This window comes from Micromonospora costi (genome assembly GCF_003626655.1).
Lineage (GTDB): Bacteria > Actinomycetota > Actinomycetes > Mycobacteriales > Micromonosporaceae > Micromonospora > Micromonospora costi.
Window position 1 is genome coordinate 115344 of sequence record NZ_RBAN01000001.1, and the last position, 57671, is coordinate 173014.

A 57671-nucleotide genomic window follows, 5' to 3' on the forward strand; every position below is an offset into this window, starting at 1 on the left:
TGGCGAGCTGCCCCTCGGCGGTGCCGAGGTAGAGGTATCCGGTGGTGGCGGTCGGCGGGTTCTTCGGGGTGACGGTGCGCCCGCCGGCGAGGGGGAACATGCCGAGGCGGCCGTGGTACTCGCTGCCCATCCCGTCGGAGTTGTGCCCGAAGTAGAGCCCGTCGCTGCCGCGCCAGAGCACGGGCACCTGGGAACCCCAGGTGCTGGTGCCGGGCGGCATGGTGGCGCTGCCGCGACGGCCGGGATTCCAGTTGAGCGGCAGGCCGGTGGCCGGGGTGACCGCGGCGATGCCCAGGCGGTCGATCGCGCCGGGGCCGGCCGCGTCGGTCGCGTTCGGGTTGTTCAGCCAGCGGAAGTGCCCGCCCAGGTAGATCACGTTGTCGGCCACCTCGACCGAGGTGATGGTGTCGTTGCCGGTGAAGTTCACCCAGGTGGCGACCTGCCCGCCGCCCCGGGCGGCGGTCTCGAACCGCACCAGCGCGTCGCAGTACGCGGCCGGCCAGCCGGCGCCCCCGTTGGTGCCCACCACGAACCAGCTGCCGTCGGGGCCGAACTCGACGTCCTGCACGTAGTGGACGAACGACGCCGGCGAGGCGCACGGATCCACGAACTTCTGGGTGCTCCAGTCGACCACGCTCGGGGTCCCGGTCAGGTCGACCAGCACGATCTGGTTGCGCGGCAGGCCGTCGACGGACGTGAAGTTGCCGCCCGCGACCAGCGTGCGGCCGTCCGGCGACACGTCGATGGTCCAGGCGTACGAGCCGGTGCCGTGGCGGCCGACGGTGGCGTCCACGGCGAAGGTCGGGTCGACGGCGCCGGTGGCGGCGTCGAGCCGGCCGAGGCCCGAGTGCGCCGCGCCGTTGAGCCAGTTGAAGGCGCCGGCCACGTAGAGCCAGCCGCCCTGCAGGGCCATGTCGCGGATCATCCCGCCGTCGGACCGGCCGGCCCAGCCGGCGACCGTCGCCCCGGTGGTCGGGTTCAGTGCCACGAGGTTCTTGCGGGAGACGCCGTTGACGGTCTTGAAGGCGCCGCCGACGATGAGCGTCCCGCCGGGGCCGGCGACCAGCGAGTTGACCGCCCCGTCGAGCGCGGGCAGGAACGTGGTGGAGATCGTGCCGGTGCTCCGGTCGTACGCGAACAGGTAGGGCCGGGTGACCCACGCGGAACCGGCGGTCTGACGGATCTGGGTGAAGCTGCCGCCGACGTACACCATCGTGCCGACCTGCGCGAACGCGCGGGTCTCGCCGTCACGGGCGTGCGGGGTGGTGTCGGCCGGGTTGGTCGCGACCAGGGTCGCCGCCTGCGGGGCGGGTACGATGGCCGCGGCGGACGCGGTCGGCACGGCCAGCACCGCGGCGACAGCGGTCAGGGCCACCGCGCCCGCCAGGATGCGACGTCGTCCGGCGGGACGCCGGAGGGACGGGAGTTCGGGCACGCTGCGCCTCCAAGGTGGATGAGACCTCGCGTAGCGTGCACCGCCGACCACGGTGCGCGACATCCACCGATTGGCCGGTCAGCGATCGGAGTCGGATGTCCGACTCGTCCGGCGATCGCGGACAAGGCGCATCAAGGGGTGCCTTTCGTGGGCTGCCGCAGGTAGTCGTCCTGCCCGGCGCGGGCGAACCCGGCGAGCGCCGAGGCGTCGTGGTTCATCGTCATGTCGCAGGTGGCGGACGTCGTGGTCATGCCGGCCGAGTTGAAGTAGACGGCGGCCTTGATCTTCGGGTGCGCCTTGAGCGCCGCCGGGAACTCCTCGAACCACCGCCGCTTGGCGTCCGGGTCGGCGGTGTGGCGGTTCGTGCCGAACTCGGCGAGCATCCGCGGCTTGCCGGCGCCGATGCCGTGCTCGTCGAGCCAGCGGTAGAAGGTGCCGACGGTGGCGCTCGGGCTCTTCCACACCGTGTTGCCGTTGCAGACGTGGAAGTTGTACGGGTCGTAGGCCACCCAGTCGACGTACCCGTCGCCCGGGTACAGGCCGGGATAGCGGTCGTAGTGGCCGGACCAGCCCATCACCGTCCAGACCCACACGGCGTTGTGCGCGCCGGCCGCCGCGAACCGGTCGTGCACGTGCCGCCAGGCGCGGACGAAGTCCGCGTCGGTGCCCTTGGCCGGGTCGTCCTCCGGCTCGTGGTCGAAGCCCAGGAAGACGGGCACGCCGGCGTCCCGGATCCGGCCCGCCACCGCGTCGATGGTCGCGTCGTACCGGCCACTGTAGACGTCGGCCCAGGTCAGCACCGTGCCGGTGGCGAAGACGCGGGACTCCCAGGCGAAGAACATCAGGCGGCCCTCGCGCATCTGCTGGCGCTCGTAGACGTCGGGGAAGGCGCCGTTGCTGCCCGTGTTGGAGAAGTCGTGGTAGCGGTGCACGATGTCGAACCGCCGCCCGACCTGCGCCTCCACCTCGGCGACGGGCCGCCCGTGGTCCCAGCCGTCGGCCGCGCTGGTCGGCGCGTACATGCCCCACCACGCGCCGCAGGACGGCACGAGGGTCGCCGACACCTCGCCGCACCGGCCGGAGCCGGTGGGCGCGCTCGACGTCGGCGACGCCGTGGACCGGGTGGGGCCGGCGGTCGGCGAGGGCCGGGCCGGGGCGCTGGGCGACACGGTCGCGGGCGGCGGCGCCGGGCGGGTGGTGGTGGCGGCCGGCGACGGCGCGGCGCCAAGGTCGTAGGTGACGAGCAGGCGGGGACGCAGTTGCGGGTCCCGGTGCTCGGTGGACGCCCAGTAGACCCGGCTGGCGAACCCGGTCTGCGACAGCGACACGGTCCAGGTGCCGTTGCCCGTCACCAGGCGGGAGACGTCCCAGGAGTTGAAACCGGGGCGCACCCCGGTGACGGTGGCGAGGGCGGGCCCCGGGGCCGCCGGGACGGGACGCGCCGCCGCGGCGTCGACCGGCGAGGCGTACGCGGTCACCGCGGCGTCGGCCGTCCGCCACGCGTACACCCGGAGGGTCGCCTTCACGTTGACGGCGCGGGCCGGCAGCGTGGCGACCGCGAACCGGACGACGGCGTCGCGGCCGCCGCGCGGGTTGCCGTCGCACCGGGCCGGGCAGGTGGCGAGGGTGGTCTTCGCCGCGTTGTCCCCGTCCTGGGGCACCGTTGTGGCCGTGGTGTCGGCGACCGCCGCGATCGAGACGTCCTCCGCGGCCAGCAGCGGCATCATCGTGGCCACGATGCCGGCCACCACCGACGCCCCGAGCACGCCGAGGGTGACGGCCTTGCGCCGGCGGACGCCGGGACGTCGGTGCAGTCCACGCCTGGCCACGGCCACTCCCTGTGTCGGTGTCGGTGACGGAGAGCAGCGTATCGACGGACGAGGCGTGTCGCGGAGATGTCGGGACGACCTAAGCGCGTCTTAACCGTCGGCTAAGGGGTGCCACAGTGCCGGCGCGGCGGCGTGGTCGGCGCGGCGGCAACAGAGGTCAGGCGCGCGCAGCGACCAGCGCGGCGGCCATCGCCTCGCGGGGCGCCGGCACGCCGGTGAACTGCTCGAACTGCCCGACGGCCTGGGCCAGCAGCAGGTCGAGCCCGGAGACGATCCGGCACCCGGCGGCAGTCGCGGCGGCGGCCAGCGGGGTCGGCCAGGGGTCGTAGAGCGCGTCGAAGACCACCGTCCCCGGCCGGAACGCGCCCTCCGCGGCGAGCGGGTCGGCGACCCCCTTCGGCACGGTCGAGACCACCACGTCGGCGCCCAGGTGCGGGGCCGCGTCGGCCCACGCCGCGCCCGCGACCGGCACGCCGACCGCGCCGGCCACCGGCCGCAGCTCGTCGACGGCCGCGGCGCGGCGGGCCACCACGGTCACCGACCGGGCGTCGAGGCGGGCGGCCGCGGCGAGGGCCGCCCGCGCCGTGCCGCCCGCGCCCAGCACCGTCACGACGGCGCCGGGCCGGACACCGGCCCGCCCCAGCACCTCGACCATGCCGGTCACGTCGGTGTTGTCGGCGTACCAGCTGCCGTCCGGGCGGCGTACCAGCGTGTTGGCCGCGCCGACCGCGCGGGCGACCGCCGAGGCGGCGTCGGCCACCGCGAGCGCCGCCTCCTTGCCCGGCATGGTCACCGACAGCCCGGCCCACTCCGGGCCCAGGCCGGCCACGAGGCCCGGCAGCTCCGACTCCGCGCACTCGATCCGGTCGTACGACCAGCCGGCCAGCCCCGCCGCCGCGTAGCCGGCGTTGTGGATCACCGGGGAGAGGGAGTGCGCGATCGGCTTGCCGAGCACCGCCGCCCGCCGTGGCGTCGCCATCAGATGATCCCGGCCTCCCGGGCCTTGGCCTCGTTCCGCTGGTGCTGCTCGTACGTGTCCGCGAACGCGGAGTGCCCCTGCTTGTCGATGGCCACGAAGAACAGCCACTTGCCGGGCGGCGGGTCCATGGCCCCCGCCATGGCCTCCTTGCCCGGGTTGTTGATCGGCGTGGGGACGAGGCCCTTGAGCTTCCGGTTGTACGGGTTCTTCGGGTTGTCCAGGTCGGCGGGCGTCATGTCCTTGGACGCCTTGGTCTGCTGGCCGGTCGCCTCGAGGTAGTAGTTGACCGTGACGTCCATCTCCAGGCAGCCGCACGGGAACTCGCCGTAGACCCGGTTGTAGGCCACGCGGGCGACCTTGCCGAGGTCGTCCTTGTTGCCGGCCTCGGCCTGCGCCAGCGACGCGACGACCAGCGCCTCGTACGGGGTGATGCCGCCCCGCTCCTTCTGCACCCGGTCGGCGAACTCCATCTGCCCGGTCACCGAGAGGAAGTTGTCGACCATCAGCTTGAGGATGCTCTCCGCGGTGGCCTTCGGCGGGATCTCGTACGTGTCCGGGTAGAGGAAGCCCTCGATCGACGGCTTGACCTTCTTGCCGTCACTGCGCTTGAACCACCAGTCCGGCACGCCGAGCGCGAGGGGGTCCTTCGCGGCGGTCTCGAACTCCTTGACCGGGATGTCGGTCTTCTCCGAGAGCAGCTTGTAGACGTTCTTGGCGGTGCGGCCCTCGGGGATGGTGATCCCGTTGACGATCTTGTTCTTCAGGTCGAGCAGCGCCGTGACCGCGTGCGCGCCGCTCATCTGCTTGCGCAGCTTGTACGTCCCCGGCTGGATGTTCTTGCTGCGCGAGTTCTCCGCGGCCGCCTCGATGAACGCCTTGGAACTCTTCACCACGCCGGCGCTGTAGAGCGCGTCGGCCATGTCGGCGATCAGCGCGCCCTGTTTGATCTCGACGGTGACCTCGCCGGTGCCCGCCCCGTCGTAGTCGGGGGTGACGAAGTAGCTCTGGACCCGGTCGAACCCGTAGAACGCGCCGCCCCCGATGCCGCCGAGCAGGACGAGGGCGAGCAGCAGCGCCAGGACGGTCTTGCCCCGCCCGCCGGACTTGCCGTTGCGCTTGCGGACGAAGCCGCGCCGGTGCCGGCCCTTCTGCCCCCGCTCCGGCTCATCGAAGCCCAGGTCCAGTTCGTCGATCATCAGGTCCGCCTCCGCTGCGCGTCCAGCCAGCTCTGCAGGATCTCGACCGCGGCGGCCTGGTCGACCACCGCGCGTTGACGTTTGCCTCGGACACCACGTTCGGCCAGCCTACGAGAAGCCACGACCGTCGACATCCTCTCGTCGGTGAGCGTTACCGGGACAGGCGCTATTACATCGGCCAACCGGTCAGCGTACGCCGTCACCTGGACGGCGGCCGGCCCGTGCCGGCCCGCGAGGTTGACCGGAAGGCCGACGACGACCTCGACGGCCTCGTGCTCGGCGACCAGGGCGGCCAGCTCGGCGAGGTCGCTGGGAACGGCGTCGGGCGCCGCCGTGCGGTCCCGGGCGAGGGTGACGAGCGGGGTGGCCAGCACGCCGTGCGGGTCCGACCGGGCGACGCCCACCCGGACCTGACCGACGTCCACGCCGAGCCGGACCCCACGCGACAACTCAGTCACCGGTGGTCACTCCCCCGGTGTGACGAGCCAGGGCGGACCGTCCGGTCCGCCCTGGCCGCGTATGGTGGCCCATCACGCCTCGGAGATCGCCTTCTCGACGGTGAGGAGCAGGTTCGGCGCCTCGGCCGCCGGCAGGCCACCGCCCTGCGCCAGGTCGGGGCTGCCACCTCCGCGGCCCGAGAAGGCCGCCTTCACCAGGTCGGACGCGGCCAGACCCCGGGAACGGGCCGCCTGGTTCACCGCGACCACGAGCGACGCCTTGCCGTTGGCGCGGGCCGCCACGGCCACCACGGCCGGCTTCGCCGGATCGATCTTGCCCCGGATCTCCTGGGCGAGGGTCCGCACGTCGTTGCCGGCCGCGCCCTCCGGCGCCTCCGTGCCGACGTACGCGACCCCGCGCACGTCCCGGGCCTGCGCGGCGAGCGCCCCCGCCCCGCCCAGCACCAGCTGCGCGCGGAGCTTCTCCAGCTCCTTCTCGGCGTCGCGCAGCTGGGTGACGGTCTGCTCCACCCGGTCGGCGACCTGCTCCGACGGCACCCGGTACAGCTCGGCGAGGCGGGAGACCAGCAGGTGCTCGCGGGCCAGGAAGTTGAACGCGTCCATCCCGACCAGCGCCTCGACCCGGCGGACGCCGGACCCGATGGACGACTCGGAGAGGATCTTCACGAGGCCGAGCTGCGCGGAGCGGGCCACGTGCGTGCCGCCGCACAGCTCCCGGGCGTAGTCGCCGACCTCGACGACCCGCACGTGCTCGCCGTACTTCTCACCGAACAGCGCCATCGCGCCGATCCGCCGCGCCTCGTCCAGCGACGTGATGAAGGCGTGCACCTCCAGGTCGGCCAGCAGCACCTCGTTGACCTGCTGCTCGACGTCGCGCAGGACGCTCGGCGCCACGCCGGTGGGGGTGTTGAAGTCGAAGCGCAGCCGGCCGGGCGCGTTCAGCGACCCGGCCTGGGTGGCCGACTCGCCGAGGAAGTTGCGCATGGTCTGGTGCACGAGGTGCGTGGCCGTGTGCGAACGGGAGATGGCCCGCCGCCGGCTCGTGTCGATCTCGGCGAAGCCGGTCTCCCCCGGGCGCACCTCACCCCGGACCACCCGGGCCCGGTGCACGATGAGGCCCGGCACCGGCTGCTGGACGTCGAGCACCTCGAGCTGACCCTCGCCGACCGTGATCAGGCCGTGGTCGGGCTGCTGACCGCCGCCCTCGGCGTAGAAGGGGGTGGTGTCGAGCACCAGCTCGACCGTCTCCCCCTCGGTCGCCCCGCCCAGCGGACCCGCGGCCCCGAGCAGCGCCCGGATCCGCGACTCGCGGGACACCTCGCTGTAGCCGGTGAACTCCACCGGGCCGCCCGCGTCCAGCACCGCCCGGTACGCCGACAGGTCGGTGTGCCCGGTCTTGCGGGCCTGCGCGTCCGCCTTGGCCCGGGCCCGCTGGTCGGCCATCAGCCGGCGGAAGCCCTCGGCGTCCACCTGCAGGCCCTGCTCGGCCGCGATCTCCAGGGTCAGGTCGATGGGGAAGCCGTACGTGTCGTGCAGCTGGAACGCCTTCTCGCCGGAGAGGGCGGCGCCACCGGCGCTGCGGGTCTCCGCGATCGCGGTGTCCAGGATCGTGGTGCCGGCGCGCAGCGTGGAGAGGAAGGCGTCCTCCTCCGCGTACGCGTAGTCGGCGATCCGGTCGAAGTCCTCGGCCAGCTCCGGGTACGACGGCGCCATGCAGTCGCGGGCCACCGGAAGCAGCTCGGGCAGCGCCCGCTCCTGCCAGCCCAGCAGCCGCACCGCCCGGATCGCCCGGCGCATGATGCGGCGCAGCACGTAGCCGCGCCCCTCGTTGGACGGGGTCACGCCGTCGCCGATCAGCATCAGCGCGGTCCGCACGTGGTCGGCGACCACGCGCAGCCGCACGTCGTCCGGGTGCGACTCGCTGGCCACGTGGCTGGAGCCGGCGCCGTACCGCTTGCCGGTCAGCTCGGCCGCCCGGGCCAGGATCGGCCGGACCTCGTCGATCTCGTAGAGGTTGTCGACGCCCTGGAGGATCGAGGCCATCCGCTCCAGGCCCATGCCGGTGTCGATGTTCTTGGCGGGCAGGTCGCCGAGGATCGGGTAGTCCTCCTTGGTGGTGCCCGGACCCCGCTCGTACTGCATGAAGACGAGGTTCCAGAACTCCATGTAGCGGTCCTCGTCGACCGCCGGGCCGCCCTCCTGGCCGTACTGGGGGCCGCGGTCGTAGAACAGCTCGGAGGACGGGCCGCACGGGCCGGGGATGCCCATCGACCAGAAGTTGTCCGCCTTGCCGCGGCGGACGATCCGCTCGGCCGGAATCCCCACCGAGCGCCAGATCTCGAACGCCTCGTCGTCGTCGAGGTAGACCGTCGGCCAGATCCGCTCGGGGTCGAGGCCGAACCCGCCGTCGGCGACGGACTTGGTGACGAGGTCCCAGGCGAGCGGGATCGCGCCCGCCTTGAAGTAGTCACCGAAGGAGAAGTTGCCGTTCATCTGGAAGAACGTGCCGTGCCGGCTGGTCTTGCCGACCTCGTCGATGTCCGGGGTGCGGATGCACTTCTGCACGCTGACGGCGCGCGGGTACGGCGGCGTCTGCTGGCCCAGGAAGTAGGGGACGAACTGCACCATGCCGGCGTTGACGAACAGCAGGTTCGGGTCGCTGATGGCGGGCAGCGGAGCGGACGGCACCACGACGTGGCCGTTCGCCTCGAAGTGGGCGAGGTACCGCCGCTTGATCTCCGCCGTCTTCATCGCTGGTGTTCCTCCGGAAAGATTTCTCGGTCGCCGATCCGCGGGTCCTCCCGCAGGTCGGCGAACTGGTCGTCGAACGCCTCACCGTGGGCGAACGCCTCGTGGATCTCCTGCTCGCGCTCGGCCATCCCGACCCGGACGTCCTCCACGAAGCTACGTAGCGACCCGACAAGGCCGCCAGCGGATTGCGACACCGTGCTCGCGATGCCGGCCGGAGTGTACGACTGCGCGGTGCGGGTGGCCTTGCGGACCACCACCACCCCGACGGCCAGCCCGACGCCGAGCCAGAACAAGCGTCTCATGCCCCTCGTACCTCCTGGTCGCCCGGCCGGTCAGCGCTCGGCGCGCCGGGTGGCGCGCCGCTGCTGCTTGATGACGTCGCGCACCTCGCGCTCGGTCTCGGCGTGCCGGCGGGCCGCGGCCGCCTTCCGGACGCCGTAGCCGAAGGCCGCGACCTTGACGAGCGGGTTCGCGGCGGCGGCGGAGACCACGGCGACCAGGTTCGCGACGTTGGCGGTGACGTTCTGGGCGTGACCGGTCATCGTGTCGACCTTCGCGAGCTGGAGGTTGACACCGTCGAGCGAGGTCTGCACCTGCTCCAGCGTGGTGTTGACGTTCCTCACCGTGGTGTTCACGTCACCGAGCAGCGGCGCCGTCCGGTCGTTCAGGTCGTTGATCATCCGGGTGGTGGCGTCCACCGTGTGCCGCAGCCGCAGGATGGGCAGGGTCAGGATCAACACCAGCATCGCGAACGCGATCGCCGCGATCAGCGCCGCGACCTCCAAAATGCCCACGCCTGTCCTCCTAAGCAGAGTTCCGCCGAACCGGACGACCCCGGAACGCGCGACCCGTCGTACCCCGGACCGCCGCATCGTGACCGTCACCGGTCAGCGGGAGCAGGCGGCCCCGCCAGCCCCAGACCCTACCGTCCGTGATGGAAATCGGCTCACGACGGTGAAGGTGTCAGTTCACCCAGCGGATCCGCCGTCAACGTCGGGAACGGATCCTCGCCGGTGAGTGACGGGTCGGTGCTGGGCAGGGGCCGGGTCCGCTCGTCGTCGATCGCGTTGCGGACCTTCACCGACACCAACGACCCGGCGCACTCCCCCGCAGCGGCCGACGGGTCGGGAGACGGCACGATGGCCGGCTCGCCGTCGACGGGCGGGGGCACGCAGGCCGGCGGGCGCACCCACAGGTCGAGGGTCAGCTCGTCCCGCCGCCAGCAGGTGTAGCTGCCCTTCTCCTGCTGCTCCGGGCACCGGGCCACCTTCCACGGGCGCCACCCGTCCTGCCGCAACGCGTCCTCGTAGACCTTGACGGTCTCCTCGGGCGGTCGCTCCGAGGTGACCGTGCGCTCCCGCAGGCGGCACTCCAGCAGGCACCACCGGCTGCCGCTGACGTCGTCGACCGTCTTCGTGGCCGCCCAGCCGGGCACGGCCAGTTCGTCGAGGGTGTCGAACACCGGGTCGCGACTCAGCGTCCGGAAACCGAAGTAGAGCGGCACCGCACCGAGCAGGACCAGGCTGACCAGCGCCAGGACCGCCATCCGCAGCCGGCGGCGTTCCCGCATCTGCCGGCGCAGTTCGGAACGGGCGCCGCGTAGCCCGCCCTCGTCCGGTGTGGTGTCGTCCCCGGCGCCGTCGGAGTCGGCGGCGCGGCGCAGGGGCGGGCCGTCCACCGGTTCCGGGGCCGGCGGCGCGGGCGGCGGTACGACGGCGGCGGCGCGGGCGACCGCGGGCGGGTCGGCCGGGGCGGCGGCCGGGATCGGCGAGACGCCGGACGGCTCGGGCCGGCCCGGTTCCCGCTGCGGCGGCAGCGCCCGACCGGCCACCCGGTCCTCGGGAGCGGGTCGCCCGGCGCCGGGGACGCGGGCGGCCGCGGCGGCTCCGACCGCGGCGGCGCCGGCGGCCGCGCCGGGGCGGGGGCCAGGGCGGCCGTGGTCGTCGGGCGCGGGCGGGCGACCGGGACCGTCGGGTCTCGGCCGTCCGGCCGGTTCGGGGCCGGGCCGCGGCCCGGCGTCGGGGCGGGAGGCGCCCCGGGCGGGACCGTCGGCGGTGGGACGCGCGGCGCCGCGGGCGGGCCCGTCGGCACCGGGGCGAGCCGCGCCGCGGGCCGGGCCGGCCGCCGGTTCGGGACCGGGCGCGGGACGCGCCGCGCCCCGCACCGGACCGTCCGGTCCCGGACGAGCCGGGTCGGCGCCCGGACGGGCGCTGCCGCGTACCGGGCCGTCCGGTCCCGGACGAGCCGGGTCGGCGCCCGGACGGGCGCTGCCGCGTACCGGGCCGTCCGGGCCCGGCCGTGCCGTGCCCCGGCCCGTCGGTTCGTCGCGTCCCGCGTCCGCGGGAACGCCGTGGCGGCCGGCCGGCCCGTCGCCGTGGGCGCCGATCGGCCGTTCGCCGGTCGGCTCCTCGCCGGGCGGCACGGCGGGGCGGGCGGCCCGTCGCGCGGGCGGTGGATCCTGCCCGGGCGGCACGAGGCCTGGCGCCGGCCGTCGGCCGGTGGACCGGTCCCCGGACGGCGCGGGGCCGGACGGCGCCGCGCCACCCCGGTTGATCACCGGAAGCTTCGGGTCGGTGTGCGGCAGTCGGCCGGCCTGCCGCAGCCAGTCGGCCGGGCGCTCGGGTCGGTCGGCGCGGCCCGCCTCCGGGTCGCGCGGCGTGGCGGTCTCGTCGTCCGCGGCACGCCGGCGCCCGGGCCGGCCGGCCTCGGGTGCGGCCGGGTGCCGGGGCGTCGTGGATTCGGGTCCCGCCGGGTGCCGCGGCGAGGTGGTCTCGGGTCCCGTCGGGTGACGGGGCGTTCCGGCCTCGGGTGCGGCCGGATGGCGGGGTGTCGTGGCCTCGGGTTCCTCAGCCGCCCGCCGGCGGCGTCCGGCCGCCCGGGCACCGTCGGGCTCGGTGCCCGCGGGCCCGGGGACCGCCGGGGCGTTGCCCGTGGCGGGCACCTCGTCCGGCTCCGGGGCCCGCCGGCGGCCACCCGCCGCGGGGCGATCGGCACGCGGTCCGGCACCGGCCGGCGCCGCCTCGCCCGGGTCGGCGGCACCGCGCCGGCGCGGGTTCACGCGGGCGTGGCCGCCGGTCGGCTCGGGGCGCGGGCCGACCGGCCCGGTGGGGCCGAGGTCGGGCGCGGTGGCCGGTCCGGTGTCGGCCGGATCGGTGGTCGCGCGCCGGCCCACGGGCAGACCGGCGGTGGAGTCGGCGCCGCCACGTCGGCCGGGGGCCGGCCGGCGTGCCGCCGCGCCGGAGGTCGGGGTCCGAGCCGGACCGGGGGGTGCCCCCGGCGCGGGGTACGCCGGGTCACCGGGGACCGGGGCCGACCCGCCGTACGGGCCGGCGGGCTCGCCGGGGCGGGGCCGCGGGCCGGGCGCGCCCGCTCCGTCGGGGGCCGATCGGGGGCCGTGCGGCGCGGCTGGGTCACCCGGTGCCGGCCGCGGCGAGCGGCCGGCCGGGCCACCGGAGGTTGGCCGGGTCCCCTGCGGGCTGCCCGGCGCGGCCGGGCCCGGATGCGGGCCGGGCTGCTGGCCGCCGGGGATCGGGCGGCCAGCCTGCGGGCCGCCGGGGATCGCGCTGCCCCCCTGCGGGCCGGGCTGTGGGGCCACCGGGCCACCCGACGTCGGACGCGGACCGACCGGGCCGCCGGACGTGGGGCGCGGACCCGCCGGCTCACCCGAGGTCGGATGCGGTCCCGCCGGGCCGCCGGACGTGGGACGCGGACCCGCCGGGCCACCCGAGGTCGGGCGCGGACCGGTGCCGGGAACGGATACGGCCCCACGGCGCGCGGGCGGATGGGGTGGCGCGGCCGGGCCGGGCGGGCCCCCGGCGCCGGGTGGCGCCGGCGGCGACTGGTCCGGGCGCCGGTTCCCGGCGGGAGGGTCACCCGCGCCGGGCCACGGGCCGTCGGCGGGACGCGCGCCCGTGGCACCCGGGCCGCCGCGGCGCGCCGGTGGCGCGACGGGCGGGCCCGCCGGACCGCGGCCGGCCGGCGGGACGTCCGGGCCGGGCCTGGCCGGTGGCACCGGTGCGCCACCGTGCGGCGCGGGCGACGGGCCGGGGTCGGCCCCGTCCGGTCCCAGTTCGACACGCTGTTGCTTCGCCGTGCGCAGGTCGTCGATCCAGCCGAACTCCTCGCCGGCGACCGGCTCCTCCGGCTCGGCCTCGGCCCGGCCCCGCCCCCAGCGGCGGCCCTTGGCGCGGGGATCGCGCCGCTCGTCCGGGCCGTCCTCGGGCCGGTCCCCACCACGCGCTCTCACTGCGAACCCTTCCCGGCGGCGTCCGTGCCGCCCTGCTCCGAAGCGCCGCCACCCGTGCCCGCCGGCCGGCCGCCGTTGCGGGCGGCGGCCGCCGCGGCGGGCGGCGCCGACCCCGCCGCACCCGTCTCCGGCCGCTGCGCCGACGACTCGGCGGGCGACGCGGGCGCGTGGGCCGCCTCGGCACGCGACGGCTCCGGCGTCTCCTGCCGCGTCGCCGGGGCGGGCAGGCCGCGGACGATCCGGCGCAGCAGCGGCAGGCGGGCGGCCACCGATCGCTCCGCGCCGTGCTGGCTGGGCTGGTAGTAGTCGGTGCCGACGAGGTCGTCGGGCACGTACTGCTGGGTGAGCACGCCGCGCTGGTCGTCGTGCGGGTACCGGTAGCCGGCGCCGTGACCGAGCCCGCGCGCGCCCGCGTAGTGCGCGTCGCGCAGGCCACGCGGCACCGGACCGCCCCGCCCCGCCCGGACGTCGGCGATCGCCGCGCCGATCGCCGTGGTGGCCGAGTTGGACTTCGGTGCGGTGGCCAGGTGGATCACCGCCTGGGCGAGGTTCAGCTGGGCCTCGGGCAGCCCCACGAACTCCACGGCGTGCGCGGCCGCGGTGGCCACGCTCAGCGCGCCCGGATCCGCCATGCCGACGTCCTCACTCGCGAAGATCACCAACCGGCGGGCGATGAACCGGGCGTCCTCCCCCGCGACCAGCATCCGGGCCAGCCAGTGCAGCGCGGCGTCCACGTCCGAACCGCGCATGCTCTTGATGAACGCGCTGATGACGTCGTAGTGCGCGTCCCCGTCGCGGTCGTAGCGGACGGCGGCCACGTCGACGGCCTGCTCGGCGGTGCCGAGGTCGATCCGCCCGGTGCCGAGCGCCGTCGCGGACGCGGCGGCCGCCTCCAGCGCGGTCAGCGCCTTGCGTACGTCGCCGGCGGCCAGCCGGACGAGGTGGTCCTCGGCCTCCGGGTCGAGGGTGAGCGCCCCGCTCAGGCCCCGCTCGTCGGCGACGGCGCGGCGCAGCAGGCCCCGGACCGCCTCGTCGTCGAGCGGCTGGAGGGTGAGCAGCACGCACCGCGACAGCAGCGGCGAGATGACCGAGAAGTACGGGTTCTCGGTGGTGGCGGCGAGCAGCGTGACCGTGCGGTCCTCGACGGCGGCGAGCAGCGAATCCTGCTGGGTCTTGCTGAACCGGTGCACCTCGTCGATGAAGAGCACGGTCTGCGGGCCGCCGGAGCGCCGCTGCCTTCGGGCCGTCTCGATGACGGCGCGGACGTCCTTGACGCCGGCCGACAGCGCGGACATCGCGACGAACCGGCGGTCCGTGGCGTGCGCGACGAGGTGCGCGATCGTTGTCTTTCCGCTGCCCGGCGGCCCCCACAGGATGACCGACATGGGCGCGCCGCCGGACACGAGCTGGCGCAGCGGCGCGCCGGGCGCGAGCAGGTGGTCCTGCCCGACCAGCTCGTCCAGGGTCGCGGGGCGCATCCGGACGGGCAGGGGTGAATCGGGCCCCACCACGGTGAATCCGTCGACACCGCCGGAACCCGCGGGGGCGCTGGGCGCTCCGGCGGGTTCGCCGAGGGAGAAGAGGGCGTCGGACTCCATCACGAAGACAGTACCGGGCCGGGTCCGCGGCACCGGAATCGCGCCACGGCCCGGCCTCGATGATCGGATACGGTCAGCCGCGGCCCGGGCGGCGGCCGTAGTACCAGCGGCCACGACCGCTGCCGCCGGGCCCCCGGCCGACGCCCGCGAGGTAGAGCGCGAGCAGGAACAGGCCGATGAGCACGAGGGTGTTCCAGTTGAACAGGTCGGGGGCGCCGAAGTTGGTGTCCATCAGATCGAGCAGCAGGGCGAGTCCGAAGACGATCGCCGCGAGAATGGCGAGCATGTCGTTCCTCCGGTGGGGGTTCCCAGTGGGTCGGCGCGGGATGTACCCAATCGGTCCGATCGTCAATCTCCACGGTGGACGAGCCGCGTCGGCCGGACACCCGCGGACGTCCCCCGCCAGCGGCTTTCTAGGCTGAGCGCATGATCATCGCCGACCAGGTCCTGCACGGTCGGGCCGCCGTCCTGGCTGCCGCCGCCCACCACCCGTACGCCCGCCACTCGCTCTGGCGGGACAGCGAGCCGCGCGGATACCGGCGCGACGGCGCCCTGGTGTGGCTGCTGCCGGAGGGCCAGGGGCCGGCCGGCGGCGCGCTCGGCGCCCCCGGGCCGGCGCTGGACGTGTGTGCCGCGCTGGTCGCCGAGGGGGCGCTCGGGCCCGGCCAGTGGCTGCACCTTCCCCGGCTCGACGCGGCCGACCTGGCCGGCCGGCTGCCCGTGGCCCAGCACGACGAGTGGGACTTCCTGTGGACGGACGCCCCGCCGCCGCCCCAGCCCGGCGAGGACCGGGTGGTCCGGCTCACCGAGGCGGACCACCCGGCGCTCGACGCGCTCATCGAGGAGGCCTTCCCGACCACCACCTCACGACCGGGCGACCCCCGGGTCGTCGACTGGTACGGCATCCGTGACGGGGACCGGCTGGTCGCCTGCGGGGCGGACCGCAGCCGCGGTGACGTCGGTTTCCTCGCGGGGCTGACCGTCGCGCCCGCCGAGCGGGGACGTGGCCTCGGCGCGGCGCTGACCGCCGGGATGACCCGTGCGCTGCTGGCCCGCTTCGACCTCGTCGCGCTCGGCGTCTACACCGTGAACGTCGGCGCCGTCCGGCTCTACCGCCGGCTCGGCTTCACCAACACCCTGCCCCGCAGCTCCGTCCGCCTGGCCTGAGCCGGCCCGCCACGCGGGGAGGTAGAGCGGCGCGGCAAGGGCCAGCACCACCGCGCCGACCAGCATCGCGGTGGTCACACTGGACCGGTCGGCGAGCGCGGTGAGCCCCACGGCGCCGATCGCGAACCCGGGCTGGCCCATCATCGAGTTCAGGGAGATGACGCTGGTGCGGTACGGGCCGTCGACCTGACGGTGCAGCAAACCCATGTGCAGGGGGTTGGACGCGCCGTGCACGGTGTAACAGGCGAGGTACGCGATCAGCACGCCGACCGGCCCGGCGAACAGTCCCATGCCGACCACCGTGACGCCCTGGACGACGCGCAGGAGCGCGGCGCTCGGCGCGGCGCCCAGCCAGCGCAGCAGCAGCGGGGTGAGCGCGGCCCCGGCCGCCTGGGCGAGCCACGCCGCCGAGCTCGCGGGCCCGAGCAGCGTCGCCGCCCGCTCGGCGCCGCCCACGACCTCGGAGAGGCGGACCGGAAGCAGCGACTCGAAGGTGACCATGCCGAAGCCCCAGAACAGCTCGACGGCCACCAGGGCGAGCAGCACCCGGGAGCGGCGCAGCAGGCCGACCGCCTGCCCGACCATCCGGGGCGCCTCGACGATCGACGCCCGCAGCGCGCCGCGACCCGTGCCCCCGCGCACCTCCGGCAGCAGCACGATCAGCGCCACGAGGGCCACCGCCTGGAGAGCCGCGGCGACCAGGACCGGGACGGTGAGCGCGCTGACCGGCCCGACCGGACCGAGCGCCACCAGCCCGCCACTGATCAGCGCGCCGGCGCCGATGGCCACGCCGATGACGGTCCCCGCGTACCCGAGCCCCGCCTCGTACTTCGCGTCCGGATCTGCGGCGAGGGTCGCGTCGACGTACCAGGACTCCAGCGGGCCGCTGTCCAGCGCGCGGAAGACCCCCTGCAGGGCCCAGACGATGAAGAAGAGCGCGAAGGAGTCGGCCACGCTGAAGAGCAGTAGCGAGGCGAGGTTGAGGACCCAGGCCCCCACGAGGACCGGCCGCCGGCCGAGCGCGTCGGCGAACCCGCCGGTCGGCAGCTCCAGCGCGAGCACCACCAGGCCCTGCGCGACCGACACCAGACCGATCTGCGACAGGGACAGGCCGCGCTCCTGCATGAGCAGGATCATCACGGGGACCATCAGGCCGGTGGGCAGCCAGCGCAGGCCGTGCAGGACGAGGTAGCGCTGCCGGACCTGGCGTACGGACAGGGCGCTCATCGCGTCTCCTCCACCCGGGGGAAGGCCGACAGGAAGACGTGCACCTGCCGGGCGTCCGGCCCGTCCGACGGCGGCTCCTCGTGGTAGCGCATGACCACCCGCCACAGCTCCTCGTTCAGCTCGCGGAGGCGGTCCGGGGTGAGCGTCAGGACCATGTCGCTCAGGCTGGCGACGTCCCGCCAGGCGCGCGGCTCCTCCTCCACGGTGGCGATCCACCGTTCCGCCTGCTCGGCCATCAGCCGGACGTGGTTGGCCTCGATCCATCGCACCGCCGCCCGGGCGTCCGGGTCGTCGTCGAACTCGGTCGGCTCGAAGTTGCTGATGTCGTGCTCCGCGCGCCACCACCGCTGGCGGCCGGTGCCCCGGTCCGGGTCCTCGGTGACCAGCCCCACCTCGGCGAGTTGCCGCAGGTGGTAGCTCGTCGCTCCGGTGTTGGTGTCGAGCTTCTCGGCGAGTGAGGTGGCCGTGGCGGGGCCGTCCACCCGCAGGGTGCCGAGCAGCCGCATCCGCAGCGGATGGGCGAGGGTGCGGACCTGCCGCGCGTCCAGGTGGACGGTGCGCGGGGCCGGCGGTGTGGTCGGGTCCTCGTTCGCCATGCTTGCACAATAACTGTGCACAATTCCTATGCACAAGAGTTGTGCATAGGAATTGTGCATGAGCGTGGGGCGAGCGAGGGAAGGTCAGGCGGCGAGGAATTCCCGCACGCCGCGCAGCCGCGTCCGGAGCAGGCCGGCGGCGCGCCTGGAGTCGAGGCGTACGTCGGTGGGGCGCAGCACCCCCGCCTCGGCGCCGGTGCTGGTCTTCATACCGGCCGGGTCGAGCCCCTCCCGGCGGGCCACCAGCAGCCCGAGGTCGGCGCGGCTCACCGCGTCCGGGCCGGCCACGTTCAGCACGCCGGCGTGGTCCGTGTCGGCGAGTTCGAGCACGGCCGCGGCCAGGTCCGCCACGTCGATCGGGCAGCGGAGCTCGTCGGTGAACAGGACCGCCCGACCGGCGAGCGCGTCCCGGCAGAGCTGGATCTGCTTGCTGCCCTCGCCGAGGATGAGCGAGGTCCGCACGAGCACGGCGGTGGGGTCGATCGCCCGGACGGCCGTCTCGGCCGCCGCCTTCGCGGCTCCGTACGGGAAGACGGGGCTCGGCGGCTCGTCGTCCCCGTACGGCTCGGGACGGCCGGCGTGCAGCGCGTCGCTGGAGAGGTGCACGAGCCGCGCCCCCGCCTCGGCGGCCGCGTACGCCACGTGCGCCGCGCCGTCGGCGGTCACCGCCCAGTCGGCGTACCGGTAGGGGGTGCCCACCACGACCGCGGGCCGCACCCGCGCGACCAGCGCGCGCACCGCGGCCCGATCGGTGACGTCGAGCCGGTGGCCCTCGACGCCCGGCACCGCGACGGCGCCCGAGTGGTACGTCCCGACGACCCGTCGCCCCGCGGCGACGGCCTGCCGGCACACCTCCGCGCCCAGGAACCCGCTGGCCCCCACCACGAGTACGGTCACGCCGCCGCCCTTCCGCCGATGATCAAGAGGTTTGCGTCGTCCCGACACGGGATCATGACGCAAACCTCTTGATCATCCAAGCTGCCCGGGCCGCCAAGCTGGCCGGGCCGCCAAGCCGGCCGGGCCGCCGCGGGACAGGCCGGTCGGGTCAGGTCGGGTCGGCGACCGGGGCCACCGGGCCGGCGGTGCCGGTGTGCGGCGCGGCCTGCGGCTTGGGCTTGGCGTCGATGCCCGCCTCCGTACGCTGCTGCGCGGTGATCGGCGTGGGCGCGCCGGTCAGCGGGTCGAAGCCGCCCCGGGTCTTCGGGAACGCGATGACCTCGCGGATCGAGTCCGCGCCGGCGAGCAGCATGCAGACGCGGTCCCAGCCGAACGCGATGCCGCCGTGCGGCGGGGCGCCGTACTTGAACGCCTCCAGCAGGAAGCCGAACTTGTCCTGCGCCTCGTCCGGCGTGATGCCGAGCAGGTCGAACACCCGCTGCTGCACATCGCCCCGGTGGATACGGATCGAGCCACCGCCGATCTCGTTGCCGTTGCAGACGATGTCGTACGCGTACGCCAGGGCCCGGTCCGGCGCCTCCTCGAACCGGTCGACCCACTCGGCGTTCGGCGAGGTGAACGGGTGGTGCACGGCCGTCCAGCCGCCCTCGTCCGTCTTCTCGAACATCGGCGCGTCGACCACCCAGCAGAAGGCCCACGCGCTCTCGTCGACCAGGTTGGCCCGGCGGGCGATCTCCACGCGGGCGGCGCCGAGCAGCTCCTGCGCCTCGCGGGTGTTCGTGCTGGCGGCGAAGAAGATCGCGTCGCCCGGCTTCGCGCCGACGGCGTCGGCCAGCCCGGCCAGGTGCGCCTCGGAGAGGTTCTTCGCCACCGGGCCGCGCGCCTCGCCGGTCTCGGCGTCCAGCACCACGTACGCGAGGCCGCGGGCGCCGCGCGCCTTGGCCCAGTCCTGCCAGCCGTCCAGCTCCTTGCGGGTCTGGCTCGCGCCGCCCGGCATGACGACCGCGCCCACGTACCCGCCGGCGTCGATCGCTCCGGCGAACACCCGGAACTCGGTGCCGCGCAGGTAGTCGGTCAGCTCGGTCAGCTCGACGCCGTAGCGCAGGTCCGGCTTGTCGGAGCCGTAGCGGGCCATGGCGTCGTGCCAGGTGATGCGCGGGATCGGCCGGGGGATCTCGTGGCCGGCCAGGTCCGACCAGAGCGCCGACACGATCGCCTCGCCGAGGTCGATCACGTCGTCCTCGGTGACGAACGACATCTCGATGTCGAGCTGGGTGAACTCCGGCTGCCGGTCGGCCCGGAAGTCCTCGTCGCGGTAGCAGCGCGCGATCTGGTAGTAGCGCTCCATGCCGCCCACCATGAGCAGCTGCTTGAACAGCTGCGGCGACTGCGGCAGCGCGTACCAGCTGCCGGGCTGCAGGCGCACCGGCACCAGGAAGTCGCGGGCGCCCTCCGGGGTCGAACGGGTCAGCGTCGGGGTCTCGATCTCCAGGAAGTCGCGCTCGTGCAGCACCGTGCGGGCCAGCTGGCTGGCCCGGGAGCGCAGCCGCATTGCCCGGGCGGGGCCGCTGCGACGCAGGTCCAGGTAGCGGTACTTGAGCCGGATGTCGTCGCCCGCCTCGATCTGGTCGTCCACCGGCAGCGGCAGCGGCGCGGCCTCGGACAGCACCTCCAGCTCGGCGGCGGTCACCTCGACCTCGCCGGTCGGCAGGTCCGGGTTCTCGTTGCCCTCGGGGCGACGGGTCACCTCGCCGGTGACCTTCACGCAGAACTCGTTGCGCAGCGCGTGCGCGTCCTCCTCGCGGAACACCACCTGGACCACGCCGGAGCCGTCGCGCAGGTCGACGAAGATGACGCCGCCGTGGTCACGGCGGCGGGCCACCCAGCCGGCGAGCGTCACCGTCGAGCCGGCGTCCGCGGCGCGCAGGCTTCCGGCATTGTGGGTACGGATCACGGCTGGCAACTCCTCATCGTGGAACAGTCCTCACCGGCATTCTGTCAGGGGCGGCCGCCGTTCCTCCGGGCACCCGGCACGCCGGCGCCATTCACCGGTGAGCGGCGTACGAACCCGGCCCGACGGGCCGTCGCGCCGGTTACCGTGACCGAATGCGCGCCGTACCGACCTGGGCGGTCGCCACGGCGGCCGCGGCACCCGTGCTGCTGGTGACCGGGTGGACGGTCGCGGGCGCGCGCCAGCCGGCCGACTACGACCCGGTCCGGGACACCATCAGCGAGCTGGCCGGGCGGGAGGCCACCGACTCCTGGATCATGACGGGCGTCTTGCTGCTGTTCGGCGCCTGCTACCTGGTGATCGCCGCCGCGCTGCACGCGGCCGGGCTGCCCAGCCGCTTCCTGCTCGCCGTCGGTGGGGTGGCCACGATCGCGCTGATCGCCTTCCCCCGGCCGACGGTCGGCGGGTCGCTCGCCCACGGCACGGTGGCGACCGTGGCCGTCCTGGCGCTGTCGCTCTGGCCGGCCGGCACCGCGCTGAGGCTGCCACGCGTCGCGGGCGCCGGGCAGCCGGAACCGCCCTGGGCGTTCCGCCGGGCGGTCGGGCTCAGCGTCACGGTGGTGCTGCTCGGCCTCGTCGGCTGGTTCGCGTTCGAGGTGACCGGCGGGTCCCGGGCCGGGCTGGCCGAACGGGTGACGGCGCTGGCCGCCGCGCTGTGGCCGCTGCTCGCGGTCCTGTCCGCCCGGCGGGCGCAGCGCGCGTGGGTCGCCGGCGCCGCGCCGCCCGCCGATCCCCGCCGCCGCGTCACGGCGGTACGACCCGGTGGCCGCCGCTCCTCCCGTGGGCCCGCGCCCCGCCGGCCGGGTCGGCTTCCCTGACCAGCGCCCGCGAGGGCGGGACCGGCGGCGGCCCGGGCCAGCGTGCCTGACCCGTGTGCCGTCGGTGACCCGGGCTGTCTCCCCCGACCCGCGCCCCTGGTCGGCGGGGCCGTGTCCCGGTCCTGTGGGACGGGCCGACCGCCGCGGGCCGGACATGCGAGGCGGGCCGCCGGACGACTCCGGCGGCCCGCTCGCGGGGTGCGATCAGAAGATGCTGACGCCGTAGACGCTCAGCGCCTCGGTGACCGGCTGGAAGTAGGTGGTGCCGCCGGTGCGGCAGTTGCCGCTGCCGCCGGAGGTGAGGCCCAGGGCGGTGCTGCCGCTGAACAGCGAGCCGCCGCTGTCGCCCGGCTCGGCGCAGACGTTGGTGCGGATGAGGCCGGAGACGCTGCCCTCGGCGTAGTTGACCGTGGCGTTGGTGGCGGTCACCGAGCCGCTGCGCAGGCCCGTGGTGCTGCCGGAGCGCTGCACCGACTGGCCGACGGAGGCGTTGCCGGCGCCGGTGATGTCCCGGTAGCTGCCGTTGTAGAGGTAGACGTTGCCGGCGGCGTTGGCCGAGTTGCTGTGCCGGACGATGCCGTAGTCGTTACCCGGGAAGCTCGAACCGGCGCGGGTGCCGAGCAGGTTGGTCTGGGCGGAGTTCGAGTACCAGCTCGACGAGATGTTGGTGCAGTGCCCGGCGGTCAGGAAGTAGTAGGTGCTGCCGCTGCGGACGTTGAAGCCCAGCGAGCAGCGACCGCCGCCACCGGCGTAGATCGCCTGGCCGCCGGAGATCCGGGTGCTGAGCACGCCGGCCTCGGCCTCGATCCGGACCGCGCCGTTGGCCCGCGCGGCGGCGGCCTTGACCTGCTCCAGCTTCGCGCCGGTGACGGTGCTGTCCACGGAGACGACGACCTGGTTGGTGACCGGGTCGGTCCACCACGCGGTGCCCGGGATCTTGGCGGAACGCTCCAGGTCGGCCGTGGCCCGGTTGAGCTCGGCGGCGCCGCGGGTGACGTACTTGACGGTGGCGCCGGCGTTGCTCACCTGGCGGGCGGCCGCGGCGTCGGTCACGGTCACGACGGACCTGCCGCTGGCGTCGATGTACGAGCCGGCGGAGCGGTCGCCGAGCGCCGCGGAGAGGGCGGCGGCGGTGTCGGGGGAAGCGGCGGGGGCGGCCTGCGCGGGCGCGCCGATGAGCGAGCCGACGACCAGCGTTCCGGCCACGGCGACGGTGGCGGCGTGGCGGAGAGTGGACCTCGTGGGTCGCATGTAACAAACCTCCAGGGAGGGGGCGACGGCCCGCGCCGGGGACGACGGGGCCCGGAAGAGGTCCGGCCGAACTGGGGGAACCGGCCGAACTCACTGAAGTATTCACATACTTAAGATCCTAAGCAAGACTCTGCTTTGCCCTTTTCGCCCGGAGGGCGCCCGTCACCGTACGGAACCATCGTGGACACAGACAGGGCCGCCGACCCGGGTCCGAGCCGCCCGCGAGCGCCTGGCCGCCCGCCGGCCGGCCCGTCGCTAGCCGTCCGCCCGGCGGCGCGCGCCGGGGCCGGGTCGCGGCACCACGCCGCGCGGCGAGTCGACGAGGTGCCCCTGCGCGCAGCGCAGTTCGACGTGGACCTCGGCGCCGCAGTCGCGGTGCGCGACGCTGAGCGGCGAGCCGTCCGCGTCGGCGAGGTAGCGGTCGCCCCAGCCGAGCACCGCGACGAGCACCGGCCAGAGGTCCAGGCCCTTTCCGGTCAGCCGGTACTCGTGCCGCAGCCGACTGCCCGGCTCCCGGTACGGCTCCCGGCGCAGCACGCCCTGCTCGACCAGGGTGGCCAGCCGGTTGGTGAGCACCTGGCGCGGGATGCCGGTCCGTACGCGCATGTCGTCGAAGCGGCGGATCCCGTTGAACACCTCGCGCAGCACGACGAGGGTCCACCGCTCGCCGAGGATCTCCATCGCCCGCGCGATCGTGCAGTTGTCCACCGACCAGTCCAGCGCCGCGGGTCTCATGGCGACCAGGCTAGGTCTCGTTGACAGACTCAGCAACAGGCTGCCAGGCTGAGTCCATGACGCAGACGCAGGAACCGGCGCGCAGCCGTACCTTCTCCTGGTCCGACCCGGCGGAGAACGCCGCCCAGCTCGGCCGCCGCAGCGGCCTCGACCTGCTGCGGGCGATGATCGCCGGCGAGCTGGCCGCGCCGCCGGTCATGCACCTGCTCGGCATGTCGCGCATGACGGCCGAGGAGGGTCGCGTCGCCGTCGAGCTGGTGCCGCAGGAGTTCCACTACAACCCTCTCGGCAGTGTCCACGGCGGAGTCATCTCGACACTCCTCGACACCGCCGCGGGCTGCGCCGTGCACACCACCCTGCCGGTCGGCGTCGGCTACACCTCGCTCGACCTGAACGTGAAGTTCCTGCGCCCGGTCACCGTCGACTCCGGGACGCTGCGCTGCGAGGGCACGGTCCTGCAACGCGGCCGCCGGACGGCGCTGGCCGAGGCCCGCCTCACCGACGCGCGCGACCGCCTGGTCGCCCACGCGACAAGCACCTGCCTGCTGTTCCCCGTAACCCCCGAACCCTGACCCCGCCATCCCCGCGATCTTGCACTTTGTGCCCCGGCGAACGGGGCAAATGCCGCGTATTAGGGGCCGAAAGTGCAAGATCGCGGGGGGCCGGGGCACGGGTCACGGCCTCGGCGCGCGCTGGCTCTCGGTCACTTCGCGCAGCACCGCCTTGAACGCCCGGTACGTCTCCGCGCCGACGGCCTGCGCGTGCCGCGCCTCGATGGCCGCGACGATCGCGTCGGATCGCGCCATCTGGTCCAGCCCCAGGGCGGTCGGCGCGACGAGCTTGGCCCTCCGGTCGGTCGGGTCGGGCCGCCGTTCCACGTACCCGAGCGCCTCCAGCTCGTCGATTAGTTTGCCGACCACCTGCTTGTGCTGGCCGGACTGCCGGGCGAGTTCCGTCGCGCGACTGCCCTCGGCGTCGAGGTACGCGAGGATGATCCCGTGCCGTGGCCGCAGGTCGGGGTGGCCCTGTGCGGCGAGGGTGGCGAACAGCTCGTCCTGGAACGCGAACAGCAGTTGCCCGACGAGGACGCCGAGATCCGGATCACGTCGCTTCCGTTCACTGCGCCGCTCTGATTTAGTCACCTCCAGATACTATCAACTCAGGTGACTAACTGGGGGTGTGAGATGACGACCGTGGAACTGACGCGTTTCCGCGTCCGGCCTGAGCAGGTCGACGCGCTGCTGGCGGCAAGGCCCGCGATGCTGGCCGATTTCCGCGCCGACCGGGCCGGCTTCCTCGACGCCGACCTCGTCCGGTTGCCGGACGGCGAGTGGTTGGACGTCGTGCGCTGGCGCAGCGCCGAGGACTTCGCGGCCTCGCGCGTCAAGGGAGCGAACCGCCCGGGCATCGCGGCGTTCTTCGCGGCGATCGACAGCGTGGTCAGCGCGGAGGAGGGCACCCTGGCCGGCGGTGACCGGTGATGCGCGCGGCCTACTACGAACGGCAGGGCGACGCGCACGACGTCCTGCAGGTCGGTGAGGTGCCCACGCCGGATCCGGGGCCCGGCGAGGTCCGCGTCCGGGTGGCCTGGTCCGGCGTGCACGTGGGTGACCTCGGCAAGCGGAGAGGCTGGTGGGGCTCCACGATGGCGTACCCGCGGGTGATCCCGCACGGCGACGGCGCCGGCACGGTCGACGCCGTCGGCCCCGGGGTCGACCCGGCGCGCGTCGGGAGCCGGGTCTGGGTGTACCTCGCCCAGTCGTACCGCCCGTTCGGCACCGCGGCCGAGTACGTGACCGTCCCGGCGGCGCACGCCGTGGACCTGCCCGACGGCGTGCCCCTCGAGCAGGCGGCGCTGCTCGGGATCCCCGGCATCACCGCCCATCGGGCGATCTTCGCCGACGGGCCGGTCACCGGTCGGACGGTCCTGGTGACCGGGGCGCTCGGGGCCGTCGGGCGGGCCGCCCTCGCCCTCGCCCGCCGAGGCGGGGCCACCGTGATCGCCACCGTGCGCCACCCCGAGCAGCGGACACCGGCCCTGACGGCTGGCGCCCACCACGTCGTCGTCACGACCGGCACGGCTGCGGACGTGGAGCAGATCCGCGCCCTGGCGCCCGACGGCGTGGACCGCGTCGCCGAGGTCGCGTTCGACACCGGCATCGCCACCGACCTGGAGGTCCTGCGCATCGGCGGCACCGTCGCCACGTACGCGACCGGCGAGGCCGAGCCGCGGATCCCGTACTGGCCGCTCGGTTTCCGCAACGTCACCGTGCGCTTCCTCAGCAACGACGACTTCCCCGAGGACGCCAACCAGGCCGCGGCCGCCGCCCTGACCGAGGCGCTGGAGGCGGGCGACCTCCGCTACCCGATCGTGGGCCGGTATCCCCTCGACCGCATCGCGGACGCCCACGACGCCGCGGAGAAATCCGGCTCCGCGGGCCGCGTGGTCGTCGAGCTCTAGCCCCCTCCCCCGCGATCTTGCACTTTCGGCCCCTGTTACGCGGCATACGCCCCGTTCGCCGGGGCACAAAGTGCAAGATCGCGGGGAGGGTCGGCGTGGGGTCGGGTCAGCTCACCGTGGGCTTCAGGTCCTCCGTGGGAGGGGTCCACGTGTCCGCGGTTGCCGGGAGCTGGTCGCCGGAGCGGATGTCCTTCACCTCGTCGGCGGCGCCGTCCGCGCCGGGGAACCAGACGTACGGGATGCCCCGCCGCTCGGCGTGACGGATCTGCTTGCCGAACTTCGCGGCGCTCGGCGAGACCTCCGTGGGGATCCCGCGCCGGCGCAGCGCGTCGGCCACCCGGTTGCTGACCGCCCGCTGCTCCTCGTTGGTCACCGCGACCAGGACGCAGGTCGGCACCTCCCGAGAGACCGACAGCCCGCCGGTGCCGAACAGCAGACCGAGCAGCCGGGTGACGCCGATCGAGATGCCCACCCCGGGGAACCGGACGGCGCCCGAGCTGGCCAGGTTGTCGTACCGGCCGCCGGAGCAGATCGAGCCGTACCGCTCGTAGCCGCGCATCTGGGTCTCGTAGACCGTCCCGGTGTAGTAATCCAGGCCACGGGCGATCCGCAGGTCGGCCACGCACAACCCGGGCGCGTGCTCGGCCGCGGTCTCCACCACCCGCACCAGCTCGGCGATCCCCTCCTCCAGCAGCGGGTCGTCGACGCCGAGCGCCCGCACCGCGTCGGCGAACGACGCGTCCGGCGCCGAGATCTCGGCCAACGCCAGGCACGCCTTGGCCTGCGCCTCGCTCGCCCCGGCCGTCTGGGCCAGCAACTCGGCCACGTTCGCCGGCCCGATCTTGTCGAGCTTGTCGACGGCCCGCAGCGCCGCCTCCGGGTCGGTCAGCCCGATGCCCCGGTAGAAGCCCTCGCAGATCTTGCGGTTGTTCACCTGGATCAGCACCGGCGGGATGGGCAGCGACCGCAGCGCGTCCCCGATCACCAGCGGCATCTCCGCCTCGTGGTGCGCGGCGAGCGTGTCACGGTCGACGATGTCGATGTCGGCCTGGACGAACTCGCGGTAGCGCCCCTCCTGCGGCCGCTCCCCCCGCCACACCTTCTGGATCTGGTAGCGGCGGAACGGGAACTGGAGCTTGCCGGCGTTCTCCAGCACGTACCGGGCGAACGGCACCGTCAGGTCGAAGTGCAGGCCGAGCGCGTCCTCACCGGCCGGCTCCTGCTCGTCGCCCTGCAACCGCCGGATCACGTAGACCTCCTTGGAGGTCTCCCCCTTGCGCAGCAGCTGGTCGAGAGGCTCCACGGCCCGGGTCTCCAGCGGGGCGAAGCCGTACAGCTCGAAGGTGTCGCGGATACGGTCGAGCACGAACTGCTCGATCATCCGCTGGGCGGGCGTCCACTCCGGGAAACCGGAGATGGGCGTGGGCTTGCTCATCGCGTACTCCTTGGAAACCGCGCGGGACCGCGCGGCGAGGTCGTGGGTCGCGGTCGTCACAGACCGCGGGTGGGTGCGGCCGGGCGCGCGTCGCCGGACTCCGCCACCTCGATGAGGTACGGGTTGGTCGCGCGCTCGCGGCCGATCGTGGTCGTGGGGCCGTGGCCGGGCAGGACGACCGTGTCGTCCGCCAGCGGGAGGATCTTGTCCCGCAGGCTGGCGAGCATGGCCGGCATGCTGCCGCCCGGCAGGTCGGTGCGACCGATCGAGCCCGCGAAGAGCACGTCGCCGGAGAGGCAGATCTCGTCGGCCTCCCAACGCGAGCCGGCGCCGGGCATCCGGAACAGCACCGACCCGCCGGTATGGCCGGGGGCGTGGTCGACGGTGAACTCCAGGCCGGCGAGGCGCAGGGTGGCGCCGTCGGACAGCTCGGCCACGTCCTCCGGCTCGGTGTACGGCAGGCGGCCGCCGAACAGCGCCGTGAGGTCCGCCGAGAGCCCCTTGGCCGGGTCGGCGAGCATCTCGCGGTCGCCCGGGTGGACGTACGCCGTGATGCCCCGCGCGCCGCAGACGGGCGCGACCGAGAAGGTGTGGTCGAGGTGGCCGTGGGTGAGCAGCACGGCGGCCGGGTGCAGGCGGTGCTCGGCGAGCACGGCGTCGAGCTGGTCGAGCACCCCGATCCCGGGGTCGACCACCACGCACTGCTCCCCCGGCGCCGCGGCGACCACGTAGCAGTTGGTGCCGAAGGCGTCGGCGGGAAAGCCGGCCACGAGCACGTCCGCTCCCCTTTCCGTCGAGCCGGGGTCCGTCCTGATCAGCCTAACCGGCGGGGCGATCGGCTTTCGGCGGACCATCCGTCCCGCCGGTCCCACCGCGCACAGCGATGCGCTCCGATACGGGCAGCCTGGACCTCGTACACCACTTTCACAGCCGGTGGCCGTACACTCTGGCGGGCGTGTGGCGTGGCGCACTGGCCCGCACGGGCGCGAAACGCCCGGACGCCGGTGACGACCAGGGTAGAGGAAGGGGAGCACGGGTGGCTTCCAGCAGGGACCGGCAGCGCAAACTGGCGCGGGCCAAGCTCGACCGGCAGATGGCCCGCCGCGCCGCGCGGGTCAGGCGCCGACGGCAGATCCAGGCCGGTGTGGGCGCCGTCGTGGTGCTCGCGCTGATCGTGGTCGGCTCCGCCTGGGCGCTCGGCGCCTTCGACTCCGAGCCGGCGGCGGACACCGCGGCGGACGAGGTCTGTCTCTGGACACCGCAGGACGCCACCGCCAACACCAACCTCAAGGACGTCGGCATGCCGGCCACCACCGGGCTGCCCACCGACGGCACCCGGACGATGACCGTGACCACCAACCAGGGTGCGCCGATCACCGCCGACCTCGACCTGGCGGCGGCCCCGTGCGCCGGGGCGAGCATCGCCCACCTGGCGAGCCGGTCGTTCTACGACAACACCACGTGCCACGAGATCACCGCGGAGGGCGCGCTGCGCTGCGGCGACCCGAGCGGCACCGGCCTCGGCGGGCCCACCTACTCGTTCTACGACGAGAACGTGCCCGACGCCGCGTCGCCCAGCCCGTCCGCGAGCCCGGCGCCCGGCCAGCCGCCGGCGTACCCGAAGGGCACGGTGGCGATGATCGCCAACCCGCCGGGGGCGAACGGCAGCCAGTTCCTGCTCTTCTTCAAGGACTACAACCCGGCGCAGCCGACGTACCCGGTGATCGGGAAGGTCACCGGCGGCCTGGACGTCCTGGAGAAGATCGGCGCCCTGCCGACCGTGGACAATGGGACGGGGGCCAAGGTCAAGCCCCAGACCGACGTGGTGATCCAGAGCCTCACCGTCGGCGAGCCGGGCACCGGTGCGCCGACGCCGGCACCGACCGGCTCGGGCGCCCCCTCGGCCAGCCCGAACGCCGGCTGACCCGGCCGCACGACCCCATCGCAACGGCACCCACGCGCCCGAGCAGACAGTCCAGGAGGATCCAGGCGTGACGTCCACCAGAGAGCGGCAGCGCGCGGCGGCACGCGCCCGGCTCGAGAAGGAGATGGCCGAGCGCGCGGCGCGGGCCCGCAAGCGCCGGCAGACGCAGGCGATCGTCGGGGCGAGCCTCGCCCTGCTGCTGGTGGTGGCCGGCACCGTCTGGCTGGCCACCAGCCTCGGTGGCGACGACGACAACACCGCCACCGACGCCGCGGCGCCCGGCCAGGCCCAGTGCGCGTTCAGCGAGATCCCGGCCGACCAGCGGACCAAGGAGACCAAGGACGTCGGGCTGCCGGCCACCCAGCAGTCGAACACCGGCGTCCAGACGATGACGATCGACACGAACCTGGGGCCGATCACCGCCAAGGTCGACCGGTCGCTGGTGCCGTGCACCGCGGCGAGCTTCACGCACCTCGCGGAGAAGAACTTCTTCGACAACAGCAAGTGCCACCGGCTGGTGACCGAGGGCATCAAGGTGCTGCAGTGCGGCGACCCGAGCGCCACCGGCAAGGGCTGGCGGGACACCGACGGCACCGGCGGCCCGAGCTACCGCCTCGCCGAGGAGAACCTGCCGACCGACAAGCGCCCCCCGTACCCGGAGGGCGTCATCGCCATGGCCAACTCGGGCCAGCCGGGCAGCACGGGCAGCCAGTTCTTCATCGTCTACGGCGACTCGCCGCTCGACCCGAACTACACGGTGCTCGGCACCGTGACGGGCGGGATGGACATCGTCCACGACGTGGCCAAGGCCGGTGACGACGGCGCCTTCGCCCAGCAGGCCGGTGGCGGCCACCCGAAGAAGGAGATCGTCATCAAGAAGCTCACGATGAGCGCCCCGCAGGGCTGACCCACCCGCAACGACGACGGCGCCCGCCGGTCCTTCGGACCGGCGGGCGCCGTCGTCGTTGCTGAGCCCGGGCGTGCGCGGGGTCCCACCTCCGCGATCTTGCACTTTGCGCCCCGGCGAAAGGTGCGTAACCCCGCAAAGCAGGGGCCGAAAGTGCAAGATCGGCGAGGAGAAGGGGGGTCAGGCGCCGGACGTTACGCGGTACGCGTCGAAGACGCCGTCGACCTTGCGTACGGTGGCCAGCAGGTGACCGAGGTGCTTCGGGTCGGCCATCTCGAAGCTGAACCGGCTCACCGCCACCCGGTCCCGGGTGGTGGTGACCGTGGCCGACAGGATGTTGACCCGCTCGTCGGAGAGCACCCGGGTGACGTCGGCCAGCAGCTTGTGCCGGTCGAGCGCCTCGACCTGGATGGCGACCAGGAACGTCGACGCCGAGGTGAGCTTCCAGCTCACCTCGACCACCCGCTCGCTCTGCGCCTTGAGGTCCTCGGCGTTGGCGCAGTCGTCCCGGTGCACGCTCACCCCGCCGGAGCGGGTGACGAAACCGAAGACCGCGTCCGGCGGCACCGGGGTGCAGCACCGGGCCAGCTTGATCCAGACGTCGCTGACCCCGCGGACCACCACACCCGGGTCGTGGCTGCTCGCCCGGCTGCGCGGCGGGCGGGTGGCGACGGCGGTCTCGGCGATGTCCTCCGCCGCGCCCTCCTCGCCCCCGTACGAGGCCATCAGCTTCTGCACGACCGACTGGGCGCTGACCTGGCTGTCGCCGACCGCGGCGTAGAGGGACGCGACGTCGGCGAGGTGCAGGTCCCGGGCGATCGCCATGAGCGCGTCCGAGGTGAGCATCCGCTGCAAGGGCATGCCCTGCTTGCGCATCGCCTTGACGATCGCGTCCTTGCCGGCCTCGATCGCCTCCTCGCGCCGCTCCTTGTTGAAGTACTGGCGGATCTTCGTACGCGCCCGGGGGCTCTTCACGAAGCCCAGCCAGTCCTGCGTGGGGCCGGCCGTGTCGGACTTCGACGTGAAGATCTCGATCACGTCGCCGTTGGACAGCGTCGACTCGAGGGGCACGAGCTTGCCGTTGACCCGCGCCCCGATGCACTTGTGCCCGACCTCGGTGTGCACCGCGTACGCGAAGTCCACCGGCGTCGACCCCGTCGGCAGCGGGATGACGTCACCCTTCGGGGTGAAGACGTACACCTCCTGGCTGGACAGGTCGAACCGCAGCGCGTCGAGGAACTCGCTCGGGTCGGCCGCCTCGCGCTGCCAGTCGAGCAGCTGGCGCAGCCACGTCATCTCGTCGATGTGCGCCGGCGGGCCGACGATCTGCGTGCCCTTCTGCTCCTTGTACTTCCAGTGGGCGGCGATGCCGAATTCGGCGGTGCGGTGCATGGCGTACGTGCGGATCTGCATCTCCACCGGCTTGCCGGTGGGCCCGATGACCGTCGTGTGCAACGACTGGTACATGTTGAACTTGGGCATGGCGATGTAGTCCTTGAACCGGCCCGGCACCGGCTGCCAGTTGGCGTGGATGACGCCCAGCGCCGCGTAGCAGTCCCGCACCGTGTCGACCAGGATCCGCACCCCGACCAGGTCGTAGATGTCGTTGAAGTCGCGCCCCCGCACGATCATCTTCTGGTAGATCGAGTAGAGGTGCTTCGGCCGGCCGGTGGTCTCCGCCTTGATCTTGGCGGCCTTCAGGTCTGTCTGGACCTTCTGGGTGACCTGGCGCAGCAACGCCTCGCGCTGCGGCTGGTGCTCCCCGATGAGCCGGTTGATCTCCTCGAACCGCTTCGGGAACAGCGTGCCGAAGGCCAGGTCCTCCAGCTCCCACTTGATCGTGTTCATACCCAGCCGGTGGGCCAGCGGGGCCAGGATCTCCAGCGTCTCCTTCGCCTTCTGCTCCTGCTTCGGGCGGGGCAGGAAGGTGAGCGTACGCATGTTGTGCAGCCGGTCGGCGAGCTTGATGACCAGGACCCGCGGGTCCTTGGCCATGGCGACCACCATCTTGCGGATGGTCTCGGCCTTCGCCGCGTCGCCCAGCTTCACCTTGTCGAGCTTCGTGACGCCGTCCACGAGCAGCGCGACCTCGCCGCCGAAGTCGGCGCGCATCTGGTCGAGCGTGTACTCCGTGTCCTCGATCGTGTCGTGCAGCAGCGCGGCGACCAGGGTGGTGGTGTCCATCCCCAGGTTGGCCAGGATGGTGGCCACCGCGAGGGGGTGGGTGATGTACGGGTCGCCGGACTTGCGGTACTGGCCGGAGTGCCACCGGGCCGCGGTGTCGAAGGCGCGCTGGAGCAGCCGCGCGTCGGCCTTCGGGTGGTTCTCCCGATGCATGGCGATGAGCGGCTCCAGCACCTCGCTGACCTGCGAGGTCTGCCACGGCGCGTTGAACCGCGCCAGCCGCGCCCGCACACGCCGGCCGGTCGGTGCGCTGGCGAGCGCGAAGCCCGCGCTCGGCGCCGCCTCCCCCGCGCCGTCGGCCCGGAACGGGACCACGACGCTGTCGGACGGGCGGACGACAGCGGACCGGACGCCGTCGGCCGGAGCGGCCGAGCCGTTGCCAGAGCCCGCCACCCGGGCCGTCGCGTCACCGTTCCGGTCGGTCACCGAGCCGTCCGCGTCGCCTGTCGGGTGCACCGTGCCCTCCACCGGAGGGACGACATCGTGGGACACCGGCCTCCTCACCGCTCGCCGGAAACACGCCGACCGCGTGGTCGGCCTGGTCTCGTGCCGCCGGACGGGTCACGTCCGCGTCAGCAAAGGGCAATGCTACCCGCACGGACGGTGCCCTGCCGCTCCGCCGGACGGACCGGGCGGGGTCCGTCCGACGGCCCCCGGTGTCAAACGGTCAGCAGGGCATGGACCGGACGTGGGGCGAGCCGCTGCCGGCCGCCCAGGAAGCCCAACTCCAGCAGCACCGTGAACCCGGCAACCGTCCCGCCGGCGCGCTCGACGAGGTCCAGCGTCGCCGCCGCCGTGCCGCCCGTGGCGAGCACGTCGTCGACCACCAGCACCCGGTGCCCGGCCGTGAACGCGTCCTGGTGCACCTCCAGGGTGGCCTCGCCGTACTCCAGCTCGTACGAGGCCGAGTAGGCGGGCCGGGGCAGCTTGCCGGCCTTGCGGACCGGCACCACACCGACCCCGGTGGCGTACGCGATGGCCGCCGCCACCACGAAGCCCCGCGCCTCGATGCCGACCACGGCGTCGAACGCGTCCCGCCCGTGGTACGCCACGATCCCGTCGATCACCTCGCGGAAGGCGTCGCCGTCGGCGAAGAGGGGCATCAGGTCCTTGAACACGACCCCCGGCTTGGGGAAGTCCGGCACGTCCAGCACACGGCTGGCCACCAGGCGGGCGGTCTGCTCGCCGCTGTCCCCGCGTACCTCGGCGCTGTGGGTGTCCGTCACGGCAGTTCCCGTTTCCCTTCCGACGACGACGGCGTCCTGCTGCTGCTCGCACAGCATGCAGGACGCCGTCTGGTGGATTCCTACCGGGTCGGCCCCGGCGGGCCGGTCAGCGCCGCTTCGCGCCGCCCGGCCGGTTTCCGCCGCCGCCGCTCGGCCGCCCGCCCCTGGCGCCGGTGGGCCGCTTGCCCGCCGGGCGCGCACCCACCTTCGGCGCCGCGCCGGCCAGCGCTGCGGCCTCGGCGTCGGTGGGCTCGCCACCCGCCGCCGGACGCGGGGCGCCCTTCGGGGTCAGCTCACCGCGGGCGATGGCCCCGCGCCGGGCCAGGACGCGCTTGGTGTGCGCCTGGATCCGCGGCTCGAAGTCCTTGAGCGTGGTGAGCACCGGGGTGGCGAAGAAGATCGACGAGTAGACCGCGATGAACATACCGACGAAGAGCACCAGACCCAGGTCCTTCAGGGTGACCGCGCCGAGCGGGACACCGATGAAGAGCAGACCACCGACGGGCAGCAGCGCCACCAGACCGGTGTTGATCGACCGCATGAGGGTCTGGTTGATGGCGAGGTTCGCCGCCTCGCCGTACGTCTGGTTGTTGTTCGCCGTGATCCCCCGCGTGTTCTCCTGGACCTTGTCGAACACCACGACGACGTCGTAGAGCGCGAAGCCCAGGATCGTGAGGAAACCGATGATCGTCGACGGGGTCACCTCGAACCCGACCAACGAGTAGACGCCCGCCGTGAGGATGAGGTTGAGCAGCAGCGAGGAGACCGCGCCGACCGCCATCCGCCACTCGAACCGGATGATCAGGTAGAGCATCACCAGCGCGATGAAGATGACCAGACCGAGCATCGCGCGCTCGGTGTACTGGCCACCCCAGGCCGCGCTGACCTGGTTCGCGCTGATCTGGTCCTCGTTGAGGTTGAACTCCTGCGCCAGCGCCGCCTTGGTGGCGTTGGCCTCCTCGGAGCTCAGCACCGCGGTGCGGAACTCGTAGAACTCGCCGCCCGCGCCGCCGATGGTCTGGGCCGACTCGACCCCGGCCCCGCCGGCCTCGGTGCCCAGGATCCCGTTGACCCGGTCCTCGGTCTGCGTCAACGTGCCGACGCTCGCCGGCACCTGGAAGGAGTTGCCGCCCTCGAACTCGATGCCCAGGGTGAAGCCCCGGACGAAGAAGCTCAGCACCGCGGCGAGCACCAGCACCCCGGCGATGGAGAACCAGAGCTTGCGCTTGCCGATGATGTCGAGACCGGCCTCGCCCCGGTAGAGGCGGGTGGCCAGACCGCTGCGGGCCATGTCAGGCCTCCTTCACACGGGACGGGCGGGTGGTGGTGGCGCCCTCGGCCTCGGCCGTCCGCAGGACGCGGCCCAGGCCGCTGACCCGCGGCGAGAGGAACGCGTTCGTCCGGGCGAACATCGTCATGATCGGGTGCCGGAAGAGGAACACCACGACCAGGTCGAGCACCGTGGCCAGACCGAGCGCGAAGGCGAAGCCCTTCACCGTGCCGACCGAGACGATGTAGAGCACCACCGCCGCGAGGATCGAGATCGCGTTGGCCGAGATGATCGTCCGGCGGGCGCGGGCCCAGGCCCGCGGCACCGCGCTACGCGGGCTGCGTCCCTCCCGGATCTCGTCCTTCAACCGCTCGAAGTAGATGACGAACGAGTCCGCCGCGACACCGAGCGAGACGATGAAGCCCGCGATACCGGCGAGCGTCAGGGTGAAGCCGATGTTCCGGCCGAGCACGATCAGCGCGCCGAAGACCAGCAGCGCCGACAGCAGGAGGCTCAGGAAGATCACCGAGCCGAGCAGCCGGTAGTAGAAGAACGCGTAGATGATGACCAGCAGCATGCCGATGCCGGCCGCGAGCAGACCCGCCCGCAGGTGGCTGGCGCCCAGGGTGGCGGAGACGTTCTGCTGCTCCTGCGGCTCGAAGGTCGCCGGCAGGGCGCCGTAGCGGAGCTGACCGGCCAGCGTGCTGGCGTCCTTCTGGGTGAAGCTGCCGGTGATCTGGGAGTTGCCGGTGAGCACGCCCTGGATCTCCGGCGACGAGACGATCTCGTTGTCGAGCACCACGGCGACCCGGCACTTGCCGTCCTGGCCGAGGGCGGACGCGTCGCAGGCCTGACCCTCGTTGTTGAACGCCTCGCGGGTCAGGTTGGTCCACTTGTCCTGGCCACTGCCCGTGAAGTCCAGGCTGACCACCCAGGAGTTGGTCTGGTCCAGCACCGCGCTGGCGTCGTCCACGTCGGTGCCCAGCACCTTCGCCACGTCCAGCAGGTACTTGGCGGCGCTGTCCTCGCAGGCCACTGACTGCTGGTTCGGGTCGGAGATCGACCCCGGCGGCCGCTTGTCGAGCTGGGCGCAGCCGATGGTCGGCACGTTGAACTGCATCTGCGCCGGCAGGACCGCGACCTCCTCCGGGCTGAGCGTGCCGAACGGCTTCAGCTTGTCGGCGAGGGAGGGGTCGGCCGTGAGGTCCGCGGGACCCTGCAGGCCGTTCGCGGCCGCCCAGGCGGCGGCGCCTACCTTCTGCTCGACGGCCTTGCGCTGCTCCTCGATGCCCGCCGGGACGGGCGCCGCGCTGGTGCTCGGCGACGGGGCGGCGGCGCTCGGCGAGGCCGACGCGGACGGGCTGGCGCTGGCGCTCGGCGTCGGCGCCATGCCGCCCTGGCCGCCCGACGGTGACGCGGTCGCCTTCGCGGACGGGCTGCCCGACGGCGTCGCGCTGGCGCCGGCCGACGGGCTGCCCGACGGGTTCGGGCTGGCGCCGCCGGAGGCGGACGGCGTGGGCGCGGGCGCCGCGACGGCGCCGCTCCCGTCGGCCGCCTTCAGCACCTTGCGGAACCGCAGCTCGGCGGGCGTGCCCACGCTCGTGAGGTCCCGGTTCTCACCGGGCAGGGAGATCACGATGTTCCGGTTGCCCTCGGTGACCACCTCGGCCTCGGCCACACCGAACGCGTTGACCCGGTTCTCGATGATCTGCCGGGCCTCCTCGAGGTTCTCCGCCGTCGGCGCGCGGCCGTCGACGGTGTTCTTCGCCTCGAGTGTCATCCGGGTGCCGCCGACGAGGTCCAGGCCGAGCCGCGGCTCCAGCCGGTCCATGAAGCTGCCGCTGGCGCCTCCGGAGAAGAACACCAAAAGATAAAGGACCACGAAGATGCCCGCCAGCACGGCCAACTGCCGGCCGGGGCGCATCTGTCCCTGAGGTGGTGCCACGGCTGTCCTGTCTCCCTGTAACGGTCGCGCCGCCGCCCCCGCGGCGACGGTGTCGGCCGGGTCGCCGGCCGACGGGTCCACCCGGGCGGCCCGCGGGAGCACGACACGACGTTCCGGCGGACGGCAGGGGGCACCGACCGGTCACGGAAAGCGTGCCGACGCCCGGGCGCCGACCCGACTATCCAGTTTTCACAACCCGCCCGCGACCCTGACCGGGCGGCGGACAGGCCGCCCGGACGGGTGACGGGTCATTCCTTGACGGTGTCCGCGTCCTCGGTGGCCGGCGTCGCCGGAAGCTCGGCCCGCGTGACCACCCGCGCGATGGCCGGGCGGGCGTACCGGGTCTGCACGCCGGGGGCGACCTCGAGCAGGACGGTCTCGTCGTCCACGTCGGTGACCGTGCCGTAGAGCCCGCCGATCGTGACCACCTCGTCACCCGCGGAGAGCCCCGACTGCATGGCCTCCGCCTCCCGGCGGCGCTTCTGCTGCGGGCGGATCATCATGAAGTACATGACGCCGAAGAGCAGAACGATCATGAGGATCGGCGTCAGACTGCCGGCCCCGCCTGCCGATTGTGCGTAAAGCACGTTGTTGACCTTCCCATTGGCCCCCGCGCCGCGCGCGTACGCGCCGGAGCGGAAGCGGATTCTCACATCCTGTACAGACCGCGGCGAGTCTAATCCCTGCACCTGGGAACGCCGAATGCGGCACAGATCACGAACGGATCACGGCTGATCGGGCGCGGTCGAGAACAGATCGGGCACGGGAGGGGCATCGGCGCCAAATGTACCATTCGGTGGCGTACGCCCCAGGTGGTGCCAGGCGGCCTCCGTGGCCACCCGGCCCCGGGGCGTACGGGCCAGCAGACCGGCCCGGACCAGGAACGGCTCGCACACCTCCTCGACGGTGTCGGGCTGCTCCCCCACCGCCACGGCGAGCGTGGACAGGCCGACCGGGCCACCCCGGAACGAGTCGACCAGCGCGGTGAGGACCGCCCGGTCCAGCCGGTCGAGACCGAGCGCGTCGACGTCGTACACCTTCAGGGCCTCGCGGGCGGTCTCCAGCGTGACCACGCCGTCGGCCCGGACCTCGGCGTAGTCGCGCACCCGGCGCAGCAGCCGGTTGGCGATCCGGGGCGTGCCCCGGGACCGCCCGGCGATCTCCGCGGCGCCGTCCTCGGTTATCGGCACGCCGAGGATCCGCGCCGAGCGGTGCAGCAGCGCCTCCAGGTCCGCCGGGGCGTAGAAGTCGAGGTGGGCGACGAAGCCGAACCGGTCCCGCATCGGCCCGGTCAGCAGACCCGAGCGGGTGGTGGCGCCCACCAGCGTGAACGGCTCCACGTCGAGCGGGATGGCGGTGGCGCCCGGCCCCTTGCCGACCACCACGTCGACGCGGAAGTCCTCCATGGCGCTGTAGAGCAGCTCCTCCGCCGGCTTGGCGATCCGGTGGATCTCGTCGATGAAGAGCACGTCACCCTCGGCGAGGCTGGTGAGGATGGCGGCCAGGTCGCCGGAGCGCTCGATGGCCGGGCCGCTGGTCACCCGGATGCCCGAACCCAGCTCGGCGGCCACGATGTTGGCCAGGGTGGTCTTGCCCAGGCCGGGCGGCCCGGACAGGAGAATGTGGTCGGGCGGGCTGCCGCGCCGCATCGCGCCCTGGAGCAGCAGGTCGAGCTGGTCGCGCACCCGGTGCTGGGCGATGAACTCGTCCAGCCGCTTCGGCCGGACGCTGGCCTCCGCGTCCCGCTCGGCGTCGTTGACGTACGCCGAGACCAGGCCGCCGCCGTCCGGACCGGTCATCGGGTGCGGCCCAGCAGCCGGATGGCCTGCTTGAGCAGGACCGGCACGGGCGGGGTCGGGCCGTCGACGGTCTCCGCGACCGCGGCCACCGCCTGGTCCGCCTGCGCGGCCGTCCAGCCCAGCCCGACGAGCGCCTGGCGGACCTGGTCGGACCAGGCGCCGCCGGTGACCCCGGCCGCGCCGTCCGCGCCCACCGGCACGGGACCGATCCGGTCGCGCAGTTCCAGGACGAGCCGCTCGGCGCCCTTCTTGCCGATGCCCGGCACCCGGGTCAACGCGGCGGTGTCGGCGTTGGCGATCGCCTTGCGGACGGCGTCCGGGGTGTGCACGGCGAGCACCGCCTGGGCCAGCCGGGGGCCGACGCCGCTGGCGGTCTGCAACAGCTCGAAGAGCTGCTTGGCGTCGTCGTCGGCGAAACCGTAGAGGGTGAGCGAATCCTCCCGGACGACCAGGCTCGTGGCCAGCCGGGCCGGCTGGCCGACCCGCAGGTCGGCGAGGGTGCCCGGCGCGCAGTGCACCGCGAGGCCCACGCCCCCGACCTCGATCACGGCCTGGTCGGGGCCGGTCGCCGTGACCACGCCGCGCACGCTGGCGATCATCTGACTCCTCCTCGTCGGGCCCGGTCGGCCGCGGCGGCCAGCTTGGAACGGGTGCCGCCGCGCCAGATGTGGCAGATGGCCAGCGCGAGCGCGTCCGCGGCGTCGGCCGGGCGGGGTGGCTCGGGCAGCCGCAGCAGCCGGGTGACCATCGCCGTCATCTGCGCCTTGTCGGCCTGACCGGAGCCGGTCACGGCCGCCTTGACCTCGCTCGGGGTGTACGTCTGCACGGGCAGCCCGGCGCGCGCCCCGGCGAGCACGGCGATCCCGCTGGCCTGGGCGGTGCCCATCACGGTGCGCACGTTGTGCTGGCTGAACACCCGCTCGACGGCCACGCTCTCCGGCCGGTGCTCGGCCACCAGGTCGGTGAGCGAGCGGTCCAGATGCAGCAGGCGGAGGGGCAGCTCGTCGGCGGGGTCGGTGTAGACCACGTAGTAGGCGACCAGGGTGCAGGGCCGGCCGGGCACGCCCTCGACCACGCCCACCCCGCACCGGGTCAGCCCCGGGTCGACGCCGAGCACCCGCACGCCGCCTCCTCCCCCAGCCGCCAGCAGTACGTGTGTTCGACACCCTACCGATGCCGGAAACAGTGAACCCCGCGGGACACGCCGGGGACGGAGGCGGCGCGCGCCACACCCGTCGACCCCGGGATCCGCGGCCTCGCCGTCGTGCAGCGCTCCCACACACCCTGGCGGTCGAGTATGTGTCGCGACCCCATGTGCGCCCGGCCACACAGCTCGTAGTTTTGTGCGCCATGACGGCAGAACCCGTGGCGGTCCCCCACGTCGTGAACGTCGACCTCACCGGTCGGACCGCCCTGGTGACCGGGGGCGGCAGCGGCATCGGCCGGGCCTGCGCCCTGCGGTTGGCGGCGGCCGGCGCGGCCGTGCTGGTGGTGGACCGCAACGTCGAGGCGGCGAAGGCGGTGGCCGCCGAGACGGGCGGCCGCGCCGAGGGAATCGACCTGGCGGACGCCGAGGCGGTGGACCGGCTCGACACGGACGTGGACATCGTCGTGAACAACGCCGGGTTGCAGCACGTCGCCCCGCTCCCGGACTTCTCCGCCGAACGCTTCGCCTACCTGCACCGGGTCATGGTGGAAGCGCCGTTCCTCATCATCCGCCGGGCCCTGCCGCACATGTACGCCAAGGGCTGGGGGCGCGTCATCAACATCTCCTCGGTGCACGGGCTGCGCGCCTCGCCGTTCAAGTCGGCGTACGTCTCGGCCAAGCACGCCCTGGAGGGTCTGTCGAAGGTGGTCGCCCTGGAGGGCGCCGCGCACGGCGTCACCGCCAACTGCATCAACCCGGCGTACGTGCGCACCGCCCTCGTGGAGAGCCAGATCGCCGACCAGGCGGCCAGCCACGGCATCCCCGAGTCCGAGGTGATCGAGAAGATCATGCTGGCCCGTGCCGCCATCAAGCGGCTCATCGAGCCGGAGGAGGTGGCCGAGCTGATGGCGTACCTCTGCACCGCCCCGGCGGCCTTCATCACCGGCGCCTCGATCGCCCTCGACGGGGGCTGGACGGCGAACTAGTGGCCCTGAGCACAATGGGCGTCATGTCGTCGCCGGTGGAGTTCCTCGAACTGCTCGCCCGCGAGGCGGCCGCGGTCGAGTTCGAGGGGCCGCTGGTCGCCGCCCGCGCCGCCGGCCTGCCCGCCGACCAGCTCGCCGAGCTGGAGCAGGCGAAGACCGTGGCGCTGCGGGTCCGCGCGCTGCTGGAGCGCCGGCGCCGCCGGGAGACCGAGCTCTCCGGGCTGTACGACACCGTGAGCGACCTGGCCGGCCTGCGCGACCTCGACGACGTGCTGCGGGCCATCGTGCACCGGGCGCGCACGCTGCTGGGCGCCGACGTGGCGTACATGACGCTCAACGACGACGAGCGCGGCGACACCTACATGCGGGTCACGGACGGCTCGGTGTCGGCGCGGTTCCAACGGCTGCGGCTGCCCATGGGCGCGGGCCTGGGCGGCCTGGTGGCGCAGACGGGCGCCCCGTACGTGACCGCCAACTACCCGGAGGACGACCGCTTCCACCACACCGGCGAGATCGACGCCGGCGTGGGCGAGGAAGGGCTCGTGGCCATCCTCGGGGTGCCGCTGCGGCTCGGGTCGACCTCGATCGGCGTGCTCTACGCGGCGAACCGCTCGGCGCGGCCGTTCGCCCGCGAGGAGGTCGCCCTGCTCGTGTCGCTCGCCGCGCACGCGGCCGTGGCGATCGACACCGCCCGGCTGCTCGCCGAGACCCGATCGGCGCTGGCCGAGTTGTCGGCCGCGAACACCACCATCCGGGCGCACAGCAGCTCGGTGGAGCGGGCCGCCGCCGCGCACGACCGGATGACCGCCCTCGTCCTGCGCGGCGGCGGGGTCGAGGACGTGGCCGCCGCGGTGGTCGAGGTGCTCGGCGGGGCGTTGCTCGCGCTGGACGCGGAGGGGCGGCGGCTCGCCCGGGTCGGCCAGATCGACGAGCCGGAACGGCCCGACATCGTGGAGGCGGTGGCGGCGTCGCGTACGGAGGGGCGCAGCGTGCGCCGGGGGTCGCTCTGGTACGCCGCCGTGGTGGCCGGCGCTGAGAACCTGGGCGCGCTCGTGCTGCGCCCCGACGAGGAACTGGTCGACGCCGACCAGCGGATCCTGGAGCGGGCCGCGCTGGTCACCGCGCTGCTGCTGCTGTTCCGCCGTACGGTCGCCGAGGCGGAGGGCCGGGTGCGCGGCGAGCTGCTCGACGACCTCATCGCCCGGCCGCTGCGTGACACCGACGCGCTGCGCAGCCGCGCCCGCCGGCTCGGCGTCGACCTGGACGCCCCCCACGTGCTCGTGGCGGTGGGCGACGACGCCATCGCCGCGACCGGGTCGGCGCGGCAGCGGGTGCTGTCATGGGCCACCACGTACGCCTCGACACGCGGCGGGCTGGCCGCGGCGCGCGACGGCCGGGTGGTGCTCATGCTTCCCGGCCAGGACGCCGGCGGCAGCGCCCGCGCGGTGTCCCGGGACCTGTCCCGGGTGACCGGCCGGGCGGTGACGGCCGGGGCGAGCGGCCCGTCCAGTGGGCCGGCGTCGCTGGCCACCGCGTTCCGCGAGGCCGACCGATGCCTCACGGCGCTCGGCGCGCTGGGGCGAGCCGGGCAGGGCGCCAGCACGGCCGAGCTGGGCTTCGTCGGGCTGCTGCTCGGCGCGGTGGGCGACGGCGGCGACCGGGACGTGGAAGGGTTCCTCACGGCGACCGTCGGCCCGGTGGTCGACTACGACGCGCGGCGGGGCACCGCCCTGGTCAAGACGCTGGAGGCGTACTTCGGGGTGGGCGGCAGCCTCGCCCGGGCCGCCGAACAGCTGCACGTGCACGTGAACACGGTGACCCAGCGGCTGGAACGGGTCGGTCAGCTGCTCGGCGCGGACTGGCAGAAACCCGAGCGGGCCCTGGAGGTGCAGCTCGCGCTGCGCCTGCACCGGCTGCGGTCTCCCGCCGGCTGAGCCGGGCCCGGCCGGGGCCGACGGTCGGGGCCGGGGCCGGCGGGCGACGGTCGGCGTTCCGGCGGGCGTCGTCAGCGGGCGCGGATGCCCTCCAGCACCCCGTCGACGACCTTCTCCGGCAGCACCCGGTCGTCCAGCTCGGGATTCCAGCGCAGGACGCGCTGGATCAGCATCGGGCCGGTCAGCAGCGCCAGCGCCAACTCGACGTCGAGGTCGGCACGCAGCTCCCCGTCGCGGATGCCGCGTTGCAGCACCTCCCGGATCCGGGCGCGGCGGGGCTCGATGACGCCCTGGTACAGCTCGTAGCGGTCCTTGGTGCGGTTCACCTCGGGCAGCAGGCAGGGCATGATCTTCGCGGCTCGTGGGTCGGCGTTGCGGCCCACCGCGCCGAGCAGCAGCACCAGGTCGTCGCGGACCGACCGGCCGACCGGTTCCGGCGGGACGCCCTTGAGGATCGCCAGGGCGTCCCGCAGCAGCGCCTCCTTGCCCGGCCAGCGGCGGTAGATCGTCGCCTTGCCCACCCCCGCGCGGCTGGCGATCGCCTCGATCGAGAGCGCCTCGATGGTGCTGCCCTCGGCGAGCAGGTCGAGGGTGGCGTCGATGATCGCCTCGTCGGCGCGGGTGCTCCGCGGCCGCCCAGGCGGCCGCGGAGCATCGGCAGGGGACGTCATGTCGGACATTGTCGCCGAACCTACGGGGTGCCGGCCAACTCCGGTTCGGTGGCCGCGACCTCCCGCACCGGAGCCGGGGCGTCGACGCGGCCGGGCAGCCAGCGCAGTGCCACGACGATGCCGAGGGCGGCGACCAGCGCGGACAGCGCCGCCGCCCAGTGCATGGCGGTCACGAACGAGTCGTTGGCCACCGCGAGCAGCTTCGGTGCCGCCGGCCCGAGCTGGCCGGCCACGGCGTACGCCCCGGAGATGGACTCGCTCGCCGTGTCCCGCGCCTGGTCGGGCAGACCGGTCAGGGCCGACTCGACGTCGGAGCGGTAGACCGCGGACAGCACCGAGCCGAGCACCGCCACACCGAGCGCCCCGCCCACCTGCCGGATGGTGTTGCTGACCGCCGAGCCGACACCGGCCTTCTCCCGGGGCAGCGCCGACATGATCGACTCAGTGGCCGGCGGCATGATGTTGGCCATCCCGACGCCCTGGATGAAGTAGAAGATCAGCACGACCCAGATCGGGGTGCTCGCGTCGACGAAGACGAACGCACCGAGCGAGATCACGGTCAGCGCCAGCCCGACGGCGGCGACGGCCTTGCCGCCGTAACGACGGACCATCGCGGCGCTGCGCGGGGCGAACAGCAGCTGGGCGCCGGCGAACGGCAGGAACAGCAGACCGGTCTCCAGCGGGCTGTAGCCGCGTACCAGCTGGAGGTAGAACGAGCCGAAGAACAGCACGCCCATCGCGGCGAAGAAGATCAGGCCCACGATGGCGACCGGCGCCGCGAACTGCGGCACCCTGAACAGGCGCACGTCCAGCGACGGGTGGTCGCTGCGCCGCTCGACCGCCACGAACCAGGCGAGCACCGCGATGCCACCCACGATCGCCGCCCACACGAGCGGCCGGTCGAAGCCGTGCTCGCCGCCGTCGATGATGCCGTACGTGAGTGCCACCAGGCCGACCACCGACAGGATCACGCCGAACACGTCGACCCGGCCCGGGTTCGGGTCCCGCGACTCGGGCACCAGAAGGGCGACCAGGACCACGCCGAGCACGATCACCGGCACGTTGATGAGGAAGACCGAACCCCACCAGAAGCGCTCCAGCAGCGCGCCACCGAGGACCGGACCGATCGCCACGGCGAGACCCACCGCACCGGCCCAGACACCGATGGCCCGGCCCCGCTCCCGCGGGTCGAAGACGTTGGAGATGATCGAGAGCGTGGCCGGCATGATCGCCGCACCACCGATGCCCATCAGCGCGCGGGCCGCGATGAGCTGACCCGGGCTCTGGGCGTACGCCGACACGAGCGACGCCAACCCGAAGAGCACCAGCCCGATCAGCAGGAACCGCCGGCGACCGGCGCGGTCACCCAGCACGCCGAAGGTGAAGAGCAGACCGGCGAACACCAGGGTGTACGAGTTGATGGCCCACTCGAGCTGGCCCTGGCTGGCACCCAGCCCGTGCACCGGGTCGGCGAGGGTGCGCAGGGCGACGTTCAGGATCGTGTTGTCGAGGACGACCACGAGGAGGCTGATCACCAGCACCCCCAGGATCGCCCACCTCCTCGGGTGGCCCGTGTTGTCACGGATCTCCATGTCCAGTTCTCCCCCCGGTTCCCCCGCAGCACAATTCGATACGGGGCAGACTCGTAATCGCGATCAGCCTACGGCCGCGATTAACGATACGGAACAGGTCCGTATCGTATGTGTCCGGCGTCACCCGCCGAGCCTGCCCGCCCGGCGGCCCCGCCCGCCCGGCAGCCTCGGCCGGCCACGGTTCCTCGCCCGGCCACGGTCGCCGTTGATCGACTCCTTTTCGCCGACGTGGCGGGGTCGAGGTGGGCAAGATGCCGCGATATCGGCGATCTGGTGTGGATCACGCCCCTCATGGCCCGCGCCGCCCCTGCGGCGGTCCCCTTGATGTGGCGGCTGGAGGCGCTCAGGCGCCGGCCGACTGGTCGGGGTTGATCGACTCGGGGTGCGTGTATCTCGCGGTGTCCCGGTGGGGTGGACAGCGCGACTTCCAGGATGTCGAGTCGATCACCGGATCTGGGGGCCCGTTTGGGGGGGTGTGTCCGGTTCGCGGGCCTGTCGGCGGGCACCCCTTCCATCGTGAGCGTGATGCCTCAGAGGCATAAATATGACTCTGAGGCATCACGCTCGTGAGGAGACCCGCACCCAGCGGCCCGACACGGCCGCGGCGGGACGAGCCGACCGCGGTGACGGGTGGGTCGTGGCGGGCTGGGTGGGTATGGGTGGTTTGTGGATGTGACCGGTGGCATCCCGGGCCCGGAATCGCCGCCGGGTCGGCGGCGTTGACTATCCGCGACGGCCGAGGCACCAGCCCGCCAGGGTGCGGGCCGAGTGCAGGCCCCGCGGAATGATCGCGGAGCCCCGGTCGTTGGACACGGACCCGGCCGGAGCACATGGCCCCGGGAATGATGGCGGGCCGCCGGTCGTTGCACACCGACCCGGCGCGGTGGAGCACCCCCGCCCACCCGTTGCGCCAGGCCCCCGGGCGCAGGCCAACCCCCTATGGCCGCCCCGGAACCCCCAAGACTTTCCCCCGTTTTGTTGGGCGCCTGTTGGTGCTCGCACCCGCGTGCCGTCCCCCAAGGGCATGGCGGGTGTCTCACCCCCGAGGAGCTTTCGATGAACACGATGCTGCGTAAGAGCGTGCTCGGTATCGCTGGTCTGGCGTTCGCCGGTGGTGTCGCCTCCGGTCCCATCGCGGCGCATGCCGCCACCCCGACTCATGACCTGAAGCCGGTTGCTGTGGTGCAGTCGGACAAGCCGGGCGTGGACAAGGCGAAGCTGATCCCGCACGGCGTGCAGGGCAAGCAGTCGCAGATTCAGCTTGATGATGAGCAGGTGAAGAACGCGAAGGCGATCATCGCGGCCACGAAGAAGTCGGGCCTGGACGAGCGGGCCGCGGTCATCTCGATCGCGACGAGCCTGCAGGAGTCCAAGCTGGAGAACCTGGGTCACCTGGGTGACGCCAACGACCACGACTCGCTGGGCCTGTTCCAGCAGCGCCCGAGCTCGGGTTGGGGCACGCCGGAGCAGATCACCGACCCGGAGTACTCGACCATGGCGTTCCAGAAGGGCCTCAAGCAGGTCGACGGCTGGCAGGACATGCCGCTGACCGAGGCGGCGCAGACGGTGCAGGTGTCGGCCTACCCGGACGCGTACGCGCAGTGGGAGCAGCAGGCCGCCGACCTGGTCGCCCAGCACTGGAACAGCTGACAACCACACACATGAACAACACGCTGGCCGGCACCCCACACACGGGGTGCCGGCCAGCGCCGTCTTCACCGCCCTCGACGGTCCAGCCAGCGGCGCGCCAGGACGGCCACGCTGCCCCAGATCCCGCGCCGGAACAGCAGCACCACGAGGACGAAGATGCCGCCGGTGACCAGCCCGATCGCCTCGAACCCGGAGAACGACAGCCAGTCCTCGAGCCGGACCACGATGGCCGCGCCGAGCACCCCGCCCCAGAGCGTGCCGATGCCGCCGAGCACGACGACGATGACGGCCTTGCCGGAGGTGGTCCAGTGCAGCACGTCGAGGGAGACGAAGCGGTGCCCGACGGCGAAGAGTCCTCCCCCGAGCCCGGCGATGAAGCCCGACAGGACGAACGCCGTGAGCTTGTAGCGGTGCACGGGGTAGCCGAGGGCCCGCGCGCGGGCCGGGTTGTCGCGGATGCCGACCAGTACCCGGCCGAAGGGCGAGTGCACGACCCGCCAGGCGGCGGCCAGGCCGAGCAGCACGATCGGCAGGATCGCGTAGTAGAAGTAGAAGTCGTCGGTCAGGTCCACCCCGAAGAACGACCGGGGTACGCCCTGGAGGCCGTTCTCGCCCCGGGTCACCGAGCGCCACTCGTTGGCCACGTAGTAGACCATCTGCGCGAACGCCAGGGTGACCATGGCGAAGTAGATGCCGGTCCGCTTGACGGCGAGGTACCCGATCGGCACGGCGAGCACCGCTGCGGCGAGCGCCCCGGCGAGGACGGCCGCCGGGAACGGCAGCCCGGCGTGAATGGCGACGAGCCCGGTGACGTACGCGGACGTACCCCAGAAGGCCGCGTGCCCGAAGGACATGAGCCCGGTGAAGCCGAGCAGCAGGTCCACGGCGACGGCGAACAGCGCCCAGCAGAGGATGTCGACGGCCACGGCGGGGTAGAGCCCGTACGGCAACCAGAGCGCGGCGATCAGCCCGACGGCGAGCAGCGCGTACCGGACCCAGCCGGGCGCCCGGGCCACGGCCACGAGGCCGGACGGCGGCGCCGGGCGGCCGGCCTCGGCCGGGGTGTCGACGGTGCTGGTCATGCCGGTGCCTCCTCACGGCCGAAGAGCCCGGCCGGGCGCCAGAGCAGCACGACCGCCATCACGATGAACACGATCGTCTGCGACACGATCGGGAAGTCCGACAGGTACGCCTCGCCCCACGCCTGGACGAGGCCGATGCCGAAGCCGGCGGCGACCGAGCCGAAGATCGAGCCCAGCCCACCGATCACCACGACGGCGAAGACCACGATGATGAGGTCGGCACCCATCAGCGGGTTCACGGCCCGCATGGGCGCGGCGAGGACCCCGGCGAGGCCGGCCAGCGCGATGCCGAAGCCGAACACGGGGGTGACCCAGCGCCCGACGTTGATGCCGAACGCGCGGGTCAGTTCGGGCCGCTCGGTGGCGGCGCGCACCACCATGCCGACGCGGGTGTGGCTGAGCAGCCACCACACCGCCACGCAGACCGCGACCGCGAAGCCGAGGATGAACACCCGGTACGTCGGGAAGTCGAACAGCCCGAAGTCCACCGAGCCGCCGAGCGCCGAGGGGGTGGCGTACGGGCTGGACTGGACGCCGTAGCGGGACTTCACGAGGTCCTGGAGGATCAGCGTGAGGCCGAACGTGAGCAGGAAGTTGTACAGCGGGTCGAGCCGGGTGAGCCGGTGGATGACCGCCCGCTCCAGCGCCATGCCGAGCAGGCCCAGCCCGACCGGCATGATGACCAGCGCCGCCCAGAACGGCACGCCGGCCTCGCTGAGCAGCACGTACGCCCCGAAGGCGCCCAGCATGTAGAAGGCGCCGTGGGCGAAGTTCACCACCCGCAGCATGCCGAAGATGACGGCGAGCCCGAGGGCGAGCAGGGCGTAGAACGCCCCGCTCACCAACCCGTTGAACGTGTTCTGGAGAAAACCGGTCACAGCTTGCAGTCCGGGGACGGGGCGGCGAACGCCTCCGCCGCCGGGATGGTCTCGAGCACCTTCACGTAGTCCCACGGCTCGGTGACCTCGGCCTGCGGCTTTACCTGGGCCAGGTACGCGTCGTGGATGACCCGGTGGTCCTCGGCGCGGATCTTGCCGTTGCGGAGGAAGACGTCGTTGATCTCCTTGCCCTCCAGCGCCTTGACGATCGTGTCCGCGTCGTCGGTGCCGGCGGCCTGCACGGCCTCCAGGTACTGCATGGCGGCCGAGTAGTTGGCCGCGTGCGCGAACGACGGCCGGGTGCCCGTCTCCTTCTGGAACCGGTCGGCGAACTCCCGGTTGGTCTGGTCGAAGTTCCAGTACCAGGCGTCGGTGTACGTGGTGCCGGCGAGCGCGGCCGGGGTGAGCGAGTGGATGTCGGTGATGAACATCAGGCCGACCGCCAGGCCGACGCCCTTGTCCCGCAGCTTGAACTCGTTGTACTGCTTCACCACGTTCACGAGCTCCGCGCCGGCCTGCATGGTGCCGAGCACCTGCGGCTTCGGGTTCAGCGTCGGCGCCTTGAGCAGGAAGGTGGAGTAGTCACCGCTGGTGTTCGGGAACGGCGCGCCGTCCTTGCCGACCACCTGCCCACCGGCCGCCGTGATGGCGGCGGTGAAGCTCTTCTCCATGTCCTGCCCGAAGGCGTAGTTCGGGTAGAGGATGTACCAGTTCTTCCCCACCTGCTGGGTGGTCACCTTGCCCGTGCCGTTGGCCAGCATGTGCGTGTCGTACGCGTAGTGGAACGTGTACTTGTTGCAGCTCTTGCCGGTCAGGTCGGTGGTGGCCGCGCCGATGTTGAAGTAGAGCTTCTTCTTCTCCTTGGCCACGTCGGCGACCTTCAGGGCGGCCGAGGAGGTGGGCACGTCGAGGATGATGTCCGCGCCCTTGCGGTCGTACATCTCGGCGGCCTTGCTGTTGGCGATGTCCGGCTTGTTCTGGTGGTCGGCGGTCTCCACGCTGATGTTCTTCGTCACCGCCTGGTCGCCGTGCTTGGCCTTGAAGTCGGCCACGGCCATCTCGACGGCCTTGACCGAGTTCTTGCCGGACAGCTCGGAGTACGCGCCGGACTGGTCGTTCAGCACGCCCAGCACGATCTTGTCGCCGGTCAGCTTCTGGTCGCCGCCCGACTGAGGTCCGCCACCGCCGCAGCCGGCGAGCAGCACCATCGCGGCCGACGCCGCGGCCACACCCACGGTCCTACGCATGCCATTCCCTCCATCCGCGCGGCGCGCGGGTCAGCTCCGACATCAGATCCCGAGGTACGACAGCAGCTCGCGTTCCCGCGAGCGCACCTCGGAGTTGTCCATCGCCTCCACGACGCGTCCCTCGGCCAGCAGGTAGTGCCGGTCGGCGACGCCGGTGGCGAAGTGCAGGTTCTGTTCGACGAGCAGCACGGTGACGCCGTGCCGCTTGGCCTCGCGCAGCAGGTCGCCGACCTGCTGCACCAGCAGCGGGGAGAGCCCCTCGGTCGGTTCGTCGCACAGCAGCAGCCGGGCGCCCATGCGCAGCACCCGGGCCAGGGCGAGCATCTGCTGCTCGCCGCCGGACAGCATGGTGGCCGCCGAGTCACGGCGGTCGTAGAGGGCGGGGAACGCCTCGTACACCCGCTCCAGCGGCCACGGGTCGGGGCCCACGGCCGGCGGCAGGGTGAGGTTCTCGGTGACGCTCAACGTGGCGTAGCTGCCCCGGTCGTCGGGCACCCAGCCGAGCCCGAGCCGGGCCCTCCGGTGCGCGGGCAGCCGCCCGATGTCACGCCCGTCCAGCTCGACGGTGCCGCGCTGCCCGGCGTGCAGCCCCATCACGCAGCGCAGCAGCGTGGACTTGCCGGCGCCGTTGCGCCCCACGAGGGTGACCACCTCGCCGGCGGCGACATCGAGGCTGACGTCCCGCAGCACCTGCGCCTCGCCGTACCAGGCGGACAGGGTGTCAATGCGCAGCATCGGCGGCTCCCAGGTAGGCGGTGATGACGCGCTCGTCGGCGCGGACCTCGTCGTAGGGGCCCTCGACAAGGACCTTGCCGGCCTGGAGCACGGTGACGGTGTCGGCGAGACGGCCGACCACGCTCATGTTGTGCTCGACCATCACCACGGTCCGGCCCTCCCGGACCCGGGCGATCAGCTCGACGGTGCGGTCGACGTCTTCCAGGCCCATGCCCGCGGTCGGCTCGTCGAGCAGCAGCACCTTCGGGTCGAGGGCGAGCGCGATGGCCAGTTCGAGGGCGCGCTTGCGCCCGTACGCCAACGCCTCGGCGGGGGCCTGCGCGAGGTCGGCGAGCCCGACCATGTCGAGCAGTTCGGTGGCCCGGTCGTGGTAGCGGCCCATCAGCTTCGCCGAACGCCAGAACCGCCAGCCCAGCCCGCTGGGCGACTGCAACGCCAGCTCCACGTGCTCCTGTGCGGACAGCTGCGGGAAGAGGCTGGTGATCTGGAACGAGCGGGCCACGCCGAGCCGGGCGACCCGCTCCGGGGGCAGCCCGGTGACGTCCCGCCCGGCCAGCTCGATCCGCCCACCGGTGGGCCGGAGAAACCCGGTGAGCAGGTTGAACAGGGTGGTCTTGCCGGCGCCGTTGGGGCCGACCAGCGCGTGCACGCTGCCCGCCGCGACGTCGAGGTCGACGCCGTCGACCGCCCGGAAGCCCCGGAAGTCGCGGGTCAGCCCGCGAGCCGACAGGAGCGCTTGCCCGGCCATCGCCATGTCCTCCGAGGTCTCCGGCGACGGTCGTGCTGGGTGACCGCGGTCACATGGCCGTCGCGTGCTGGAAACCTACGGCGGCCCGAGTGAGTCGAGCCATGTCGATGGCCCACATATTCCCATGCGTCGAAGCGGCCTCATCCCCCACACGGTGCGCGGCGAGACGGCTCCGACACGCCCCGGAGAGGCGAGTTACCCATGTCGATGCGGTACGGCATGTGCGTGGCCCACCGTGACGAGGGCCGGTCAGCTCGTGAGCGCGTCCAGAGCCATGTCGACGTCCGCCTCGGTCGTGTAGAGGTGGAACGACGCACGGACCCGGCCGGCGCGCACCGCCGCCCGTACGCCGGCCCGCTCCAGCCGCTCCTGCGCACCGGGCACGTCCACGACGACGATGGCGCTCTCCCCCGGCGGCTGGCCGAGCCCGGTGAGCAGGCGGTTGGCCAGGGCCACGTCGTGCTCGCGGATGGCCGGCAACCCGACGTCGAGCAGCACGTCGAGCGCGGGCGCCATGCCGACCCAGTTGAACCAGGCTGGCGAGATGTCGAACCGGCGGGCGTCGTCGGCGAGTTGCAGCGGCGGGCCGTAGTAGCCGGCGTGCGGGTCGCGGGCCGCGTACCAGCCGGCGGCGTCGGGTCGCATCCGGTCCCGCAGCGCCGGCGCCAGGTACGCGAGCGCCACGCCGCGCGGTCCCATGAGCCACTTGTACGCCGAGACGACCACCGCGTCGGCCCGGGACGCGTCGAACGGCAGCCAGCCGCACGCCTGGGTGGCGTCGACGGCCACCAGGGCGCCGTGCGCGCGCGCCGCGGCCACGATGTCGTCGTACGGGGCGACGGCCCCGTCGGCGGACTGCACGAGGCTGAACGCGACCAGGTCGGTGCCGGCGTCGATGGCGTCGACGAGGCCCGCGAGCGGCACGGTGCGCACGTGGACGCCGCGCTCGGCCTGGACCAGCCAGGGGTAGAGGTTGGACGTGAACTCGACCTCGGGCACGACGACGGTCGCCCCGGCGGGCAGCGCGGCCGCCACGGGTGCCAGCAGTTGCGAGGCCGCACTGCCGATCGTCACGTCCTCGGCGGGCACGTGGACCATCCGGGCGAACGCGGCGCGGCACAGGCCGACCGACTCACCCCACCCCTCCCAGGAGGTCCGCCCGATCCGCCAGTCGGCCAGCGCGTCCTGCAACGCGTTCCACGCGGGCTCGGGCGGCAGCCCGTAGCTCGCGGTGTTCAGCCAGCCCGGTTGCGGTTGCCACAGCTTCTGCGCCTCATCGAGATCCATGGCTCCGACGCTAGCGCCCGTTGCCGTCCCGGCTGGACGGCCAATCGCGCGGTGGCGGCCTTCCCGTCCCGGTCGCCGGAGCGCAGGGCGGCGGCCACAACGTGCGGGCGCTCGCGTCGGCCCGGGCCGCGCGGTCAGCTCCCGGTGGACGTGCTCGTGCTCTGCGCGGCGCGGATGGCGGCGGCGACGCCATCGAGGATCAGGTCGAGGCCGAACTCGAACTCGGCCAGCTCCGGGTCGCCGGCCGGTTCCGGCGGCGCCTCGAACAGCCCGGAGGTGAAGAGCGCGGCCACCTCGGGGAAGCGCTCGGCGTCGACGAGGCCGGCGAGGGCCCGGCCGTACGCCTGCTCCACCTGGGGCTGGTCGAGGCCGCTGCCCCGCCGCCCCTCGGCCATGTCCAGGCTGAGTTGGGAGGAGCTGCGCACGTACCCGGAGAGCAGGGTCATGATGCCGACCTTCTCGGCCCAGCCGAGCCCGGTGTCGGCCAGCGCGCGCAGGCAGGCGTCCATCCAGCTCACGGCGTTCGGCCCGCTGGGCGGGCCGCTGATCGGCAGGTGCGGCAGCCACGTGTGGCGGGCGTGCTGGGCGCGGATGCCGTACGCCCACTGGCGCAGGCCGGCGCGCCACTGCCCGGGGCCGGCGGGGAGGGCCGGGGCCGGACCGGTGGCGGCGTCGCCCATGAGCACGAGCAGCTCCTCCTTGGAGCCGACGTGCCGGTAGAGCGACATCGTCGTGTAGCCCAGCTCCTTGGCGACCTTCGCCAGGGTCACCCCGGCCAACCCGTCGCGGTCGGCCAGGTCGACGGCGGTACGCACGACCCGCTCGACGTCCAGCTCGGCCGGCCGGCCGAGCCGGGACTCGGTCGGCAGTCGCCACAACCGGGCGAGCCCGACGGGAACCTCGTCGCCCATGGCCGGCTGCCACCTCCGCCTCCGCGTCCGATCCGGATCCCATTCTCGCCCAGCGCCGACCCGGCCCGACGCGTCGGCGCACTTTTGTTTACCTCATATAGTTTACGTCGTATGGTTACGCTGTCGACGAACGAGGGGGAGACGATGACGATCGACGTGACGGCGCCCGCCGGGCAGGGGGCGGTGACACCGGTCTCCGGTGGGCGCCGGATCCTGGCGCCCGACCTGGCCCGGGGTGCCATGCTGCTGCTCATCGCGCTGGCCAACGCCACGGGGGTGTTCCTGGCCTCCACACCGGGGGTGGACCCGACACCGCACGGCCTCGAACGGGTGTGGAACGTCCTGCTCTTCCTCTTCGTGCACGCCCGCGCCCTGCCGCTGTTCGCCATGCTGGTCGGCTACGGGCTCGTCCAGTTCGCCCGCCACCAGGACGACGCGGGCCGCCCACCCCGGACGGTGCGGGCGTTGCTGGTCCGCCGCAACGCCTGGTTGTTCGCCTTCGGCCTGGCGCACGGCGTGCTGCTGTACTCCGGTGACGTGCTGGGCGCGTACGGCCTCATCGGGATCGCGTTCACGCTCGTCCTGCTGCGTCGGGGCGACCGGATCCACCGCCTCGCGCCCGCGTACCTGGTCCTCGCCGCCGGCTACCTGCTCGTCCTCGGCGCGCTGGTGCTGCACGGCCTGGCGACCGGGACCGACGGCACGGCCGGGGTGCCGACGAGCGACTTCCCGTCGGTGGCGGCGGACAGCTACGGTGCGTCGCTCGCGGCCCGCATGACCGAGTGGCCGACCACCGTGCTCACCATGCTCCCCATGGTCCTCTGGATCTGGATCGGCGCCTGGGCCGCCCGACGCCGGCTGCTCGACGACCCGGCGAGGCACCGCACGCTGCTGCGCCGGGCCGCCCTGGTCGGCCTCACCGTCGCCGTCCTCGGCGGACTGCCGATGGGCCTGCTCGCGGGTGGCTTCCTGCACGTCGACGCCGACACCGTCGGGTACGTGAAGATGCTGTACGAGTCGGCGGGCCTGTTCGGAGGGATCGGCTACGCCGCACTCTTCGGCCTGCTCGCCCTGCGGGTGTCGACGTGGCCGGCCGGGAGCCGGCGGCACCTGCCGGTCGCCGCCCTCGCCGCGCTGGGCCGGCGCTCGCTCAGCGGCTACCTGGTGCAGTCCGTCGCCTGGCTGGTGCTGGCGTCGCCGTTCGCCCTCGCGCTCGGAGACCGGCTGGGCAGCCCCACCTTCGTGGCCGCCGGCAGCGCGGTGCTCGTCTGGCTGGGCACGCTCGCCGGCGCGTACCTGATGCACGTCCGGTCCCGGCGCGGGCCGGCGGAGGTGCTGCTGCGGCGGCTCGCGTACGGCCGGCGGTAGGAACGCGGGAGATCGTGCTCGAACGTGGATGTAGTGGCCTCCGCCCCGCGGGGAGGCCACTACATCGTGGATCGAGCGCGATCTCGGCGAGCCCGCGAGCCGTGGTGAGCCCCGGCGAACCCCGGCCCGCCGGTCAGCTCACGTTGGCCGGGCCGAGCACGCTCTTGAGGTCGGCCATGAGGGCGGTGGTGGCCGCCACCCGGAACGGGCCGAGCCGCAGCGTGGTGGTCCTGCTGCCGTTGAGCAGCTTGACGTGCACCTCGGCGTCGCCCGGGTGCAGCACCAGGGTCTCCTTGAGCCGTTCGACCAGCGGCGGGGTGCACCGGGTCACCGGAATGGTGAGGGTGACCGGCTTGTTGGCCGCGCTCGTGCTCACGTCCGGCATGGACATGTCCATGGCCATGATGCGGGGCGTGTCGTCGCGCCGGTCCACCCGGCCCTTGACCACGACGATCGCGTCCTCGGCGATGTACTGCCCGATCACCTCGTACGTGTTGGGGAAGAACAGCGTCTCCACCCCGCCGGCGAGGTCTTCGAGGGTGGCCGACGCCCAGGCCCGGCCCTGCTTGGTGACCCGCCGCTGCACCCCGGAGAGGATGCCGGCGAGGGTGACCACCGCCCCGTCGGGGACGGCGCCCTCCTCGGCGAGCGCGGCGATGGTCGTGTCCGCGGCCGCGTTGAGGATGTGTTCGAGGCCGAACAGCGGGTGGTCGGAGACGTAGAGGCCGAGCATCTCCCGCTCGAAGGCGAGCTTGTCCCGTTTGTCCCACTCGCTCTCGCCGATGACCGGCATCACCGTGCTGCTGGCCGACGTTTCGACGTCACCGAAGCCCGCGCCGAACAGGTCGTACTGGCCGGTGGCCTCCTTGCGCTTGACGTCGGCGTACGCGTCGATGGCGTCGGCGTGCACCTGGAGCAGGCCCTTGCGGGTGTGCCCCAGCGAGTCGAACGCCCCCGCCTTGATGAGAGATTCGATGGTCTTCTTGTTGCAGACCACCGCGTCCACCTTCGACAGGAAGTCGTAGAAGTCGGTGTAGGCGCTCTTCTCGTCGCGGCAACGCATGATCGCCGACACCACGTTGGCGCCCACGTTGCGGATCGCGGCCAGGCCGAACCGGATGTCCTTCCCGACCGGGGTGAACGGCCCGGCCGAGGTGTTCACGTCGGGCGGCAGCACCTGGATGCCCATCCGGCGGCACTCCGACAGGTACAGCGCCATCTTGTCCTTGTCGTCGCCGACGGAGGTGAGCAGCGCCGCCATGTACTCGGCCGGGTAGTTCGCCTTGAGGTACGCCGTCCAGTACGACACCAGGCCGTAGCCCGCGGTGTGCGCCTTGTTGAACGCGTAGTCGGCGAACGGGACGAGGATGTCCCAGAGCGTCTGGATGGCCTCGTCGGAGTAGCCGTTGGCCCGCATGCCGTCGCGGAACGGCACGAACTCCTTGTCGAGGACCTCCTTCTTCTTCTTGCCCATGGCCCGGCGCAGCAGGTCGGCCTGCCCGAGGCTGTAGCCGGCGAGCTTCTGCGCGGCGCGCTGCACCTGCTCCTGGTAGACGATCAGGCCGTACGTGGGGCCGAGGATCTCCTCGAGCGGTTCGGCCAGCTCCGGGTGGATCGGCGTGATCTCCTGGAGGCCGTTCTTGCGCAGCGCGTAGTTGGTGTGCGAGTTGGCGCCCATCGGGCCGGGCCGGTAGAGCGCGAGGACCGCGGAGATGTCCTCGAAGTTGTCCGGCTTCATGAGCCGCAGCAGCGAGCGCATGGGCCCGCCGTCGAGCTGGAAGACGCCGAGGGTGTCGCCGCGGGCCAGCAGGTCGTACGTGGGCTTGTCGTCGAGCGGCAACTGGAGAAGGTCGACGGTGCGGCCGTGGTTGCTCTCGATGTTCTTCAGCGCGTCGTCGATGATCGTCAGGTTGCGCAGGCCGAGGAAGTCCATCTTCAGCAGCCCGAGCGACTCGCAGGTCGGGTAGTCGAACTGCGTGATGATGGCGCCGTCGGCGTCCCGCCGCATGAGCGGGATGTGGTCGATGATCGGCTCGGCGGACATGATGACGCCGGCCGCGTGCACGCCGGTCTGCCGGATCAGTCCCTCGATGCCGCGCGCGGTGTCGATGACCTTCTTGACGTCCGGGTCGGACTCGTACAGGCCACGGATCTCGCCGGCCTCCGCGTAGCGGGGGTGCTTCGGGTCGAAGATGCCCGTCAGCGGGATGTCCTTGCCCATCACAGCGGGCGGCATGGCCTTCGTGATCCGGTCGCCCACCGCGTACGGGTAGCCGAGCACCCGGGCGGAGTCCTTGATCGCGGCCTTCGCCTTGATGGTGCCGAACGTCGCGATCTGGGCGACCTTGTCCTCGCCCCACTTCTCGGTGACGTACTTGATGACCTCGCCGCGCCGGCGCTCGTCGAAGTCGATGTCGACGTCCGGCATCGAGACGCGCTCGGGATTGAGGAACCGCTCGAAGATCAGGCCGTGCGGCAGCGGGTCGAGGTCGGTGATGCCCAGGGCGTACGCCACGAGCGAGCCGGCGGCCGACCCGCGGCCCGGACCGACGGCGATGCCCTGGCTCTTCGCCCACTGGATGAAGTCGGCGACCACGAGGAAGTACGACGGGAAGCCCATCTGGATGATGACGCCCAGCTCGTACTCGGCCTGCTTGACGTGGGTGTCGGGCACGCCACCCGGGAACCGGCGCGCGAGGCCCTTGAAGGTCTCCTTGCGGAACCAGGACTCCTCGGTCTCCCCCTCCGGCACGGGGAAGCGCGGCATGAGGTTGTGGAACTCGAACATGCCGGTCGGGTCGACCTTCTCGGCGACCAGCAGCGTGTTGCGGCAGCCCTGGAGCCACATGTCGGACGAGTCGACGGCGCGCATCTCGTCGGCGGACTTGATGTAGTAGCCGCTGCCGTCGAACTTGAAGCGGTTGGGGTCGGCCACGTTCGCCGCGGTCTGCACGCACAGCAGCACGTCGTGCGCCTCCGACTGCGCCTCGTGCGTGTAGTGGGAGTCGTTGGTGACGACCGGCGGGATGTCGAGCTTGCGGCTGATCTCCACCAGTTCGTCACGGACCCGGCGCTCGATGTCGATGCCGT

General features: G+C 73.2%; 48 protein-coding genes and 1 pseudogene (2 of these 49 cut by a window edge). 11 read left to right on the top strand and 38 right to left on the bottom strand.

Going from position 1 to position 57671, the window contains the following annotated elements:
- The 11 genes from D7193_RS00540 to D7193_RS00590 form a co-directional block, all read right to left on the bottom strand.
- Nucleotides 1–1375 carry the 5' portion of an NHL repeat-containing protein gene (locus tag D7193_RS00540; RefSeq protein ID WP_241562767.1) on the bottom strand. The gene continues 551 nt to the left of window position 1, outside the view, so the window shows 1375 of its 1926 coding nt (coding positions 1–1375); it begins with the start codon at nucleotides 1373–1375; the stop codon falls past the left edge of the window.
- A gap of 191 nt (nucleotides 1376–1566) precedes the next feature.
- On the bottom strand, nucleotides 1567–3264 hold the full coding sequence (locus D7193_RS00545) for a glycosyl hydrolase (RefSeq protein WP_120779145.1): 1698 nt from the start codon (nucleotides 3262–3264) through the stop codon (nucleotides 1567–1569).
- Nucleotides 3265–3421: 157 nt separating this feature from the next.
- Nucleotides 3422–4243, bottom strand: a complete 822-nt coding sequence (locus tag D7193_RS00550; protein WP_120777416.1) for a shikimate dehydrogenase — start codon at nucleotides 4241–4243, stop codon at nucleotides 3422–3424.
- Nucleotides 4243–5439: an endolytic transglycosylase MltG gene (gene mltG / locus D7193_RS00555; RefSeq protein WP_120777417.1), complete on the bottom strand. Its 1197-nt coding sequence runs from the start codon at nucleotides 5437–5439 to the stop codon at nucleotides 4243–4245. The genes D7193_RS00550 and mltG overlap by 1 nt, the downstream gene beginning before the upstream one ends.
- Nucleotides 5439–5897, bottom strand: coding sequence for a Holliday junction resolvase RuvX (gene ruvX, locus D7193_RS00560; protein WP_120777418.1), 459 nt, complete (start codon nucleotides 5895–5897; stop codon nucleotides 5439–5441). The genes mltG and ruvX overlap by 1 nt, the downstream gene beginning before the upstream one ends.
- A gap of 72 nt (nucleotides 5898–5969) precedes the next feature.
- Nucleotides 5970–8648, bottom strand: coding sequence for an alanine--tRNA ligase (gene alaS / locus D7193_RS00565; RefSeq protein ID WP_120777419.1), 2679 nt, complete (start codon nucleotides 8646–8648; stop codon nucleotides 5970–5972).
- Entirely contained in the window at nucleotides 8645–8950 is a 306-nt protein-coding gene (locus D7193_RS00570) for a hypothetical protein (protein ID WP_120777420.1), read from the bottom strand. The genes alaS and D7193_RS00570 overlap by 4 nt, the downstream gene beginning before the upstream one ends.
- A 30-nt stretch (nucleotides 8951–8980) precedes the next feature.
- A complete protein-coding gene (locus D7193_RS00575) occupies nucleotides 8981–9442 on the bottom strand; it encodes a DUF948 domain-containing protein (protein WP_120777421.1) in 462 nt (153 codons plus the stop codon).
- Nucleotides 9443–9594: 152 nt separating this feature from the next.
- Nucleotides 9595–10218, bottom strand: a complete 624-nt coding sequence (locus D7193_RS00580) for a hypothetical protein (protein WP_120779146.1) — start codon at nucleotides 10216–10218, stop codon at nucleotides 9595–9597.
- Between the two features lie 2672 nt (nucleotides 10219–12890).
- On the bottom strand, nucleotides 12891–14492 hold the full coding sequence (locus tag D7193_RS00585; RefSeq protein ID WP_120777422.1) for a replication-associated recombination protein A: 1602 nt from the start codon (nucleotides 14490–14492) through the stop codon (nucleotides 12891–12893).
- Nucleotides 14493–14565: 73 nt separating this feature from the next.
- Nucleotides 14566–14778 carry a hypothetical protein gene (locus D7193_RS00590; RefSeq protein WP_120777423.1) on the bottom strand — a complete coding sequence of 71 codons (213 nt, stop codon included), beginning with the start codon at nucleotides 14776–14778 and terminating at the stop codon, nucleotides 14566–14568.
- A gap of 140 nt (nucleotides 14779–14918) precedes the next feature.
- On the opposite strand from D7193_RS00590, the gene D7193_RS00595 reads away from it, so the two are divergent.
- Nucleotides 14919–15659 carry a GNAT family N-acetyltransferase gene (locus D7193_RS00595; protein WP_120777424.1) on the top strand — a complete coding sequence of 247 codons (741 nt, stop codon included), beginning with the start codon at nucleotides 14919–14921 and terminating at the stop codon, nucleotides 15657–15659.
- On the opposite strand, the pseudogene D7193_RS00600 reads toward D7193_RS00595, so the two are convergent.
- The 4 genes and pseudogenes from D7193_RS00600 to aspS form a co-directional block, all read right to left on the bottom strand.
- A pseudogene (locus tag D7193_RS00600) lies at nucleotides 15653–16886 on the bottom strand (MFS transporter); the annotation flags it as partial. The gene D7193_RS00595 and the pseudogene D7193_RS00600 overlap by 7 nt on opposite strands.
- Nucleotides 16883–17482 carry an ArsR/SmtB family transcription factor gene (locus tag D7193_RS00605; RefSeq protein ID WP_120777425.1) on the bottom strand — a complete coding sequence of 200 codons (600 nt, stop codon included), beginning with the start codon at nucleotides 17480–17482 and terminating at the stop codon, nucleotides 16883–16885. The gene D7193_RS00605 and the pseudogene D7193_RS00600, both read right to left, overlap by 4 nt.
- 84 nt (nucleotides 17483–17566) lie before the next feature.
- A complete protein-coding gene (locus D7193_RS00610; protein ID WP_120777426.1) occupies nucleotides 17567–18379 on the bottom strand; it encodes a sugar nucleotide-binding protein in 813 nt (270 codons plus the stop codon).
- A 148-nt stretch (nucleotides 18380–18527) separates the two neighbouring features.
- Nucleotides 18528–20333, bottom strand: coding sequence for an aspartate--tRNA ligase (aspS, locus tag D7193_RS00615; protein WP_120777427.1), 1806 nt, complete (start codon nucleotides 20331–20333; stop codon nucleotides 18528–18530).
- Between the two features lie 152 nt (nucleotides 20334–20485).
- Here aspS and D7193_RS00620 point away from each other — a divergent pair, with 152 nt between their 5' ends.
- A complete protein-coding gene (locus tag D7193_RS00620) occupies nucleotides 20486–21208 on the top strand; it encodes a DUF998 domain-containing protein (RefSeq protein WP_120777428.1) in 723 nt (240 codons plus the stop codon).
- A 204-nt stretch (nucleotides 21209–21412) separates the two neighbouring features.
- On the opposite strand, the gene D7193_RS00625 is transcribed toward D7193_RS00620, so the two are convergent.
- Both D7193_RS00625 and D7193_RS00630 read right to left on the bottom strand, forming a co-directional pair.
- A complete protein-coding gene (locus D7193_RS00625; protein ID WP_120777429.1) occupies nucleotides 21413–22459 on the bottom strand; it encodes a S1 family peptidase in 1047 nt (348 codons plus the stop codon).
- A gap of 255 nt (nucleotides 22460–22714) precedes the next feature.
- Nucleotides 22715–23194, bottom strand: a complete 480-nt coding sequence (locus D7193_RS00630; RefSeq protein ID WP_120777430.1) for a winged helix-turn-helix transcriptional regulator — start codon at nucleotides 23192–23194, stop codon at nucleotides 22715–22717.
- 56 nt (nucleotides 23195–23250) lie between these two features.
- On the opposite strand from D7193_RS00630, the gene D7193_RS00635 reads away from it, so the two are divergent.
- On the top strand, nucleotides 23251–23766 hold the full coding sequence (locus tag D7193_RS00635) for a PaaI family thioesterase (RefSeq protein WP_120777431.1): 516 nt from the start codon (nucleotides 23251–23253) through the stop codon (nucleotides 23764–23766).
- 102 nt (nucleotides 23767–23868) lie between these two features.
- On the opposite strand, the gene D7193_RS00640 is transcribed toward D7193_RS00635, so the two are convergent.
- Nucleotides 23869–24336: a MarR family winged helix-turn-helix transcriptional regulator gene (locus D7193_RS00640; protein ID WP_120777432.1), complete on the bottom strand. Its 468-nt coding sequence runs from the start codon at nucleotides 24334–24336 to the stop codon at nucleotides 23869–23871.
- A 51-nt stretch (nucleotides 24337–24387) separates the two neighbouring features.
- Between D7193_RS00640 and D7193_RS00645 the strand changes: the two genes are divergently transcribed.
- Both D7193_RS00645 and D7193_RS00650 read left to right on the top strand, forming a co-directional pair.
- Complete coding sequence (locus tag D7193_RS00645; RefSeq protein ID WP_206611830.1) at nucleotides 24388–24675, top strand: putative quinol monooxygenase; 288 nt, start codon at nucleotides 24388–24390, stop codon at nucleotides 24673–24675.
- Nucleotides 24675–25655 (top strand): NADPH:quinone reductase, encoded by a 981-nt coding sequence (locus D7193_RS00650; RefSeq protein WP_120777434.1) that lies wholly within the window; start codon nucleotides 24675–24677, stop codon nucleotides 25653–25655. The genes D7193_RS00645 and D7193_RS00650 overlap by 1 nt, the downstream gene beginning before the upstream one ends.
- Nucleotides 25656–25761: 106 nt before the next feature.
- On the opposite strand, the gene hisS is transcribed toward D7193_RS00650, so the two are convergent.
- Together hisS and D7193_RS00660 are read right to left on the bottom strand one after the other, a co-directional pair.
- The gene (hisS, locus tag D7193_RS00655; protein WP_120779147.1) at nucleotides 25762–27090 is read right to left on the bottom strand and encodes a histidine--tRNA ligase; all 1329 of its coding nucleotides are present in this window, start codon (nucleotides 27088–27090) and stop codon (nucleotides 25762–25764) included.
- 56 nt (nucleotides 27091–27146) lie between these two features.
- Nucleotides 27147–27866 carry an MBL fold metallo-hydrolase gene (locus D7193_RS00660; RefSeq protein ID WP_120777435.1) on the bottom strand — a complete coding sequence of 240 codons (720 nt, stop codon included), beginning with the start codon at nucleotides 27864–27866 and terminating at the stop codon, nucleotides 27147–27149.
- A 260-nt stretch (nucleotides 27867–28126) separates the two neighbouring features.
- On the opposite strand from D7193_RS00660, the gene D7193_RS00665 reads away from it, so the two are divergent.
- Both D7193_RS00665 and D7193_RS00670 read left to right on the top strand, forming a co-directional pair.
- On the top strand, nucleotides 28127–29014 hold the full coding sequence (locus D7193_RS00665; RefSeq protein ID WP_120777436.1) for a peptidylprolyl isomerase: 888 nt from the start codon (nucleotides 28127–28129) through the stop codon (nucleotides 29012–29014).
- Nucleotides 29015–29081: 67 nt separating this feature from the next.
- Entirely contained in the window at nucleotides 29082–29921 is an 840-nt protein-coding gene (locus tag D7193_RS00670) for a peptidylprolyl isomerase (RefSeq protein ID WP_120777437.1), read from the top strand.
- 180 nt (nucleotides 29922–30101) lie between these two features.
- On the opposite strand, the gene D7193_RS00675 is transcribed toward D7193_RS00670, so the two are convergent.
- From D7193_RS00675 to ruvC, 8 genes are all read right to left on the bottom strand, one after another.
- Complete coding sequence (locus tag D7193_RS00675; protein WP_174242579.1) at nucleotides 30102–32573, bottom strand: RelA/SpoT family protein; 2472 nt, start codon at nucleotides 32571–32573, stop codon at nucleotides 30102–30104.
- A 191-nt stretch (nucleotides 32574–32764) separates the two neighbouring features.
- Nucleotides 32765–33331: an adenine phosphoribosyltransferase gene (locus tag D7193_RS00680; RefSeq protein WP_120777439.1), complete on the bottom strand. Its 567-nt coding sequence runs from the start codon at nucleotides 33329–33331 to the stop codon at nucleotides 32765–32767.
- Nucleotides 33332–33437: 106 nt separating this feature from the next.
- Nucleotides 33438–34622, bottom strand: a complete 1185-nt coding sequence (secF, locus tag D7193_RS00685) for a protein translocase subunit SecF (protein ID WP_120777440.1) — start codon at nucleotides 34620–34622, stop codon at nucleotides 33438–33440.
- Nucleotide 34623: 1 nt separating this feature from the next.
- The gene (secD, locus tag D7193_RS00690) at nucleotides 34624–36546 is read right to left on the bottom strand and encodes a protein translocase subunit SecD (RefSeq protein WP_174242526.1); all 1923 of its coding nucleotides are present in this window, start codon (nucleotides 36544–36546) and stop codon (nucleotides 34624–34626) included.
- 248 nt (nucleotides 36547–36794) lie between these two features.
- Entirely contained in the window at nucleotides 36795–37133 is a 339-nt protein-coding gene (gene yajC / locus D7193_RS00695; protein ID WP_120779148.1) for a preprotein translocase subunit YajC, read from the bottom strand.
- A 138-nt stretch (nucleotides 37134–37271) separates the two neighbouring features.
- Nucleotides 37272–38345 carry a Holliday junction branch migration DNA helicase RuvB gene (gene ruvB / locus D7193_RS00700; RefSeq protein ID WP_120777442.1) on the bottom strand — a complete coding sequence of 358 codons (1074 nt, stop codon included), beginning with the start codon at nucleotides 38343–38345 and terminating at the stop codon, nucleotides 37272–37274.
- Complete coding sequence (gene ruvA, locus D7193_RS00705) at nucleotides 38342–38944, bottom strand: Holliday junction branch migration protein RuvA (protein WP_120777443.1); 603 nt, start codon at nucleotides 38942–38944, stop codon at nucleotides 38342–38344. The genes ruvB and ruvA overlap by 4 nt, the downstream gene beginning before the upstream one ends.
- Nucleotides 38941–39468 (bottom strand): crossover junction endodeoxyribonuclease RuvC, encoded by a 528-nt coding sequence (gene ruvC, locus D7193_RS00710; RefSeq protein WP_120777444.1) that lies wholly within the window; start codon nucleotides 39466–39468, stop codon nucleotides 38941–38943. Before ruvC ends, ruvA begins: the two co-directional genes overlap by 4 nt.
- A gap of 227 nt (nucleotides 39469–39695) precedes the next feature.
- Between ruvC and D7193_RS00715 the strand changes: the two genes are divergently transcribed.
- Together D7193_RS00715 and D7193_RS00720 are read left to right on the top strand one after the other, a co-directional pair.
- Entirely contained in the window at nucleotides 39696–40478 is a 783-nt protein-coding gene (locus D7193_RS00715; RefSeq protein ID WP_120777445.1) for a 3-hydroxybutyrate dehydrogenase, read from the top strand.
- 14 nt (nucleotides 40479–40492) lie between these two features.
- A complete protein-coding gene (locus D7193_RS00720) occupies nucleotides 40493–42412 on the top strand; it encodes a helix-turn-helix domain-containing protein (RefSeq protein ID WP_120777446.1) in 1920 nt (639 codons plus the stop codon).
- A gap of 71 nt (nucleotides 42413–42483) precedes the next feature.
- On the opposite strand, the gene D7193_RS00725 is transcribed toward D7193_RS00720, so the two are convergent.
- Together D7193_RS00725 and D7193_RS00730 are read right to left on the bottom strand one after the other, a co-directional pair.
- Nucleotides 42484–43092, bottom strand: a complete 609-nt coding sequence (locus tag D7193_RS00725; protein ID WP_120777447.1) for a TetR/AcrR family transcriptional regulator — start codon at nucleotides 43090–43092, stop codon at nucleotides 42484–42486.
- 11 nt (nucleotides 43093–43103) lie between these two features.
- Nucleotides 43104–44675, bottom strand: a complete 1572-nt coding sequence (locus D7193_RS00730) for an MFS transporter (protein WP_120777448.1) — start codon at nucleotides 44673–44675, stop codon at nucleotides 43104–43106.
- Nucleotides 44676–45731: 1056 nt separating this feature from the next.
- Between D7193_RS00730 and D7193_RS00735 the strand changes: the two genes are divergently transcribed.
- Nucleotides 45732–46325, top strand: a complete 594-nt coding sequence (locus tag D7193_RS00735; RefSeq protein ID WP_120777449.1) for a hypothetical protein — start codon at nucleotides 45732–45734, stop codon at nucleotides 46323–46325.
- A gap of 65 nt (nucleotides 46326–46390) precedes the next feature.
- Here the strand turns inward: D7193_RS00735 and D7193_RS00740 are convergent, their stop codons facing one another.
- From D7193_RS00740 to D7193_RS00770, 7 genes are all read right to left on the bottom strand, one after another.
- Nucleotides 46391–47407, bottom strand: coding sequence for a branched-chain amino acid ABC transporter permease (locus tag D7193_RS00740; protein WP_120777450.1), 1017 nt, complete (start codon nucleotides 47405–47407; stop codon nucleotides 46391–46393).
- Nucleotides 47404–48285 carry a branched-chain amino acid ABC transporter permease gene (locus D7193_RS00745; protein WP_120777451.1) on the bottom strand — a complete coding sequence of 294 codons (882 nt, stop codon included), beginning with the start codon at nucleotides 48283–48285 and terminating at the stop codon, nucleotides 47404–47406. The genes D7193_RS00740 and D7193_RS00745 overlap by 4 nt, the downstream gene beginning before the upstream one ends.
- Nucleotides 48282–49532, bottom strand: coding sequence for an ABC transporter substrate-binding protein (locus D7193_RS00750; protein ID WP_120777452.1), 1251 nt, complete (start codon nucleotides 49530–49532; stop codon nucleotides 48282–48284). Before D7193_RS00750 ends, D7193_RS00745 begins: the two co-directional genes overlap by 4 nt.
- A 42-nt stretch (nucleotides 49533–49574) precedes the next feature.
- Complete coding sequence (locus D7193_RS00755; RefSeq protein ID WP_120777453.1) at nucleotides 49575–50267, bottom strand: ABC transporter ATP-binding protein; 693 nt, start codon at nucleotides 50265–50267, stop codon at nucleotides 49575–49577.
- Nucleotides 50254–51015 carry an ABC transporter ATP-binding protein gene (locus tag D7193_RS00760; RefSeq protein ID WP_120777454.1) on the bottom strand — a complete coding sequence of 254 codons (762 nt, stop codon included), beginning with the start codon at nucleotides 51013–51015 and terminating at the stop codon, nucleotides 50254–50256. Before D7193_RS00760 ends, D7193_RS00755 begins: the two co-directional genes overlap by 14 nt.
- Before the next feature lie 249 nt (nucleotides 51016–51264).
- Entirely contained in the window at nucleotides 51265–52302 is a 1038-nt protein-coding gene (locus D7193_RS00765; protein WP_120777455.1) for an aminotransferase class V-fold PLP-dependent enzyme, read from the bottom strand.
- A gap of 134 nt (nucleotides 52303–52436) precedes the next feature.
- Nucleotides 52437–53213, bottom strand: a complete 777-nt coding sequence (locus D7193_RS00770; protein ID WP_120777456.1) for a TetR/AcrR family transcriptional regulator — start codon at nucleotides 53211–53213, stop codon at nucleotides 52437–52439.
- A 111-nt stretch (nucleotides 53214–53324) separates the two neighbouring features.
- On the opposite strand from D7193_RS00770, the gene D7193_RS00775 reads away from it, so the two are divergent.
- Entirely contained in the window at nucleotides 53325–54581 is a 1257-nt protein-coding gene (locus D7193_RS00775; protein ID WP_241562768.1) for a DUF418 domain-containing protein, read from the top strand.
- A gap of 133 nt (nucleotides 54582–54714) precedes the next feature.
- On the opposite strand, the gene dnaE is transcribed toward D7193_RS00775, so the two are convergent.
- A protein-coding gene (dnaE, locus tag D7193_RS00780) for a DNA polymerase III subunit alpha (RefSeq protein ID WP_120777458.1) crosses the window boundary here: on the bottom strand, nucleotides 54715–57671 show its 3' portion. Its footprint extends 577 nt past the window's final position; the window shows 2957 of its 3534 coding nt (coding positions 578–3534); its start codon lies beyond the right edge, outside the window; the stop codon is at nucleotides 54715–54717.

Bases quoted from the DNA above. Each gene is read 5' to 3' on its own strand.
- D7193_RS00550 (WP_120777416.1), bottom strand. From the start codon at position 4,243: ATGGCGACGCCACGGCGGGCGGCGGTGCTCGGCAAGCCGATCGCGCAC.
- mltG (WP_120777417.1), bottom strand. From the start codon at position 5,439: ATGATCGACGAACTGGACCTGGGCTTCGATGAGCCGGAGCGGGGGCAG.
- alaS (WP_120777419.1), bottom strand. From the start codon at position 8,648: ATGAAGACGGCGGAGATCAAGCGGCGGTACCTCGCCCACTTCGAGGCG.
- D7193_RS00570 (WP_120777420.1), bottom strand. From the start codon at position 8,950: ATGAGACGCTTGTTCTGGCTCGGCGTCGGGCTGGCCGTCGGGGTGGTG.
- D7193_RS00580 (WP_120779146.1), bottom strand. From the start codon at position 10,218: ATGCGGGAACGCCGCCGGCTGCGGATGGCGGTCCTGGCGCTGGTCAGC.
- D7193_RS00585 (WP_120777422.1), bottom strand. From the start codon at position 14,492: ATGGAGTCCGACGCCCTCTTCTCCCTCGGCGAACCCGCCGGAGCGCCC.
- D7193_RS00590 (WP_120777423.1), bottom strand. From the start codon at position 14,778: ATGCTCGCCATTCTCGCGGCGATCGTCTTCGGACTCGCCCTGCTGCTC.
- D7193_RS00595 (WP_120777424.1), top strand. From the start codon at position 14,919: ATGATCATCGCCGACCAGGTCCTGCACGGTCGGGCCGCCGTCCTGGCT.
- D7193_RS00605 (WP_120777425.1), bottom strand. From the start codon at position 17,482: ATGGCGAACGAGGACCCGACCACACCGCCGGCCCCGCGCACCGTCCAC.
- D7193_RS00620 (WP_120777428.1), top strand. From the start codon at position 20,486: ATGCGCGCCGTACCGACCTGGGCGGTCGCCACGGCGGCCGCGGCACCC.
- D7193_RS00625 (WP_120777429.1), bottom strand. From the start codon at position 22,459: ATGCGACCCACGAGGTCCACTCTCCGCCACGCCGCCACCGTCGCCGTG.
- D7193_RS00630 (WP_120777430.1), bottom strand. From the start codon at position 23,194: ATGAGACCCGCGGCGCTGGACTGGTCGGTGGACAACTGCACGATCGCG.
- D7193_RS00635 (WP_120777431.1), top strand. From the start codon at position 23,251: ATGACGCAGACGCAGGAACCGGCGCGCAGCCGTACCTTCTCCTGGTCC.
- D7193_RS00650 (WP_120777434.1), top strand. From the start codon at position 24,675: ATGCGCGCGGCCTACTACGAACGGCAGGGCGACGCGCACGACGTCCTG.
- hisS (WP_120779147.1), bottom strand. From the start codon at position 27,090: ATGAGCAAGCCCACGCCCATCTCCGGTTTCCCGGAGTGGACGCCCGCC.
- secF (WP_120777440.1), bottom strand. From the start codon at position 34,622: ATGGCCCGCAGCGGTCTGGCCACCCGCCTCTACCGGGGCGAGGCCGGT.
- ruvB (WP_120777442.1), bottom strand. From the start codon at position 38,345: ATGACCGGTCCGGACGGCGGCGGCCTGGTCTCGGCGTACGTCAACGAC.
- ruvA (WP_120777443.1), bottom strand. From the start codon at position 38,944: ATGATCGCCAGCGTGCGCGGCGTGGTCACGGCGACCGGCCCCGACCAG.
- D7193_RS00715 (WP_120777445.1), top strand. From the start codon at position 39,696: ATGACGGCAGAACCCGTGGCGGTCCCCCACGTCGTGAACGTCGACCTC.
- D7193_RS00720 (WP_120777446.1), top strand. From the start codon at position 40,493: ATGGGCGTCATGTCGTCGCCGGTGGAGTTCCTCGAACTGCTCGCCCGC.
- D7193_RS00725 (WP_120777447.1), bottom strand. From the start codon at position 43,092: ATGTCCGACATGACGTCCCCTGCCGATGCTCCGCGGCCGCCTGGGCGG.
- D7193_RS00730 (WP_120777448.1), bottom strand. From the start codon at position 44,675: ATGGAGATCCGTGACAACACGGGCCACCCGAGGAGGTGGGCGATCCTG.
- D7193_RS00735 (WP_120777449.1), top strand. From the start codon at position 45,732: ATGAACACGATGCTGCGTAAGAGCGTGCTCGGTATCGCTGGTCTGGCG.
- D7193_RS00740 (WP_120777450.1), bottom strand. From the start codon at position 47,407: ATGACCAGCACCGTCGACACCCCGGCCGAGGCCGGCCGCCCGGCGCCG.
- D7193_RS00750 (WP_120777452.1), bottom strand. From the start codon at position 49,532: ATGCGTAGGACCGTGGGTGTGGCCGCGGCGTCGGCCGCGATGGTGCTG.
- D7193_RS00755 (WP_120777453.1), bottom strand. From the start codon at position 50,267: ATGCTGCGCATTGACACCCTGTCCGCCTGGTACGGCGAGGCGCAGGTG.
- D7193_RS00760 (WP_120777454.1), bottom strand. From the start codon at position 51,015: ATGGCCGGGCAAGCGCTCCTGTCGGCTCGCGGGCTGACCCGCGACTTC.
- D7193_RS00765 (WP_120777455.1), bottom strand. From the start codon at position 52,302: ATGGATCTCGATGAGGCGCAGAAGCTGTGGCAACCGCAACCGGGCTGG.
- D7193_RS00770 (WP_120777456.1), bottom strand. From the start codon at position 53,213: ATGGGCGACGAGGTTCCCGTCGGGCTCGCCCGGTTGTGGCGACTGCCG.
- D7193_RS00775 (WP_241562768.1), top strand. From the start codon at position 53,325: ATGGTTACGCTGTCGACGAACGAGGGGGAGACGATGACGATCGACGTG.